57 protein-coding genes and 1 tRNA gene (2 of these 58 cut by a window edge) are annotated in these 55,183 nt (G+C 64.6%); 29 read left to right on the top strand and 29 right to left on the bottom strand.

The features are described from left to right. Both ACVIYL_RS32945 and ACVIYL_RS32940 read right to left on the bottom strand, forming a co-directional pair. Positions 1 to 505 carry the 5' portion of an outer membrane protein gene (locus tag ACVIYL_RS32945; protein ID WP_253608683.1) on the bottom strand. 155 nt of this gene lie to the left of the window's left edge, so only the first 505 of its 660 coding nucleotides appear in the window; the start codon lies at positions 503 to 505; its stop codon lies off the left edge, out of view. 256 nt (positions 506 to 761) lie between these two features. Beyond that, a complete protein-coding gene (locus ACVIYL_RS32940; RefSeq protein WP_137480818.1) occupies positions 762 to 1,508 on the bottom strand; it encodes an outer membrane protein in 747 nt (248 codons plus the stop codon). 448 nt (positions 1,509 to 1,956) lie between these two features. On the opposite strand from ACVIYL_RS32940, the gene ACVIYL_RS32935 reads away from it, so the two are divergent. The 4 genes from ACVIYL_RS32935 (at position 1,957) to ACVIYL_RS32920 (ending at position 8,004) form a co-directional block, all read left to right on the top strand. Further along, entirely contained in the window at positions 1,957 to 2,451 is a 495-nt protein-coding gene (locus ACVIYL_RS32935; RefSeq protein ID WP_057018508.1) for a single-stranded DNA-binding protein, read from the top strand. A gap of 256 nt (positions 2,452 to 2,707) precedes the next feature. Beyond that, positions 2,708 to 3,106, top strand: coding sequence for a DUF2306 domain-containing protein (locus ACVIYL_RS32930; protein ID WP_456780595.1), 399 nt, complete (start codon positions 2,708 to 2,710; stop codon positions 3,104 to 3,106). A gap of 224 nt (positions 3,107 to 3,330) precedes the next feature. Next, positions 3,331 to 6,057, top strand: coding sequence for a DNA gyrase subunit A (gyrA, locus tag ACVIYL_RS32925; RefSeq protein ID WP_456780594.1), 2,727 nt, complete (start codon positions 3,331 to 3,333; stop codon positions 6,055 to 6,057). 171 nt (positions 6,058 to 6,228) lie between these two features. After that, positions 6,229 to 8,004: an adenylate/guanylate cyclase domain-containing protein gene (locus tag ACVIYL_RS32920; RefSeq protein WP_456780593.1), complete on the top strand. Its 1,776-nt coding sequence runs from the start codon at positions 6,229 to 6,231 to the stop codon at positions 8,002 to 8,004. Between the two features lie 70 nt (positions 8,005 to 8,074). Here ACVIYL_RS32920 and ACVIYL_RS32915 read toward each other — a convergent pair whose 3' ends face one another. The 3 genes from ACVIYL_RS32915 to ACVIYL_RS32905 form a co-directional block, all read right to left on the bottom strand. Then, positions 8,075 to 9,034: a phosphotransferase family protein gene (locus ACVIYL_RS32915; protein ID WP_456780592.1), complete on the bottom strand. Its 960-nt coding sequence runs from the start codon at positions 9,032 to 9,034 to the stop codon at positions 8,075 to 8,077. A 21-nt stretch (positions 9,035 to 9,055) separates the two neighbouring features. Next, positions 9,056 to 10,954 carry a potassium transporter Kup gene (locus ACVIYL_RS32910; protein ID WP_425249202.1) on the bottom strand — a complete coding sequence of 633 codons (1,899 nt, stop codon included), beginning with the start codon at positions 10,952 to 10,954 and terminating at the stop codon, positions 9,056 to 9,058. A 166-nt stretch (positions 10,955 to 11,120) separates the two neighbouring features. After that, positions 11,121 to 11,378 carry a hypothetical protein gene (locus ACVIYL_RS32905; protein ID WP_028340746.1) on the bottom strand — a complete coding sequence of 86 codons (258 nt, stop codon included), beginning with the start codon at positions 11,376 to 11,378 and terminating at the stop codon, positions 11,121 to 11,123. 267 nt (positions 11,379 to 11,645) lie between these two features. Between ACVIYL_RS32905 and coaD the strand changes: the two genes are divergently transcribed. The 5 genes from coaD to queA all read left to right on the top strand — a co-directional run bounded on the left by coaD (position 11,646) and on the right by queA (position 14,827). Continuing rightward, positions 11,646 to 12,143, top strand: a complete 498-nt coding sequence (gene coaD / locus ACVIYL_RS32900) for a pantetheine-phosphate adenylyltransferase (protein ID WP_076828588.1) — start codon at positions 11,646 to 11,648, stop codon at positions 12,141 to 12,143. 46 nt (positions 12,144 to 12,189) lie between these two features. Beyond that, on the top strand, positions 12,190 to 12,753 hold the full coding sequence (locus ACVIYL_RS32895; RefSeq protein WP_028332096.1) for a peptidylprolyl isomerase: 564 nt from the start codon (positions 12,190 to 12,192) through the stop codon (positions 12,751 to 12,753). A gap of 5 nt (positions 12,754 to 12,758) precedes the next feature. Further along, on the top strand, positions 12,759 to 13,196 hold the full coding sequence (locus ACVIYL_RS32890; protein WP_253608678.1) for a TonB C-terminal domain-containing protein: 438 nt from the start codon (positions 12,759 to 12,761) through the stop codon (positions 13,194 to 13,196). Beyond that, a complete protein-coding gene (locus tag ACVIYL_RS32885) occupies positions 13,172 to 13,636 on the top strand; it encodes a peptidylprolyl isomerase (RefSeq protein ID WP_028340742.1) in 465 nt (154 codons plus the stop codon). Before ACVIYL_RS32890 ends, ACVIYL_RS32885 begins: the two co-directional genes overlap by 25 nt. Before the next feature lie 114 nt (positions 13,637 to 13,750). Continuing rightward, on the top strand, positions 13,751 to 14,827 hold the full coding sequence (gene queA / locus ACVIYL_RS32880; protein ID WP_253608677.1) for a tRNA preQ1(34) S-adenosylmethionine ribosyltransferase-isomerase QueA: 1,077 nt from the start codon (positions 13,751 to 13,753) through the stop codon (positions 14,825 to 14,827). A 167-nt stretch (positions 14,828 to 14,994) separates the two neighbouring features. On the opposite strand, the gene ACVIYL_RS32875 is transcribed toward queA, so the two are convergent. From ACVIYL_RS32875 to ACVIYL_RS32860, 4 genes are all read right to left on the bottom strand, one after another. Continuing rightward, the gene (locus ACVIYL_RS32875; protein WP_057018500.1) at positions 14,995 to 16,032 is read right to left on the bottom strand and encodes an aspartate-semialdehyde dehydrogenase; all 1,038 of its coding nucleotides are present in this window, start codon (positions 16,030 to 16,032) and stop codon (positions 14,995 to 14,997) included. 244 nt (positions 16,033 to 16,276) lie between these two features. Further along, positions 16,277 to 16,894 (bottom strand): PepSY domain-containing protein, encoded by a 618-nt coding sequence (locus tag ACVIYL_RS32870; RefSeq protein ID WP_057018499.1) that lies wholly within the window; start codon positions 16,892 to 16,894, stop codon positions 16,277 to 16,279. 262 nt (positions 16,895 to 17,156) lie between these two features. Further along, positions 17,157 to 17,918: a TetR/AcrR family transcriptional regulator gene (locus tag ACVIYL_RS32865; RefSeq protein ID WP_253608676.1), complete on the bottom strand. Its 762-nt coding sequence runs from the start codon at positions 17,916 to 17,918 to the stop codon at positions 17,157 to 17,159. A gap of 96 nt (positions 17,919 to 18,014) precedes the next feature. Further along, positions 18,015 to 19,148 carry a patatin-like phospholipase family protein gene (locus ACVIYL_RS32860; RefSeq protein ID WP_456781915.1) on the bottom strand — a complete coding sequence of 378 codons (1,134 nt, stop codon included), beginning with the start codon at positions 19,146 to 19,148 and terminating at the stop codon, positions 18,015 to 18,017. 249 nt (positions 19,149 to 19,397) lie between these two features. Between ACVIYL_RS32860 and tgt the strand changes: the two genes are divergently transcribed. Then, the gene (tgt, locus tag ACVIYL_RS32855; RefSeq protein ID WP_456780591.1) at positions 19,398 to 20,531 is read left to right on the top strand and encodes a tRNA guanosine(34) transglycosylase Tgt; all 1,134 of its coding nucleotides are present in this window, start codon (positions 19,398 to 19,400) and stop codon (positions 20,529 to 20,531) included. Between the two features lie 9 nt (positions 20,532 to 20,540). On the opposite strand, the gene ACVIYL_RS32850 is transcribed toward tgt, so the two are convergent. Beyond that, a complete protein-coding gene (locus tag ACVIYL_RS32850) occupies positions 20,541 to 20,756 on the bottom strand; it encodes a hypothetical protein (protein ID WP_028332087.1) in 216 nt (71 codons plus the stop codon). A gap of 224 nt (positions 20,757 to 20,980) precedes the next feature. Between ACVIYL_RS32850 and cysK the strand changes: the two genes are divergently transcribed. Further along, positions 20,981 to 21,955 carry a cysteine synthase A gene (gene cysK, locus ACVIYL_RS32845; RefSeq protein ID WP_456780590.1) on the top strand — a complete coding sequence of 325 codons (975 nt, stop codon included), beginning with the start codon at positions 20,981 to 20,983 and terminating at the stop codon, positions 21,953 to 21,955. Positions 21,956 to 21,973: 18 nt separating this feature from the next. After that, positions 21,974 to 22,213 carry a BrnA antitoxin family protein gene (locus tag ACVIYL_RS32840; protein ID WP_050400483.1) on the top strand — a complete coding sequence of 80 codons (240 nt, stop codon included), beginning with the start codon at positions 21,974 to 21,976 and terminating at the stop codon, positions 22,211 to 22,213. 81 nt (positions 22,214 to 22,294) lie between these two features. Here ACVIYL_RS32840 and ACVIYL_RS32835 read toward each other — a convergent pair whose 3' ends face one another. Further along, positions 22,295 to 23,170, bottom strand: a complete 876-nt coding sequence (locus tag ACVIYL_RS32835; RefSeq protein WP_456780589.1) for a DMT family transporter — start codon at positions 23,168 to 23,170, stop codon at positions 22,295 to 22,297. Between the two features lie 231 nt (positions 23,171 to 23,401). Here ACVIYL_RS32835 and ACVIYL_RS32830 point away from each other — a divergent pair, with 231 nt between their 5' ends. Next, a complete protein-coding gene (locus ACVIYL_RS32830; protein ID WP_057018605.1) occupies positions 23,402 to 23,800 on the top strand; it encodes a RidA family protein in 399 nt (132 codons plus the stop codon). Positions 23,801 to 23,870: 70 nt separating this feature from the next. Here the strand turns inward: ACVIYL_RS32830 and ACVIYL_RS32825 are convergent, their stop codons facing one another. The 7 genes from ACVIYL_RS32825 to ACVIYL_RS32795 form a co-directional block, all read right to left on the bottom strand. Beyond that, positions 23,871 to 24,248, bottom strand: a complete 378-nt coding sequence (locus ACVIYL_RS32825; protein WP_256559005.1) for a hypothetical protein — start codon at positions 24,246 to 24,248, stop codon at positions 23,871 to 23,873. Positions 24,249 to 24,369: 121 nt separating this feature from the next. Then, a complete protein-coding gene (locus tag ACVIYL_RS32820; RefSeq protein WP_076828571.1) occupies positions 24,370 to 24,729 on the bottom strand; it encodes a hypothetical protein in 360 nt (119 codons plus the stop codon). Between the two features lie 192 nt (positions 24,730 to 24,921). Then, a complete protein-coding gene (locus tag ACVIYL_RS32815; protein ID WP_018271570.1) occupies positions 24,922 to 25,521 on the bottom strand; it encodes a formyltransferase family protein in 600 nt (199 codons plus the stop codon). Between the two features lie 121 nt (positions 25,522 to 25,642). Then, entirely contained in the window at positions 25,643 to 26,932 is a 1,290-nt protein-coding gene (locus ACVIYL_RS32810) for a hemolysin family protein (protein ID WP_028332081.1), read from the bottom strand. A 164-nt stretch (positions 26,933 to 27,096) separates the two neighbouring features. After that, positions 27,097 to 27,354, bottom strand: a complete 258-nt coding sequence (locus ACVIYL_RS32805; RefSeq protein WP_057018491.1) for a hypothetical protein — start codon at positions 27,352 to 27,354, stop codon at positions 27,097 to 27,099. A gap of 128 nt (positions 27,355 to 27,482) precedes the next feature. Further along, positions 27,483 to 27,698: a hypothetical protein gene (locus ACVIYL_RS32800; protein ID WP_456780588.1), complete on the bottom strand. Its 216-nt coding sequence runs from the start codon at positions 27,696 to 27,698 to the stop codon at positions 27,483 to 27,485. 213 nt (positions 27,699 to 27,911) lie between these two features. Further along, the gene (locus tag ACVIYL_RS32795) at positions 27,912 to 28,058 is read right to left on the bottom strand and encodes a hypothetical protein (RefSeq protein WP_176936926.1); all 147 of its coding nucleotides are present in this window, start codon (positions 28,056 to 28,058) and stop codon (positions 27,912 to 27,914) included. Positions 28,059 to 28,307: 249 nt separating this feature from the next. On the opposite strand from ACVIYL_RS32795, the gene ACVIYL_RS32790 reads away from it, so the two are divergent. Both ACVIYL_RS32790 and ACVIYL_RS32785 read left to right on the top strand, forming a co-directional pair. Then, complete coding sequence (locus tag ACVIYL_RS32790) at positions 28,308 to 28,499, top strand: hypothetical protein (protein WP_310879275.1); 192 nt, start codon at positions 28,308 to 28,310, stop codon at positions 28,497 to 28,499. Positions 28,500 to 28,637: 138 nt separating this feature from the next. Next, entirely contained in the window at positions 28,638 to 29,489 is an 852-nt protein-coding gene (locus ACVIYL_RS32785; protein WP_456780587.1) for a 3-hydroxybutyryl-CoA dehydrogenase, read from the top strand. Between the two features lie 156 nt (positions 29,490 to 29,645). Here the strand turns inward: ACVIYL_RS32785 and ACVIYL_RS32780 are convergent, their stop codons facing one another. Then, positions 29,646 to 30,437 carry a hypothetical protein gene (locus ACVIYL_RS32780; protein ID WP_456780586.1) on the bottom strand — a complete coding sequence of 264 codons (792 nt, stop codon included), beginning with the start codon at positions 30,435 to 30,437 and terminating at the stop codon, positions 29,646 to 29,648. 333 nt (positions 30,438 to 30,770) lie between these two features. Here ACVIYL_RS32780 and ACVIYL_RS32775 point away from each other — a divergent pair, with 333 nt between their 5' ends. The 6 genes from ACVIYL_RS32775 (at position 30,771) to ACVIYL_RS32750 (ending at position 33,995) form a co-directional block, all read left to right on the top strand. Further along, positions 30,771 to 31,031, top strand: a complete 261-nt coding sequence (locus tag ACVIYL_RS32775) for a DUF3551 domain-containing protein (protein WP_028340725.1) — start codon at positions 30,771 to 30,773, stop codon at positions 31,029 to 31,031. An 87-nt stretch (positions 31,032 to 31,118) separates the two neighbouring features. Next, on the top strand, positions 31,119 to 31,283 hold the full coding sequence (locus ACVIYL_RS32770; RefSeq protein ID WP_016846117.1) for a hypothetical protein: 165 nt from the start codon (positions 31,119 to 31,121) through the stop codon (positions 31,281 to 31,283). 36 nt (positions 31,284 to 31,319) lie between these two features. Next, positions 31,320 to 31,778, top strand: coding sequence for a hypothetical protein (locus ACVIYL_RS32765; RefSeq protein ID WP_456780585.1), 459 nt, complete (start codon positions 31,320 to 31,322; stop codon positions 31,776 to 31,778). 522 nt (positions 31,779 to 32,300) lie between these two features. Then, positions 32,301 to 32,495: a hypothetical protein gene (locus ACVIYL_RS32760; protein ID WP_016846119.1), complete on the top strand. Its 195-nt coding sequence runs from the start codon at positions 32,301 to 32,303 to the stop codon at positions 32,493 to 32,495. A 215-nt stretch (positions 32,496 to 32,710) separates the two neighbouring features. Next, positions 32,711 to 33,616, top strand: a complete 906-nt coding sequence (locus ACVIYL_RS32755; protein WP_456780584.1) for a ribonuclease Z — start codon at positions 32,711 to 32,713, stop codon at positions 33,614 to 33,616. Between the two features lie 142 nt (positions 33,617 to 33,758). Then, complete coding sequence (locus tag ACVIYL_RS32750) at positions 33,759 to 33,995, top strand: hypothetical protein (RefSeq protein WP_057018484.1); 237 nt, start codon at positions 33,759 to 33,761, stop codon at positions 33,993 to 33,995. Positions 33,996 to 34,359: 364 nt separating this feature from the next. Here ACVIYL_RS32750 and ACVIYL_RS32745 read toward each other — a convergent pair whose 3' ends face one another. The 4 genes from ACVIYL_RS32745 to ACVIYL_RS32730 form a co-directional block, all read right to left on the bottom strand. Next, positions 34,360 to 34,491, bottom strand: a complete 132-nt coding sequence (locus tag ACVIYL_RS32745; protein WP_256438746.1) for a hypothetical protein — start codon at positions 34,489 to 34,491, stop codon at positions 34,360 to 34,362. A 561-nt stretch (positions 34,492 to 35,052) separates the two neighbouring features. Further along, a tRNA-Lys gene (locus ACVIYL_RS32740) sits at positions 35,053 to 35,128 on the bottom strand. Positions 35,129 to 35,306: 178 nt separating this feature from the next. Next, positions 35,307 to 38,156, bottom strand: a complete 2,850-nt coding sequence (locus tag ACVIYL_RS32735; protein WP_456780583.1) for a glycosyltransferase — start codon at positions 38,154 to 38,156, stop codon at positions 35,307 to 35,309. 194 nt (positions 38,157 to 38,350) lie between these two features. Then, positions 38,351 to 38,950 (bottom strand): beta-1-3, beta-1-6-glucan biosynthesis protein, encoded by a 600-nt coding sequence (locus ACVIYL_RS32730; protein ID WP_456780582.1) that lies wholly within the window; start codon positions 38,948 to 38,950, stop codon positions 38,351 to 38,353. 245 nt (positions 38,951 to 39,195) lie between these two features. Here ACVIYL_RS32730 and ACVIYL_RS32725 point away from each other — a divergent pair, with 245 nt between their 5' ends. Continuing rightward, positions 39,196 to 40,824 (top strand): glycoside hydrolase family 17 protein, encoded by a 1,629-nt coding sequence (locus ACVIYL_RS32725; protein WP_456780581.1) that lies wholly within the window; start codon positions 39,196 to 39,198, stop codon positions 40,822 to 40,824. On the opposite strand, the gene ACVIYL_RS32720 is transcribed toward ACVIYL_RS32725, so the two are convergent. Together ACVIYL_RS32720 and ACVIYL_RS32715 are read right to left on the bottom strand one after the other, a co-directional pair. Then, the gene (locus ACVIYL_RS32720) at positions 40,784 to 41,164 is read right to left on the bottom strand and encodes a hypothetical protein (protein WP_016844836.1); all 381 of its coding nucleotides are present in this window, start codon (positions 41,162 to 41,164) and stop codon (positions 40,784 to 40,786) included. The genes ACVIYL_RS32725 and ACVIYL_RS32720 overlap by 41 nt on opposite strands. A gap of 94 nt (positions 41,165 to 41,258) precedes the next feature. Next, positions 41,259 to 42,626 carry a hypothetical protein gene (locus ACVIYL_RS32715; RefSeq protein ID WP_456780580.1) on the bottom strand — a complete coding sequence of 456 codons (1,368 nt, stop codon included), beginning with the start codon at positions 42,624 to 42,626 and terminating at the stop codon, positions 41,259 to 41,261. Between the two features lie 183 nt (positions 42,627 to 42,809). Between ACVIYL_RS32715 and glmU the strand changes: the two genes are divergently transcribed. Further along, positions 42,810 to 44,168: a bifunctional UDP-N-acetylglucosamine diphosphorylase/glucosamine-1-phosphate N-acetyltransferase GlmU gene (gene glmU / locus ACVIYL_RS32710; RefSeq protein WP_456780579.1), complete on the top strand. Its 1,359-nt coding sequence runs from the start codon at positions 42,810 to 42,812 to the stop codon at positions 44,166 to 44,168. Positions 44,169 to 44,397: 229 nt separating this feature from the next. Then, positions 44,398 to 45,483 (top strand): IS4 family transposase, encoded by a 1,086-nt coding sequence (locus ACVIYL_RS32705; protein ID WP_253604643.1) that lies wholly within the window; start codon positions 44,398 to 44,400, stop codon positions 45,481 to 45,483. A gap of 292 nt (positions 45,484 to 45,775) precedes the next feature. Here ACVIYL_RS32705 and ACVIYL_RS32700 read toward each other — a convergent pair whose 3' ends face one another. From ACVIYL_RS32700 to ACVIYL_RS32690, 3 genes are all read right to left on the bottom strand, one after another. Beyond that, entirely contained in the window at positions 45,776 to 47,359 is a 1,584-nt protein-coding gene (locus ACVIYL_RS32700; protein ID WP_456780578.1) for a solute symporter family protein, read from the bottom strand. A 12-nt stretch (positions 47,360 to 47,371) separates the two neighbouring features. Continuing rightward, positions 47,372 to 47,698 (bottom strand): DUF485 domain-containing protein, encoded by a 327-nt coding sequence (locus ACVIYL_RS32695; RefSeq protein ID WP_456780577.1) that lies wholly within the window; start codon positions 47,696 to 47,698, stop codon positions 47,372 to 47,374. A 76-nt stretch (positions 47,699 to 47,774) separates the two neighbouring features. Beyond that, positions 47,775 to 48,725, bottom strand: coding sequence for a LysR family transcriptional regulator (locus ACVIYL_RS32690; RefSeq protein ID WP_028332060.1), 951 nt, complete (start codon positions 48,723 to 48,725; stop codon positions 47,775 to 47,777). Positions 48,726 to 48,900: 175 nt separating this feature from the next. On the opposite strand from ACVIYL_RS32690, the gene ACVIYL_RS32685 reads away from it, so the two are divergent. Beyond that, on the top strand, positions 48,901 to 49,965 hold the full coding sequence (locus ACVIYL_RS32685; RefSeq protein ID WP_456780576.1) for a carbon-nitrogen hydrolase family protein: 1,065 nt from the start codon (positions 48,901 to 48,903) through the stop codon (positions 49,963 to 49,965). Positions 49,966 to 50,169: 204 nt separating this feature from the next. On the opposite strand, the gene ACVIYL_RS32680 is transcribed toward ACVIYL_RS32685, so the two are convergent. Next, a complete protein-coding gene (locus ACVIYL_RS32680) occupies positions 50,170 to 51,486 on the bottom strand; it encodes an ISNCY family transposase (RefSeq protein ID WP_456777614.1) in 1,317 nt (438 codons plus the stop codon). Between the two features lie 209 nt (positions 51,487 to 51,695). On the opposite strand from ACVIYL_RS32680, the gene ACVIYL_RS32675 reads away from it, so the two are divergent. The 4 genes from ACVIYL_RS32675 to glmS form a co-directional block, all read left to right on the top strand. Continuing rightward, positions 51,696 to 52,490, top strand: a complete 795-nt coding sequence (locus tag ACVIYL_RS32675; RefSeq protein WP_057018716.1) for an adenylate/guanylate cyclase domain-containing protein — start codon at positions 51,696 to 51,698, stop codon at positions 52,488 to 52,490. Positions 52,491 to 52,625: 135 nt separating this feature from the next. Then, a complete protein-coding gene (locus ACVIYL_RS32670) occupies positions 52,626 to 52,901 on the top strand; it encodes a hypothetical protein (RefSeq protein WP_057018715.1) in 276 nt (91 codons plus the stop codon). Continuing rightward, positions 52,898 to 53,545: a hypothetical protein gene (locus ACVIYL_RS32665; RefSeq protein WP_456780575.1), complete on the top strand. Its 648-nt coding sequence runs from the start codon at positions 52,898 to 52,900 to the stop codon at positions 53,543 to 53,545. The genes ACVIYL_RS32670 and ACVIYL_RS32665 overlap by 4 nt, the downstream gene beginning before the upstream one ends. Positions 53,546 to 53,719: 174 nt before the next feature. Continuing rightward, on the top strand, positions 53,720 to 55,183 hold the 5' portion of the coding sequence (glmS, locus tag ACVIYL_RS32660; protein WP_456780574.1) for a glutamine--fructose-6-phosphate transaminase (isomerizing). The gene runs 363 nt beyond the window's last position; 1,464 of the gene's 1,827 nt are visible here — the first part of the coding sequence; the start codon lies at positions 53,720 to 53,722; its stop codon lies beyond the right edge, outside the window.

Here is a 55,183-nt window from a genome sequence, read left to right as displayed (position 1 = left end):
AGGCTTCGACGCCGGCGCCGACGGTCCAGCCGGAGTGGAAGTTGCTCTGCGAGGCGGTCACGCCGAGCGCGGTGACGCTGACCTCGTTGTTGGCCCAGGCGTAGCCGCCGGTGCCGTAGAACAGCACCTTGTCGACGGCGAAGCCGAGGCGGCCGCGCACGGTGCCGAGCGAGTCGATTTTGCTGCGGGCGGTGACGCCGAGCGTCGAGACCGATGCGTCGATGTCAGCGCCTGCAGCGTCGACCTCGAGGCCGTACACGATGTTGCCGGCCTGCCAGTTGTAGCCGATGGTGCCGCCGCCGAAGCCGCCTTCCATGCTCGGGGTGCCGGAGTTCTCGCTGGCGTAGCCGCCGAAGCCGCCGACGTAGAAGCCGGTCCAGTTGTAGATCGCGGCCGGCGCCGGAGCCTTCACGTAAGGCGCGCGTGCCGCCATGTCGGCGGCCATTGCCGGTGCAAAAGCGCTCAGTGCAAACATGCCGGCCGAGGCCAGCAAAACAATCCTCATTTTCAAAGTCCCAGTCCCATTTTCTTGTTGTCCCTTCAGAGATCTTGAAGAGAGCGTCACAGCAGTGTCGCGTGACGTGCTGGTGCTTCTACAGAGAAATGCCGGAACGTGTGTATCCGCGAAACCACAACGCACCGAAAACGGCCCCGGTGAGGTGCGCGTGCACACGCAACGAAAAAGCCGGCGCACAAACAGGCGCAAACAAAAAGGCCGGCGCGAGGCCGGCCTTTCGTCTGGATCAATCGGCCTGGCGCGATCAGTAGCGCGCGACGACCGGGCCACCCCACTTGTAGTTCACGCGGACGGTGACGAGGTCGACGTCCTGGCGATCGCGGATGGTGCTGTTCAGCGTGCCGTTGGGAGCGATCAGGTTGTAGGTCTTGTCCTGCATGAACAGGTGGTCGTATTCGATGCCTGCGGTCCAGTTCGGCGCGAAGCCGACTTCGATGCCGGCGCCGACGGTACCGCCCCAGCGGGTGTCGCTGGCGCTGCCGACGAGCACACCGGTCGGCGTGAAGTAGGTGTTGAAGCGGTTGTCGGTCAGTGCCGCGCCGCCCTTGGCGTAGAGCAGCACGTTGTTGACGGCGTAGCCGATCTGGCCGGTGAACAGGCCGAACGCGTCGATCTTGGACTGGTTGGTGAACAGGCCCGGGAAGATCGCGCTGTTGTTGCTGCCCTTCAGGTCAGCCCAGTCGCCCTGCGCTTCAAGGCCGAACACCCAGGTGCCGGCCTGCCAGCGATAGCCGATCTGGCCACCGGCGACGCCGCCGGTTGCATCATGGCAACCATCTGATGCGAGGAAGATGCCGGCCGGGAGCTGGTCCCAGCAATTGTGGCTCGAGCCCCAGCCGCCGTTGGCGCCGATGTAGAAGCCGGTCCAGTCATAGATCGGGGCAACCACTGGCGGCGGCGCCTTGGTGTAGGGGCGCGCAGCGAGATCGGCAGCCGCGGCAGGCGCAGCAAACGCAATCAGAGCAACCGTACCGAGCAAAAACTTCTTCATTATCAATCCCCCAGCACCCCGATCGGCTTCCAAACGGTCCCGAAGCACGATCCCAGACGCGAGCGCCCGCGCCATGGTTGGAGCTATACGCTGATTCAACCGCAAACGCAGTCTCCCAAATGCAACACTCGCGGGAGAAGTATCGATAAGGCAAGCTGCTGATTTGTTTGTTGTTTTTCTAAATCTTGCTGCCGAGCGTCGGCCTGCGCCGAGATCGACTGCCGCTCCGACGGCACTGGCCGCTTCTACGGATGGTTGTGGCGAACAAAACTGGAACGATGCCGGATCCGGTGCTATATCCCGATATCCGTGGATAACCGCGCGACGGCAAAGGCGACGAGCCGGCACCGGCGTATAGGGTCATCCACGACGCCTGCGACGTAAGTGGCGAAGGTTGAGAGTGGCGGCCGAATGTCCGGACGCCCGGTTTTTGAGTGGAGATGATGCGATGGCAGGAAGCGTGAACAAGGTGATCCTGGTGGGAAACCTCGGCAAGGATCCGGAAATCCGGCGGACGCAGGACGGCCGTCCGATCGCAAACCTTTCCATCGCCACCTCGGAAACCTGGCGCGACAAGGGCACCGGCGAGCGTAAGGAAAAGACCGAGTGGCACCGCGTCGTGATCTTCAACGAGGGCCTCTGCAAGGTCGCCGAGCAGTATCTGAAGAAGGGCGCCAAGGTGTACATTGAGGGTCAGTTGCAGACCCGCAAATGGACCGACCAGAGCGGCGTCGAGAAGTACTCGACCGAAGTCGTGCTGCAGGGCTTCAACTCCAACCTCACCATGCTCGACGGGCGTGGCGGTGGGGGCAGCAGCTTCTCCGATGATGGCGGCAGCGATTTCGGCTCGGCCGGACCGGTCAGCTCAGCGCCGCGCCGCGCCGTCGCCGCGGGTGGTGGCAGCAGCCGCAACAGCGACATGGACGACGACATCCCGTTCTGAGGAGTGGTCGCGCTTCCATCGATTCCGTCAGGCGCCGTTCCGTGAAGATCGTTCTCCGGATCGGCGTCCTGATTGCGGGGAGGGATGTCTTCGTGTGGATTATGAGGATAACCTTGCACTCGGCTGATCTCATTTGAGCATTGACAGGGAACCTTTGCGGTTCCGCGGGGCTTTGACACAGCTCGATGTGAATGATATTTACATTGGCCTGCGGCATTTGATGCCTGGCCGCGAGCTTCACTCGAGGGCCGCCACCATGAGCCTCGTGCCATTGCTCGACGCTGTGCCTGCGATCCCGCTCCATGCCTTTGCCGCGATGGCCGCCTTCGTGCTGGGCTCCATCCAGCTCGCCGCCCCCAAAGGCACGCTGCCGCACCGGACCCTGGGCTGGATCTGGGTGATCCTGATGCTGGTGGTCGCCGGAAGCTCGTTCTGGATCCATCAGATCCAGCTGGTCGGTCCCTGGAGCCCGATCCACCTGCTGTCGATCTTCTCGCTCGCCATGCTGGTGGTCGGCGTCACGGCTGCGCGGAGCCACGATGTCCGCCGCCACAGGTTCACGATGATCGGCATTTTCTTCGGCGCGCTAGTCATTGCCGGGCTGTTCACCTTGATGCCCGGGCGGATCATGCACGCGGTGGTCTTCGGCCACTGACGGGAGAGGCAAGTCGCGAATGGCGGGTGGCGAATAGGGGATTTTTCCATTGCTGTTCGCCATTCGCCACGCGCTTCCCGAGCAAACAGCCGGAACCTCGGTGCTCCACCCGTAAGTGCATGAAAAAACGAACGGAAAAACGGCTTGCCGGAGCCGTGCAAGGGTGGTTATCAGGCCCCCGATGGGCTATATGATTCCCCAGTAGAACCGACCGGATTTCCCCTTTGTCCGATAACGACGACCACAAGCCCGGCGAGCCGCCGGGACCCTCAGATATTCGTCCCGTTTCCATTCTCGACGAGATGAAGAAGTCCTACCTCGATTACGCGATGAGCGTGATCGTGTCGCGTGCGCTGCCTGATGCGCGCGACGGGCTCAAGCCGGTGCACCGGCGCATCCTCTATTCGATGCATGAGCAGGGACATACGCCGGACAAGAAATACGTCAAATCCGCGCGCGTCGTCGGCGACGTGATCGGTAAATATCACCCGCATGGCGACCAGTCGATTTACGACGCGATGGTCCGCATGGCGCAGGATTTCTCGCTGCGCGTGCCGCTGATCGACGGCCAGGGCAATTTCGGTTCGGTCGACGGCGATCCACCGGCGGCCTATCGATATACCGAAGCGCGGCTGACCAAGGCGGCGCTGGCCGTGCTGGCTGACATCGACATGGAAACGGTCGATTTCCAGCCGAACTACGACAACTCCGAGAAAGAGCCGTCGGTTCTGCCGGCCCGGTTCCCGAACCTTCTGGTCAATGGCGCCGGCGGCATCGCCGTCGGCATGGCGACCAACATCCCGCCGCACAATCTCGGCGAGGTCGTCGACGCCTGCGTGGCGCTGATCGACAATCCGGCGCTCACGATCGACGAACTGATCGACATTATTCCCGGACCGGACTTCCCGACCGGCGGCGTCATCCTCGGCCGCCAGGGCATTCGTAGCGCCTACCATCTCGGCCGCGGCTCGATCGTGATGCGCGGCAAGGTGACGATCGACACCATCCGCAAGGACCGTGAAGCGATCATCATCACCGAGATTCCCTATCAGGTGAACAAGGCGACGATGGTCGAGCGTATCGCCGATCTCGTCAAAGAGAAGAAGATCGAGGGCATCGGGGACCTGCGCGACGAGTCCGATCGCGACGGCTATCGCGTCGTCATCGAACTGAAGCGCGAAGCGGTGCCCGACGTGGTGCTGAACCAGCTCTACCGATTCACACCGCTGCAGACCAATTTCCCGGCCAACATGCTGGCGCTGGATTCCGGCCGTCCGCAGACGATGAATCTGAAGGACCTGCTCACCATCTTCGTCGCGTTCCGCGAGCAGGTGGTGACCCGGCGGACCAAGTTCCTGCTCGGCAAGGCGCGCGACCGCGCCCACATTCTGGTCGGCCTTGCGATCGCGGTCGCCAACATCGATGAGATCATCCGCGTCATCCGGACCTCGCCAGATCCGAACACCGCGCGCGAGGCCCTGATGTCGCGCGACTGGCCGGCACGCGACGTCGAGGCGATGATCACGCTGATCGACGATCCCCGGCATCGCATCAACGAGGACGGCACGCTGCGGCTGTCGATGGAGCAGGCCAGGGCCATCCTCGACCTTCGCCTGCAGCGCTTGACCGCGCTGGGGCGCGACGAGATTTCCGAAGAGCTCGACAAGCTGGCGGCCGAGATCGCCGACTATCTCGACATCCTGCGTTCGCGTGCCCGCGTGCAGGGCATCGTCAAGACCGAACTGGCCGAGGTGAAGCAGCAGTTCGCCACCCCGCGCAAGACCGTGATCATCGAGCAGGAAGGCGAGGTCGAGGACGAGGACCTGATCCAGCGCGAGGACATGGTCGTCACCGTGTCGCATGCGGGTTACGTCAAGCGCGTGCCGCTGTCGACCTACCGGGCGCAGCGCCGCGGCGGCAAGGGCCGCGCCGGGATGCAGACCCGCGACGAGGATTTCGTCTCGCGCCTGTTCGTGGCGTCCACGCACACGCCGGTGCTGTTCTTCTCGTCGCGCGGCCAGGTCTACAAGGAGAAGGTCTGGCGGCTGCCGATGGCCGCGCCGAACGCGCGCGGCAAGGCGCTGATCAACATCCTGCCGCTGGAGCAGGGCGAACGCATCACGACGATCATGCCGCTGCCGGAGGATGAATCCTCCTGGGCCAATCTCGACGTGATGTTCGCGACGACCGGCGGCACCGTTCGCCGCAACAAGCTGTCCGACTTCGTCGACGTGCGCCGCTCCGGCATCATCGCCATGAAGCTCGGGGAAGGCGAGGCGATCGTCGACGTCCAGATCTGCACCGAGCATGACGACGTGCTGCTGACCGCCGCCGGCGGCCAGTGCATCCGTTTCCCGGTCACCGATGTGCGCGTCTTCACCGGCCGCACCTCGATGGGCGTGCGCGGCATTGCGCTGGCCGAGGCCGACAAGCTGATCTCGCTGGCGATCCTGCGCCATGTCGAGACCACCTCGGACGAGCGCTCGGCCTATTTGAAGATGCGGCGCGCGGTGGCCGGCGAGGCCGCGACCGAGGAGCCGGTCGAGGCCGAGGGCGAGGAGACCGCGAATGCGATCCAGCTGTCGCAGGAGCGCTATGCCGAACTGTCGGCGGCCGAGCAGGTGGTGCTGACCGTCTCCGTCAACGGCTATGGCAAGCGGACCTCGTCCTACGAGTACCGCACCACCGGCCGCGGCGGCAAAGGCATCGTCGCGATGAGCGTCAACAACCGGAACGGCAACCTGGTGGCGTCGTTCCCGGTCGAGGACGCCGACCAGATCATGCTGGTCACCGACAAGGGCCAGCTGATCCGCTGCCCGGTGGCCGATATCCGCGTCGCCGGCCGCTCGACCCAGGGCGTGATCGTGTTCGACACCGCCGAGGACGAGCACGTGGTCTCGGTCGAGCACATTCCGGAAGAGGAAAGCGGCGAGAACGGCAACGGCGGCTAGCGCCGCCGCTTCGGAGAACCCCCAGCCCGAACGCAGCCAACGGGCGCGCAACATGCGCGCCCCGTTGACAGGCTCCGCAAAATCCGGCGGCATGCCGTACGCCCCTAGCCCAAGGGCAACGCCCTATGCTTTGATGGGGGCCGGCGGATCTACCGATTTCGGGAGGCCGTTGTGACCGATCATCGCGTTGAGCGGCGGCTTGCAGCTATCCTGGCGGCTGACGTGGCCGGATATAGTCGGCTGACCGGCCTGGACGAGGAAGGGACACACGTCCGGCTGAGGGAGTGTCTGCGTGGACTCGCTGATCCCAAGATCAGCGAACACCGTGGCAAGGTCGTCAAGCACACGGGCGACGGCATGCTCGCCGAGTTCGGCAGTGTCGTGGATGCGGTGCGTTGCGCCATTGAGGTCCAGCGCGGAATGGCCGAGCGAAATGCCACGGTGCCGCAACTCAAGCGGATCGAATTCCGCATTGGCATCCACGTCGGCGACATCATCGTCGATGAAAACGATATCTTTGGAGACGGCGTCAATATCGCCGCCCGCCTTGAAGGGATCGCGGAGCCCGGCGGGATCTGCATCTCGGACGATGCGCAACGTCAAATCCGCGGCAAGGTCGATGCCGTGTTCGCGGACATGGGCTCGCAGAACCTGAAGAACATTGCTGAGCCGATGCGCGCGTGGCGATTGAGGATAAACGCGGGCCATCCCGCGAGCGCCCCGATCGAGCCGCCGGTCGACAGCGCGCAAGCTCTGGCGCTCCCTGACAAGCCGTCGATCGCCGTGCTGCCGTTCGAGAATATGAGCGGCGACCCCGAGCAGGAATACTTCGCGGACGGAATGGTCGAGGAAATCATCACGGCGCTGTCGCGCTTCAAATGGCTGTTCGTGATCGCCCGAAATTCGAGTTTTACCTTCAAGGGCCGGGCCGTCGATATCAAGGAGGTCGGCCGCAGGCTCGGCGTCCGCTATGTCCTTGAGGGGTCTGTGCGCAAGGCCGCGGGGAAGGTTCGCATCACCGGGCAGTTGATCGATGCGGTGACCGGAACGCACATCTGGGCAGACAGGTTCGAGCGTGACCTGACGGACATATTCGCTCTCCAGGACGAAGTGACCGTCGCCGTCGTCTCGGCCATTCAACCAAAATTGCTGCAGATCGAAATCGGCCTGTCGGCACGGCGACCGGAGAACCTCACCGCCTATGATTTCTATCTCCGCGCCATGCAGCAGCATTACCTGATGACCGCCGACGGGTTGGCCGAGGCGATCAGGCTGGCGCATCGTGCTTTGGAGCTTGACCCCCGGTTCGGTTTTGTCGCCGCTCTGGCAGGTCTCGCTCACATGCAGAACATCCTTTGGGGGCATGCCGTCGATCCTCAATTTGACCGCAAGGAAGCCGTTCGGCTGCTTCGCCTGGCATTGAGCATCGACGATGGTGATGCGGAAACATTGGCCTGGGTTTCCCTCACCTCGGCGTACATGGTCGGCGATTGCGAGAGTGAGATCGAATTGGCCGACCGGGCGATCGCTCTTAATCCGAATTCGTATCGCGCATGGACCGCCAGAGGCAGTGTCTATCGAGTTGCGGGGCTTCCGGAAGAAGCGGTCCGGAGCTTTGAACGCGCCATCCGCCTGAGCCCGTTAGACCCGCGGCTACCCATCACACTTGTCGGGATGGGGATGGCCTTCATCGAGCTTCGCCGCTTTGACGAGGCCATTGCCGCAGCCAACAAATGCCGGCGCCAGAATGCCTCCTATTCGCTGGCTTACCGTTGTCTCGCGTCCGCGTTCGCCCATCTCGGACGCGATCCGGAGGCGCGTGAGGCGGCGGCGCTCCTGCTTCAGCTCGATCCCGCCTTTACAATATCCGCGATGATCGCCAGGGGCGGGTACCCAAACGCACAGCTGTTGATCGAGGGGCTTCGGAAGGCGGGATTGCCCGAATGAATTGTGCCCGCGGGCGCCGACGAGGCCGCCATCGGGAGCACCGCAGGCTCTGTGTTTGTGGGGGCGCGGCCTAGACGGCGCTTTCCAGTTCGCGCGTGAGCCCGGGAAGGGCGTCCATCCGGCCGATCTGCGCGAACCAGCACCAGAGCTCGAGCGTCGAGGCCAGCCGGTAGAGCGCGATCGTGGCCTCCCAGTCCGGCCGGTCGCTCGTGCCGTGGCCCGCGAGCAATCCGTCGCGCTTCGGCGAGTCCCTCGGCGTGAAGTAATAGAGCGCCTTGGCGATGTCCATCAGCGGATCGCCGGCGGTGGCATTCTCGAAATCGACGATGCCGGTGAGACGCGGCTGCCCCTCCGGTGTCACCAGCACGTTGCCGGCGTGGAAGTCATAGTGGCAGAGGCGGGGCGTGTCGGCTGCGTCGAGCAGGACGCTGCGCGCCAGGATGCTGGCCCGCAGCCGCGCGGCCAGCGCTTCGTCCCCGCCGCGCGTGCAAAACTCGGTCAGCTTCCGCTCGAACTGCGCGGACATGTAGGCGCGATTGGTCGGGTGCGACGTCCAGACGCCGTGCGGACCGATATAGCCGAAGCTGTCGAGCGTGATGCCATTGATATGGCGGAGCGCCGTGCCCATGGCGGCGTAGATCGAAAACAGTTCCTGATCCGTCAGTGCCGCCTCGCGGTTGCCGAGCACGACGCCGTCGAGCTTGCTCATCAGCACAAAATTGAAGTCGATCAGCGCGCGGCTGTCGTCGGCTACGAGGATGCGGGGAATGGCAATGCCGGCGTCGCGCAGAAGACCGAGGACATAGACCTCCTTCGCCATCTTCCATTGCAGCTGGGCGGGGTAGACCTTGAGGATGCAGCTTGGCGCGTCAGCCCGCGTGATCTGGAGGATCGTGCTGATCTCGCCGCCGCGTAGCTCGGTGATGCCTGCCACGCGCGCGCCTGGCGCAACCCGATCGATGATCGCCTGAGCCTGGTCGATCGAAATCGCCAGCCGCGGCTTCAGCTGAAGAGGCGGATCGTCTGACATGTCCGCATCCGGGCTGTGGGACTAGATCTCGATCTCCGTCCCGAACTCCACGACCTGTCCGGTCGGCACGCCGAAGAACGCCGCCGACCGCTCGGCGTTGCGCTGGAGGAAGGCGAACAGCGATTCCCGCCACACCCACATGCCCGGAATGTCTTCCCGCGGGATGATGGTCTCGCGGCCGATGTAGTAGGTCACATCGGTCAGACGCAGACCGGGCAGTTTGCCCTGACGACAGGCGAGCTTTAGCCCTTCGTAAACGGTCGGATATTGCATGAAGCCGTAACGCAGGATGACGCGGATGATGCCCGGGGTGACGTCGTGAACCACAACGCGATCCTCGTCCGAGATGCGGGGGGATTCCTCGATCTGTACGGTGACCAGCAGCACGCGCTGGTGCAGCACGTGGTTGTGCTTGACGAACTGGGTCAAGGCAAGCGGCACGCCGTTAGGGGCGGAGGCGAGGAATATGGCGGTGCCCGGCAGCCGGCTGTGGCACTTGTTGACCGCGGTCTCGATCAGATCTTCTTCCGGCTGACGCAGCTTGCTGCGCGCCGTCTCGACCAGTTTCACGCCACCGCGCCAGGTCAGCATCAGGAAGGCCACCGCAGCGGCGAGCAGCAGCGGGAACCAGCCGCCTTCGAACAGCTTGGTCGAGTTCGCCGCAAAGAAGATCGCGTCGATGATGAAGAAGAAGCCGTTCACCGCGATCACGATGATCGGCGAATAGCCCCACTGGATCGCGACCAGCGCTGCAAGCAGCGTGGTGATCGCCATCAACAGCGACACTGCGATGCCGTAGGCGCCGGCGAGCGCGTCCGAGGTGCCGAAGGCGAGCACCGCGCCGAGTGTCCCCGCCGCAAGCATCCAGTTCACCAGCGGCACGTAGATCTGCCCGATCGCATCGCTCGTGGTGTGCTCGATGTGCATGCGCGGCAGGAAGCCGAGCTGGATCGATTGCTGGGTCAGCGAGAACACACCCGAGATGATGGCCTGCGAGGCAATCACGGTGGCGATCGTCGCGAGCAGGACGAGCGGGTAATGCGACCAGTCCGGCGACAACTGGAAGAACGGATTTTCGATCGCGGTCGGGTCGGTGATCAACAGCGCGGCCTGGCCGAAATAGTTCAGCACCAAAGCGGGCAGGCAGACGGCGAACCAGGCGAGCCGGATCGGAAAACGGCCGAAATGCCCCATGTCGGCATACATCGCCTCACCGCCGGTCACCGCGAGGAAGGCGGCGCCAAGGATGGCGAAGCTGACGTGGAAATCCTGATGGATCAGGAAATCGAATGCATAGAGCGGGCTCAGCGCAACCAGCACGCCGGGCGCCTTGACGATGCCGTGAATGCCGAGCGCTGCCAGCACGGCGAACCAGAACAGCATCACCGGACCGAAGATCCTCCCGATGAAGCCGGTGCCCCGCTTCTGCATCATAAACAGGCCGATCAGGATCACGACGGTGATCGGCACCACCGCAGGGGTCAGCGAGGGCGCGTCGACCTTGAGGCCTTCGATCGCCGACAGCACCGAAATGGCCGGCGTGATGGCGCCGTCGCCGTAGAGCAGGGCGGCGCCGATCAGGCCGACCACCAGAAGATGGCCGCGCCAGGTGCCGGGCGCCGCGTTGCGCGCCGAGAGCAGCGCCAAGAGCGCGACGATGCCGCCTTCGCCGCGGTTGTCGGCGCGCAGGATCAGCATCGCGTATTTGATCGAGATGATGAGGATCAGCGCCCACAGGATCAGCGAGACCACGCCGAGCACCGCGCTCTCGGTGAGCGGACCGCCATGGGTGGCGGCCTTGGCGGCTTCCTTCAGGGCATAGAGGGGGCTGGTGCCGATGTCGCCATAGACGACGCCGAGGGCACCGAGCGTGACGGCAACCGGGATCGGACTGGACGGGGGGTGGCCAGAAGAAACGATGGCGGGCGTACTCGTCACGGCAATCCCCCGATGGCTGCGCCCGTCGGATCATCCGGCCGGGCGCCTTAGACGATAGTCTGCGACGGGACGTCGCAAATTACCATTGGGTTTTGTGTGACGGCCTGACCTTACGCCAGGCTGACGAGGGACGTCGCTCGACTACGCGCTACGGGGTACGGTCGGCGGTGACCAGGCGGGCTTCGCGAACCACTGTCTTGTTGCCGGCGCTGCGCAGGCACGAGGCTTCGAAATTCGGCCAGGCCTGCTGCGAGCAGTCCTTGCCGACCGGGTGGACGTCGAGACGGTCGCTCTTGGCCAGCGGCTGCGGGGTGGAGGCTTCGACCTGCGGCGCAAAGCCCGGCAGCACGGTGAGCGCGGCGGCAATGAACGCGGCAACAGCGATGGCGGAAAGTGCCTTGATCATGACGGTCCCCAGTTGATCGGGCCGCCCGGGCCCGTCGTTTCGTTGTCCAATGTCTACCGGCAGCAAGTTTCCCGGTGTCTTCGCCACCGCGGGAAATGGTTTCGTCGCGGGCCGGTTTTGTTTCGTCCGCCAACGGCCGACGAAACATTCACCCCCGTAGACGCTGGCATCCCAGGACTCGTTCACTGGACGACTGGAAATTTGTTTCGAGCAAGCAATGGAACCCGGGCGGCTTGCCGGGGAGAGCCGGGCGGGTTAGGAGGGACCATGTCCCGTATCGCGATCTATCCCGGCTCCTTCGATCCCGTCACCAACGGCCATCTGGACGTGGTGAAACAGGCCGTCTTCCTCTGCGACCGCCTGATCGTCGCCATTGGCGTCCATCCCGGCAAGAAGCCGCTGTTTTCCACCGAGGAACGGCTGGCCATGGTCCATGAGGTGTTCGGCCCCATCGCCCAGCAGGCAGGCTGCGCCTTCGAGAGCGCGACCTATGACAATCTCACGGTCGCGGCGGCCCGCGCGGCCAAGGCCACGCTGATGATTCGCGGCCTGCGCGACGGCACCGATCTCGACTACGAGATGCAGCTTGCCGGTATGAACGATGCGATGGCGCCCGAGGTGCATACCGTGTTCGTTCCGGCGTCGGTCGCGGTCCGCCCGATCACCGCCACACTGGTGCGCCAAATCGCCCAGATGGGCGGCGACTTCTCTGCATTCGTGCCGTCATCAGTCGCAGCTAGCCTGAAGGCCAAGTTCGCCGGCTGATCCCGGCGGCCTGCCACACCCCGAACGTTAAAGCTCCGGAGTTGCCATGATCCGCATTCTCGCATTCGTTGCCGCGCTGCTCTGCGTCGTGCCCGCGGTCGCGCAGCCGCTGCCGGCCAATCTCGACAAGGCCGATGCGATCGTGATCGACACCACCAAGGGCCGCATCGTCATCAAGCTGCGCACCGATATCGCGCCCAAGCATGCCGAGCGCATCAAGCAGCTGGCGCGCGAGGGCTTCTACAACAACGTGCCGTTCCATCGCGTGATGGACGGCTTCATGGCGCAGACCGGCGACGGCCAGAACTTCAACGGCACCGGCGGCTCGAAATATCCGAACCTGAAGCAGGAATTCTCCCAGGTCCCGTTCAAGCGCGGCATCGTCGGCATGGCCCGGCGCGGCGACAGCGTCGACAGCGCCAATTCGCAGTTCTTCATCATGTTCGCCGACGGACCGAGCCTGAACGGCCAGTACACCGTGATCGGCGAGGTGGTGCAGGGCATGGACGTGGTCGACAAGCTGAAGAAGGCGTCTGCGGGCTCTCCTGGCGGAGCCGTCACCGATCCCGACAAGATGGTGAAGGTGCAGGTCGCATCCGACATCAAGTGATCCGCATGGCGGCGCGCTGCAAACCACTCGCCTGGTTCGCCGCGCCGCTGGTTTGCCTGACGCTGACCGTACCGGTGCAGGCCGAGCCGGAGCAACTCAATACGATCAAGGACGTTGTTCTTGCCATCCACCGCTGCTGGCGGCCGCCGCCGGCAGACAAGGCCGGCCCGATCGACATCACCGTCATTGTCAGCTTCAACCGCGAGGGCGCGATCCTCGGGCATCCCAGGATCAGCTATGAATCGCAGGAGGCGACCGACAACGACCGGATTGCATACCGGATCGCGGTGATGGAGACGTTGCAACGCTGCACGCCGTTGCCATTTACCGAGAGCCTGGGCGGCGCAGTCGCCGGCCGCCCATTCGCGATCCCGTTCAGGAATAAGAAGTATCCACCCCGAAGCCAGGAGAAGCGAGCATGGCTGCTACCGAAAATACTCTGATCCTCGAAACCACGCAGGGCCCGGTCACGATCGAGATGCGTCCGGATCTCGCGCCCGGCCACGTCGCGCGGATCAAGGAGTTGGTGCGCGAGGGCTTCTATGACGGCATCGTATTCCACCGCGTGATCGACGGCTTCATGGCGCAGACCGGCTGCCCGCAGGGCACCGGCATGGGCGGCTCCGGCAAGAAGCTGAAGGCCGAATTCAACAAGGAGCCGCATGTCCGCGGCACCGCCTCGATGGCCCGCGCCGCCAATCCGGATTCCGGCGACAGCCAGTTCTTCATCTGCTTCGACGACGCCTCGTTCCTCAACGGCCAGTACACCGTCTGGGGCAAGGTCACCGAGGGCATGGAGAACGTCGACAAGATCAAGCGCGGCGAGCCGGTGAAGGATCCGGACAAGATCGTCAAGGCGCGCATGGCCGTCGACGCGGCGTAAGTCAAACACTCCGTCATTCCGGGGCGATGCGCAGCATCGAACCCGGAATCTCGAGATTCCGGGTTCACGCTTCGCGTGCCCCGGAATGACGGCGCTGAAGTATTAGTCACCGCCATGCGCACCGACCTCTTCGACTTCGAACTGCCCCCGGAAAGCATCGCGCTTCGCCCCGCGAACCCGCGCGATGCCGCGCGGATGCTGGTGGTGCATCCGGACGGCGTGCTGCGCGACGCCGCGATCGCCGACCTGCCGCAGTGGCTGGAGCCGGGTGATCAGATCGTCGTCAACGACACCAAGGTGATCGCGGCGCAACTCAAGGGCCGCCGCATCGGGCGCGACACCGAACCGAAGATCGAGGCGACCTTGATCAAGCGGCTCGACGGCTCACGCTGGCAGGCGCTGGTGAAGCCGGCGAAGAAGCTCAGCCCCGGCGACACCATCCGCTTCGGCAATGAGGGCAGGGTGTGCCTGCTCGGCAATCTCGATGCAGAGGTCGAGGCCAAGGGGCAGGAGGGCGAGGTGACGCTGTCATTCTCGTTCCATGGTCCGGTGCTCGACCAGGCGATCGCCGATGTCGGCGCCACGCCGCTGCCACCCTACATCGCTTCCAAGCGCACGCCTGACGAGAAGGACGTCAGCGACTACCAGACCATGTTCGCCGCCAATGAGGGCGCGGTCGCAGCGCCCACGGCGGGGCTGCATTTCACGCCGGCCTTGGAGGCCGCGCTGAAGAGCCGCGGTGTCGAGCTGCACCGCCTGACGCTGCATGTCGGGGCAGGGACCTTCCTGCCGGTGAAGACCGAGGAGACCTCGGAGCACAAGATGCATGCCGAGTGGGGCTGCATCACCGCCGAGACCGCTTCCGCCTTGAATGCCGCGCGCGCAAAAGGCGGCCGGATCGTCGCGATCGGCACCACGTCGCTGCGCCTGTTGGAAAGCGCCGCCAATGCCGACGGCACCATCGAGCCGTTTGCGGCGGAAACCTCGATCTTCATCACGCCGGGCTACCGCTTCCGCGCGGTCGATATTTTGCTGACCAACTTCCATCTGCCGCGCTCGACGCTGTTCATGCTGGTCTCGGCCTTCTCCGGCCTCGAGACGATGCAGGGCGCCTACGCGCATGCGATCAGGGACGGCTACCGGTTCTATTCGTATGGCGATGCGTGTTTGCTGTTTCGCGCGCGAGGCTAGCTCCGCAAGCACGGCTGCTTCACCGTCACCCTGAGGCGGCCGCTTCTTCAGCGGCCCTCGAAGGGCGACGGCCCGACTGGGGCCGATGCATCCTTCGAGACGCCCGCCGCGCGGACTCCTCCAGCGACAATGGCTGCGCCATTGCGCGGGGATGACGGTTCTTGCATTCACGCCATCGCGCGTTCGGGCAGCAGCTCGGCGATCTGCACCGCGTTGAGGGCGGCGCCCTTGAGCAACTGATCGGCCGCGACGAACATCGAGATCGAGTGACCGCTGGGGTCGCTGAGATCCTTGCGGATGCGGCCGACCAGCACGTCGTCCTGGCCGGAGGCGTCGATCGGCATCGGGAAGTAGTTCTTGGCGCGATCGTCGACGACCTTGACGCCCGGCGCCTGCGCCATCATCGCGCGCACCTGGTCCTCGGTGATCGGCTTCTCGCATTCGAAGGTGATCGACTCGCAATGCGCGCGCAGCACCGGCACCCGCACGCAGGTAACGCCGACCGCGATCTTCTCGTCCTCGAAGATCTTGTGGGTCTCCTTGATGACCTTGGTCTCCTCGTCGTTGTAGCCGGTCTCCGGATCGATCGCCGTGTTGTGGTTGAACAGGTTGAAGGCGTAGGGGTGCGGCATCACCTTCGGGGTGTAGACCTGTCCGTTGAGATTGGCGCGGGTGGACTCGACGAGCTCCTCCATCGCAGCTGCGCCGGCGCCGCTCGCGGCCTGGTAGGTCGAGATGATCACGCGCTTGATGCGGTTCTTCTGGTGGATCGGCCACAGCGGCACCAGCGCGGTGATGGCGGCGCAGTTCGGGTTGGCGATGATGCCCTTGTGGTCGCGGATGCGGTTGGCGTTGATCTCGGGGATCACCAGCGGCACGTTCGGATCCATCCGGAACGCCGAGGAATTGTCGACCACAACGGCGCCGGACTTCACCGCAAGCGGCGCGAACTTCCTGGAGATGCCGCTGCCGGCCGAGAACAGCGCGATGTCGACGCCCTCGAAGGCGCGCTCGGTCAGTTCCTCGATCACGATCGGCTTGCCGCGGAAGCTGATGGTCTTGCCGGCCGAGCGGGCGCTCGCCAGCGCCTTCAGCTTGCCGACGCGGAAGCCGCGCTTGTCCATGGTGGCGATGAATTCGGCGCCGACGGCACCGGTGACGCCGACAATCGCGACGACGGGATCGTTACTCACTTTGTCCTCCATTCGAGTTGTATTTCAGGCAACAAAAAAGCCCCGGACCTTCATCAGGCGGGGCTTCGGGTAGAGATGATGCGGTTCGACCGACTACGCGCGCACGCCTCCCGAGGCCCCGGAGGGCTTGGTGGTTTTGCTGGTGCGTTTGGTCGCGGTGATCATGGAGCGGACTTATGCGGGACAGATCGGCGTCCGTCAACGGCTTTTGGGCGAAAACTTGGCGAGAGAAAACTTGGCGAGTGCCGCGCCGGCCTCAGCGCCTGCGCGCGCCGGGCGGTTCGAGGATCACCTCTTTCAGGTCGCTGCCGGCGAGCACGACGATAACGAAATTGAGCTTGCCGCGTTCGCGCATCAGGCCACCGCTGATCGCCTTTCCGGAGGTCGTGCGCTCGGCCACCCGCACGGCGTCGGCGAGGCGATGCCGGAGCGCCCTCAGCACGGCGAGGTTGTCACGGTCTTCGGTGCCGAGCGACTTCAGCGGCGCGGCGGCCTCGCCACCCACCACTTCGCCGGTCGCCGCGTCAATGGCGTGCCGCCAGATGCGGTCCTGCTGCATGGTCTTGACCCGGTAGACCGCAGGCTCCGACGCGCCGTCGAAGCTGATGTCGGCGGTTATCGAACCGGAATGCAGCGCCTCCGCAATCGCCATCGCCTTGCGCAGCGAGATCTGGGCCGCCTGGAAGCTGTCGAGCTCGCGGCGAACCGTGTGCGCATCGAGCGCGGTGTCGTTATCCTGCGGGGTAAGCGCTGCAGCCGTTGAGCTCGTGATCGCGTGCGCCGGCGTCGCGAAGGGCAGGGCAATGAGCGCGGTTGCCAGCAGCCGCGTGCCGAATGCCCAATGCCGCAGTGCGTGTAATCGTCCCGTCGTCATGGTCGCATCCGTCGCGTCGAACCGCCGCCCGGGCAGAGAAAGTGCGGCCGACCTTTGTTAGTCAGAGGTCGGCCGCCGAACGTTCAGACGGAGCGATGGCGGCAGCTCCGTCGTGACGATCGAAGTGACAAGGCGACACGAAACCGTTGGGGGGCTGAACTTGGGTTCCGCGTCTCATTGCAACTAAACAATACGGTTTCGTTCTGTTTCCTTCAAGGCTCATCACGACAACGTGTGAGGCGATGCAACGATCCTAAAACTGTCAGCGGGCCGGGCGGCGGCGCGCCTTCGTCGCTTCCTTGATCGCCTCTTTGGCCGCATCGCGAAGCCGGTCCTGCGGCCCGACGGCGCCGGCGAGAAACAGCCGGATCGAGACTTCCATCCGGGTCTCGGCGGTCTTCATGTCGATCGGAATTCCGAATGTTGCCATCCGGTGGGTGTGGCCGACCACCATGTTGAGGAATGTCTCGGCCGCGATCGTGGTGTCCTCGAGGTCGAGGGCGCCTTTGTGGACCAGATGGTCGAAGAAATCCGCCGTGGTGGATACCGCCTTCGACCAGCCCTCGTCGACGGCAAGCTTGGCGACCTCGGGGAAATTAATTGCCTGCGCGGTCAGGATCCGGCTGAAAGCGATGGAGTCGGCGCTGCAATTCAGCACCAATAGCTGGCGTCCGAGCTCGGTCAGCCGTTCCTCGACCGAACCGTCGCAGTTGCCGCCGGCCTGCGCTTCGGCCGCCGCGGCGGCGAGCGGGGCAAGCCAGCGGGCGATCTCGCGGCGGAGCACCGCGGCGAACAGGCCCCGCTTGTCGCCATACTGACCATAGACCGTGGGCTTGCTGACGCGGGCGGCCTCGGCCACCGCGTCGATCGACGTCGCATCGAAGCCGCGCTCGAGGAACAGGCGGGTGGCGACCTCGATCAGCCGCTGGTCGCGCTCGATCGCAGCGTCCCGCGTCGGCCGGCCGCCGCGTGACTTGATCACGCCGCGCTTGGCCACCTTGGCCTTGGTTGCCGTCAATCCCATTTGCCCATTCATCTCGTTGTGCATCGGACGGGTCTGTCCGGTCTATAACCCGCGCCGTGCGGATTCGTCCATTCGGCGGTACCAGGAGCAGGCCGCTTAAGGGGGCGTCGCAGTCCAGGCCTGCCCAGCGGCGGCCTTGTCGTATCCGTACTGGTACAGCGCGCGCATATAGGCGGTGTCGAAGCCCTGCGATTCCGGAGCCGGATAGTCGCGCTCGATGTAGGACAGATGGAAACCCAGCCGGTTGCGCCGGGCGAAGTCATAGGTCGAGAGGATCACGGAGCGTGTCTGCGCCTGCGTGATCGCGGAAATGCTGCGGGAGGCGACCTCGATCGTCGAGTTCGAGACCAGCTCGAAGTTGCCCTCGAGCTTCTTGTTGACGAGGATGTAGATGTTCATGCGGCTGTTGGCGGGCCAGCCGCGCTCGCGGAACAGCAGCGCATCCGGCAATGTCAGCACCGGCGCGGTCACGCCGCCGTCGACATGCATCTCCTGGAAGCGGCGGCCCTGGCCTTCGGCGTCGATCATGATCGGCGGAAACACCAGCGGGATGCTGGCGGAGGCGGCCATCACGTCGCGAAACAGCTGCAGCGCCTCGGGCGTTCCGACAGCGGAGATTCGCCCCATGTCCCAGATCACCGTGCGCTGGGTGTCGAGATCGGTGGTGACGATCAGGAGCTTTCGGCCCTTGGCGTTTTCGCGCGCCACCTCGCTCAGGATGTCCGGACCGACGTAACGCGCCACCAGTTCGCGCAGCCGCTTGTTGCCGAACAGCCCGGAGCCGAACAGCACCCGCATCAGGCTGGGGTCCTGCAGCAGGCTTTCCGCGATGCCCGAAGTGTAGACCTCCTTCAGCGTGTCGTCGTAGCGCGGGCCAAGGAAGGCAAAGGGCGCAATCAGTCCGCCGGTGCTGACGCCGGAGACGACCGAAAAGGCCGGGCGGTTGCCGGCCGCGGTCCAGCCGTTGAGGACGCCCACGCCATAGGCGCCGTCGGCACCGCCGCCGGAGAGGGCGAGGTAGCTCGTGATTGGGGCGACGCTGCGCTTCTCGAACTTGAATTTTGACGCCGGCTCGTCGGCATAGCGGCGCAGCCCATCGAGGTCGAGCACCCGCGAATTGGCGGCGTCGGCGGCCGTGTAGGACATCCGCGGCAACGAGCTGCAGGCCGAAAGCGCCAAGGCGAGGCCGCACAGCAGGATCGCTTGCCGGATCGCGCGGGCATCCGTCATCCGAAGACCGGCGCCGGCGCGCTGGACGCTAGGGGGTAAGACCATCTCTGCCAGTCACGTTCGCGGATCGACGTCGCTGCGGGAAGCCGGTTGCCAGATTGTCGTCATAAAACGACACGGTTTCGTTTTATTTAACGGGACTGATGATGCAAGGCAAGCGTCCAGCCGGTTGTCCACGTTCACGAAGTCGCGCGAGGGCCGCTATCCGACGGGTTGATCGGGCACCGGCGACACGCAATAAGCAGCCGCATGACTCTTCCCAATCATTTCGAGCTGCTGGCGACCGACGGCGCCGCCCGCACCGGGCGCCTGACCACGCCGCACGGCCTCGTGCGGACGCCCGCCTTCATGCCGGTCGGCACCGCGGGCGCGATGAAGGGCATGCATTGGCGCGAGGTGCGCGATGCGGGCGCCGATATCGTGCTCGGCAACACCTATCACCTGATGCTGCGCCCGGGCGCCGAGCGCATTGCCGGACTTGGCGGCCTGCAGCGCTTCACCGGCTGGGGCGGCCCGATGTTGACGGATTCCGGCGGCTTCCAGGTGATGTCGCTGTCGGAGCTGCGCAAGGTGACCGAGAAGGCGGTGACCTTCCGCTCGCATATCGACGGCACCAAGGTCGAACTGTCGCCGGAGCGCTCGATCGAGGTGCAGCGGCTGCTCGGCTCCGACATCGCCATGCAGATGGACGAATGCGTGCGGTTGCCGGCGGAGCGCGCCGACATCGAGCGCGCGATGCAGTTGTCGCTGCGCTGGGCCGAACGCTCCAAGCGCGCGTTCGAGGCGGCGCCGGACGGCTACATGCTGTTCGGCATCGTACAGGGCGGCGACGTCCCGGATTTGCGGCACGCCAGCGCACGCGGGCTGACCGACATCGGCTTTCACGGTTACGCGATCGGAGGCCTCGCGGTCGGCGAGCCGCAGGCGGTGATGCTGGCGATGATCGAGGAGTCCGCGCCGGCGCTCCCGGTCGATCGGCCGCGTTATCTGATGGGCGTCGGCACGCCGGAGGACATCCTCGAGGCGGTAGCGCGCGGCGTCGACATGTTCGACTGTGTGATGCCGACACGGAACGGACGCCACGGCATGGCGTTCACCCGCTTCGGGCAGATCAATTTGCGCAACGCCCGGCACGTCGACGATCCGCGCCCGCTCGATGAAGAGAGCCCGTGGCCGGCGGCGAGCGGCTATTCGCGTGCCTATCTGCATCACCTGGTTCGATCAGGCGAAACACTTGGGGCAATGCTGCTGTCCGAAATCAACGTCGCCTACTACCAGCAGCTGATGCAGGGCATCCGCGATGCGGTGGCGAACGGCACGTTCGAGGACTTCAGAACGAAAACGCGCGCCGGTTGGGCGCGCGGTGACATCGCTCCAAGATGAGCTGTGTGATCAGTTGCACACGATCGGTTTCACCGCGTGTTTGGTAACGAACCCGTAACCGCAGTTGTCGCAGGTCCAGAGATAACTGATCAAATTGTCGAACAGGTACGCGGAGGCTTCCGCCGCCACCATGGAGTCCGCACACACCGGACAGGTCGGCAAATCGCAGCCGCGCGGATCGGGCCTGGACGCTGTGGTCGACAGAACTTCAGCGAGAGCTGGCATGTGACCTCCTTTGCGTTCTGAGCTGCACCTGACGAAAGTATATAAACCCATTTGTTTGACCTTGTCGCAACACAAATGCGTAGGTTTTACGTTATTTGCGCAGGTTCTATTTTGCGATGCAACGAATTCGCGTTGCGGCGGTTTCTCACTTGCGCGCCATGGTGCGCTGCTTCTAATGAGACAAGACCGCATATTCCCAGCACATCCGCTACAGGAGCCGCTTGATGGACGCGCCGTCGACAACGAGTGCAGTGCAACCCGGACGCGGCCGCGTCTTTGACTCCATCGTCGATGCGATCGGCTCTACGCCGATCGTGCGGCTGCGCAGATTGCCGCAGGCGGCTGGCGTCAACGCGACGATCCTCGCCAAGCTCGAATACTTCAATCCGGCAGCCAGCGTGAAAGACCGCATCGGCGCGGCGATGATCGTGGCGATGGAGAAGGCCGGCATCATCAACGCCGACACCGTGCTGATCGAGCCGACCTCGGGCAACACCGGGATTGCGCTTGCCTATGTCGCGGCCTCGCGCGGCTATCGGCTCAAGCTCGTCATGCCGGAATCGATGTCGATCGAGCGGCGGCGGATGCTGGCCTTTCTCGGCGCGGAGATTGTGCTGACCCCGGCCGCGCAGGGCATGAAGGGCTCGATCGCGACCGCGGAGGAATTGGTGCGCACGACGCCCAACGCTGTCATGCCGCAGCAGTTCAAGAACCTCGCCAATCCCGAGATCCATCGCCGCACCACCGCCGAGGAGATCTGGAACGACACCAGCGGCAACATCGATTACTTCGTCGCCGGCGTTGGCACCGGCGGCACCATCACGGGCGTTGGCCAGGTGCTGAAGCCGCGCAAGCCATCATTGCGTGTCGTCGCGGTGGAGCCGGAAGAGAGCCCGGTGCTGTCGGGCGGCCAGCACACGCCGCACAAGATCCAGGGCATCGGCGCGGGCTTTATCCCTGACATCCTCGACCGCTCCGTGATCGACGAGATCGTCAAGGTCAATAGCGCGACCGCGATCGAGACCGCGCGCGAGCTGGCGCGCAACGAAGGCATCCCCGGCGGTATCTCGTCGGGTGCCGCGATCGCTGCCGCCTTGCAGATCGGCAAGCGGCCGGAAGCGGCCGGCAAAACCATTCTGGCGATTGTGCCGTCATTCTCGGAGCGCTATCTCTCTACGGTACTGTTTGAAGGAATCTGAGACACAGGAATCCAGCATATGGCTGACCAGCCGAGGCGACCGCGAACCCTGAACGATGCCCGCAGCGAAGCCGAGGCGGCGTTCAAGCGCGCCACCACCAAGGTCGCGGACGCGGTGCCAAAGACCGTCGCTGTCCCCGGCGTCCGCGAGCAGGTCACGCTGCGGATCGATCAGGACGTGCTGGAGTATTTCCAGGAGGGCGGCCCCGGCTGGCAGGACCGCATCAACGCGGCGCTGCGCAAGGCCGCCGGAAAGTAACACCTTTCGAAACCGGGAGGCCCGGGACGATCCCCGGGCTCTGGCGGGCGCGGCCGCGCTGGCTGCGGCGCGACGCGAGCGTCACCTCGCGCGCGCCGGCTTCCTTGCGGTCGGTTTCAGGTTCATGAGGTTGCCGGCCAGGATCATGGCCGCGCCGAGCACCGTGTAAACATCGAGCCTTTCGGCATAGATCAGCCAACCGGCGATCGCCGTCAGCGGCACGCGGACGAAATCCATCGGGATCACGACAGTCGCGTCGGCGTGGAGCAGGGCGCGTGCCATGCAATAGTGCGAGAACGTGCCGCAGAACGCGATCACGGCGAGCCAGCCCCAGGTCGAGAGCGGCGGCCAGGTCCAGACATAGAGCGCAGGCCCGATGCTCGCGAGCGATTGCACCACCAGCATCCAGAACATGATCGTCAGCGTCTGCTCGGTCCGCGTCAGCGACTTGACCACGGCGACCGAGATGCCGAAGCCGACCGCCGCGGCGAGCGCGATCAGCTGGCCCGGATTGATCGCGCCGGCCGCCGGCCGCACGATCACGAACACGCCGACCAGGCCAAGCACCATCGCGACGATCTTCCACCGCGTCATCCACTCGCCGAGAAAGCTCGCCGCGAGGATCGCGGTCCAGATCGGCATCGTGAACTCGATCGCGACCACCTGGCCGATCGGGATCAATGTCAGCGCAAAGAACCAGCCGAGCTGCGCGCAGAAATGGATCAGGTTGCGCACGATATGGACGTGCACCCGTGCCGTCTTCACGATCGCAAACCCGCCATTCATGTGGATCAGCGGATAGAGCATCGCGAAGCCGAGCACGCCGCGCACGGCCATCAGCTGGATGACGTTGACCTCGCGCGTCGCCTCGCGGCCGGCCACCGCAACGATCAGCATCAGCGCGAGCCAGCCGGACATCCACAATGCTGCGCGGGTCTTTGAGGGCGTGCGATCCATGACGGGGAACGGCGGAGGAGGGGTGCCCGGTATCGGCGAGCTGCCATGAATTTGCAACGCGCAATTCCGTCTGCGCGGTGATGCGTCACCCACGCGATCTCTGCTAAGCAGCATCGACTACGCTGTCATCCCGGGGCGCACGTGAAACGGGCGAACCCGGGATCTCGAGATTCCGGGTCTGGCTCTGCGAGCCATCCCGGAATGACGAACGCCAAAAAGGAGGATCTGCTCATGCGCGTCTTGCAACCGGCCGAATGGTCGAAACCCCGCGGCTTCTCGCACGGTGTCGCGTTCGACGCGCCCGGCAAGTGGATCGTGCTGGCGGGGCAGACCGGCGGCGACGAGAAGGGCGACTACGCCCCCGAGATGGCCGCCCAGGTCGGCACCGCGTTGAAGCGCATCATCAAGCTGTTGAACGAAGCCGGCGCTGGCCCCGAGCACATCGTCCGCCTGACCTGGTACCTGACCAGCCGCAGCGAATATGAGGCCGCGGGCGCCGGTATCGGCGCGGCGTGGAAGGAGACGCTCGGGCGCAATTTCCCGCCGTCCACCTTGCTCTATATCGACGGGCTGGTCGATCAGCGCGCCAAGGTCGAGATCGAGGTCACGGCATTCGTGCCTGCGGCATAGCACCGCTGGGGCGTAAACAAAAAGCCCTCGGGGATGACCCGAGGGCTTTCCACGTTGGAGCGCGGATCGATTACTTCGACAGCGTGATGCTGGCGCCGCGGAACTGGCTGTCGGCCCTGATCGTGACCGCCTGCTTGTTGCCGCTGGTGCGCATCGAGATATCGGCGTTGAAGCCGGGAGCGCTGGCAACGACCTGGAAGTTGCCGCCGCCGCCGCGACCCTGCAACGAGCCGCTGACATTGCGGCTGGACTCGCTCCAATTGCCGCTGACCGCGCTGCCTTCGGCCTGCACATCGGCCGCCAGGTTGAACTTGTAGGCGTCGCTTGCGCAGGTGAGGCTCATGGTCATCCGGGGCCCGCCGACGTGATACGTCGCCCGGCAGCGGATGCGCTCGCTGGAGCCGTCGTCCAGCGTAACCGAGCCGGCGCCCGACCAGGTGCCCGCCATGCCGGCGAACGGGCCGGACTGGGCATGGCCCGTGGTGCTCGAGAGTGCGGTCACGAAAAACGCGGCGGCTGCAAATGCTGGCCGCCGCGCGATGGCAAAGAAACTTGCTAGGCTGGTGATCTTACTGACGGGATGCTTCCCATCGGCCGCTGCAGGGTACGCCAGCTGATGCCCCATTCCACTTCCCCGATCCGGAGTTGCCACTGAGTTGTCCGTTCGCATATGCACCATTGATCGAGACTCGCACAAGTCCCCCGCTGCCGACGGTGCCGGAGATCGCCGCGCCCTGTGCCGAGATCTTTCCTTCAGCGACGGTCACGGTCGAGCTCTGCGATGGTTCGCAGCTGCCGGTCTTGGTGACGACGGTGACGTTCCAAAGCCCGTCATAAGGCTGCTGAGCGGACACGGGAGCAGCGGTGAGGGCGGCAGCCGAGGCGACCGAAGTGACCAAAATCAGGTCGCGAATGCGGATCGAACGCATGAATCAAATCCCTGTAATTTCGTGTGATGACGCGGCTTATCCTGTCACAATGTGTTCAAAATTTGCTGCGTCGCGGGAGCCCCAAATGTTCCTGTGAACCCAAACACATCATGGTGAATTCGGTTCCGGATCAGGAACGGAAAATCCGAGCATGGCTTTTTCGAACGAGGTATTCATGTACCCTAGCTCGGGTTAGTGTTTGCCAGGGCTCAGATTCGGCGCCTTGGTCGCAAACTGCTCATCCTGGACCTTGGCCGGCAGCGAGCCGTTGACCTTACCATAGTCGATGACCTGGGCGAGCAGACGCAAACCGAGCGGCGCCAGCGCGCGCTCCCACAGCTCGCGGGCGGTCTCGCCTTTCTTGACGAACACCCAGTCCTGCGCGGCGATGGCGCCGGCGTCCATGCGGTCGGCGAGGTGATAGATGCTGCCGCCGGCGATCGGATCGCCTTCCTTGATGGTCCATTCCACCGCCGCGATGCCGCGGTGGCGCGGCAGCAGTGACGGATGGTATCCGATGCCGCCGAGCCTGGACGCGGCAAGCGCCTCCCTGCTGACCCGGGCGTGGCTGTGGGCGGTCACGATCAGGTCGGTGTCCGGCGCGATCTCGGCGGCCGTCACCAGCTTGGGATCGGCCTGGACAACGACTTCGATGCCGGCCGCCCTGGCTGCTGCCGCGAGCCGGTCCTCGCCGTCATGGACGACCACCCTGACCAGCGTGACGTGGTGTTCGCGCAGCATGTTCAGGGTCGTCACGCCGAAATGGCGGGAACCGACAAGGGTAATGCGCATGGGGATCTATTCCGTGGGGTTTACTCGGGGATTGCTCGGGCCGCCGCTATGCCGATAGCACACCGCGGCGGCCTGTTTCGCTGTCTTGCCGCTTATCAACAGGACGGCCGGGTGGCAAATGTCAGGCCGCCGGCTGCTTGCTGGCCAAAACCTTGTCGATGCGCCGGCCGTCGAGGTCGACGATCTCGAATTCCCAGCCCTGCGCGGCGGTTTTCGCGCCGACATCGGGGATCGCGCCGAATTCATGCAGCAGGAAGCCGGCCGCGGTCTGGTAGGGCCGCGGCGATGGCAGCGTGATGCCGAGCAGCTCGCTGAATTCCAGCGCCGGCATCCAGCCCGAGATCAGATAGGAGCCGTCGGCGCGCCGGACATAGGCAGGCTCGGCCGGGCCTTCCTCGGTGTGGAAGGCGCCGACGATGGCCTCGAGGATATCGGCGCTGGTGACGACGCCCTGGAAGGTGCCGTACTCGTCGTGGACGAGGCCGATATGCACTCTGGAGTCGCGCAGGATCGCGACCACGTCGCGGGCATCGACGGTCTCCGGAATGATCGGCGCATCGCGCGTCAGCGCGCGTATGTCGGGCGTCTGGCCCGCGAGGTAGACGTCGAGCACGTCTTTGGCCTGCACGATGCCGAGGGCATGGTCGCGGTTGCCGTCGAACACCACGCAGCGCGAGTGACTGCTCTTTTGCAGCGTCGCCAGGATCTCGGCCGCAGGGGCGGCGAGGTCGATCAGGCTGACCTCGTGGCGCGGCGTCATCACTGCGCCGACCGGCAGATCGCCGAGCCGCATCACGCCGGCGATCATCTCCTTTTCGCCGGGCTCGAGCACACCGGCGTTCTCGGCCTCCACCACCAGCGTCTTGATCTCGTCCTCGCTGACGCGGTCCTGTGCATCCTCGCGATGGCCGAGCACCCACAGCAGCAGCTTGCCTGAACGGTCGAGCAGCCACACCAGCGGCAGCGACAGCCGCGCCATCATGGTCATGGCCGGAGCGACCTTGACCGCGATCGACTCGGGATCGCGCAAGGCGATCTGCTTCGGCACCAGCTCGCCGACGATCAGCGAGGCATAGGTGATCACGCCGACGACGAGGCCGACGCCGACCGCGTCCGCGATGCTTGCGGACACGCCGAGCTCAAGCAGCCATTGGGTCAGACGCTGGCCAAGCGTTGCGCCCGAGAAGGCGCCCGACAGCACGCCGATCAGCGTGATGCCGATCTGCACCGTGGAGAGGAACTTGCCTGGATCGGAGGCCAGTGCAAGGGCGCGGCGCGAACCGCTGACGCCTCGTTCGACCAGCGCCGCAAGACGCCCCGGACGCGAGGAGACGATCGCGAGCTCCGACATCGACAACAGACCGTTGACGACGATCAAGACCGCCACGATCGCAAGTTCCAGATATAACACGGGAGTCCCTAAACATTGGCGGAGTTGGCCGCTACACGACGCCCAATATAGGCATACCGGAGCGGTTTTGCTGTGCCTTGTCGGGCGTTGCTGCACAAGCAGAGGGTGCGTATGGCCAGCATGCGGCAAGAGATCGCGGCATTTTGGCGCGCTGGCATCATGTCCTAGGCGAGGATCCGCAGCGCCGGCTTGGCGAACCTCCTGCCCGACGAGGCGGGCTGCATCAGCATGCGTTTGGAGGCGGCTTGCAGTTGCACGCGCAAATCCGCGTTGCATTGCTTCATCTGGTTGCGCAATTCGCGGCGGGAGAAGGCGGTGAGTGAGGGGTCCGCGAGTTGCTGCCAGGCCTTGCGCAGCCATTCCTGCAGTTCGCGAATGTTCTGATCCAGAACCTTCTGATCAAACACGTCGGGCTGGGTCATGCCGCCAAATCCCACGAAACGATCAGTTGCAAAGTAACGCTGATTCGCGTCGCTTCACCTAGCGCAATGTTGCGCAGGCGCGTTTGCGGCAGGGGAGATCGAAGGCTGCAGGCGTGTTCGTGTCCGCGTCAGCGAGCGTCGCTGGGCCCGGTGCGCAGCAAATCCAGCGCGACCGGCAGCGCGAGGAACAGCGCTGCGAGCATCGAGAGATGACGCGTCCGCGCGGCGGTCAGTCCGAGATCGTATTGGGCGAGATAGGCCAGCATGATCGCGATGTAGGCGGCGACGCAGATTGCGACGGCGATGCTTGCGAAATCGGTCTTGCTGTCGGTCTTATCGTCCACGGCGGCACCACGTCGTTGCGGGAGCGGTGTAGCGTGGCTCGGCTTCACCAACTATGAGCTGGATCACGAGCGGAGGAGCCGCTCCGGCCAAATGGCTTCGTGCGTCACGACGGGCCAACTGGCGGAGGCAAACGTCGCGATCAGCATTCCGCAGCAACGTGGCCGCGGCGACTCCAGCTCGGCCTTGGCGACCACCTGCCGCCAGCAAGCGGCCTAGCGGGGGCTGCGTTTCGGCTGGCCTTCGCGCGGAAGCTCGACCGGGATGTGGGGCGCGGTGCTCACCACGCGGGGGCTTCCGTCGGAATGGGTCTGGCCGTTGAGCAATGTCTCGAGCACCAAAAAGAATTTTTCAGCAAGCATGGGCGTAGCCCTCGTCGTCTAATGTCCTTGTGTCGCGGCGCGCCGCGGAAAATTCGATCAACAAAATGCGAGTCGCACCGGCATGGCGATGCTGCGGCGCAATGTCTCTCGCACGCAATCCGGGAGATTACGGCGCCCACGCCGTCAACCGAGGCTCGCGCGAAATAGTTGCCAGCTTCCTAACGATTGCCGGTGCAGCACGTGATGGCGCTCACCGTTCCTTCAAGGATGCACGTTATTGATAGGGGTATGGATCGTGACCAGGACATCGACGAGGGATTTGGATCGGCGCTGCGCCGCAGCTACGGGCGGCTGGCCTGGTGGATCGTCCGATTTAACCGCGTGCTCGAACCGTCGCGCGCGGCCGAACCACCGCGCACCCAGTTGCCACCGCGGCCGGCCGTTCCGCCACGGCGGCCTGTCCCGCCGCGCCCGGAATAGACCCCACCGGATTACCGGCTTCCGCTGTATCGGCCGTGCGGCCGGACTGCTATTCATGCGCCATCCGCGGACCCCCTCCGGTCCGCCGTTTTTGATGATGCGGCCACGCGGCCGCGCAAGCGACGAGGGACGAACGCAATGATTGAGACGGTTGGCATTATCGGCGCCGGGACCATGGGCAACGGCATCGCGCAGATCTGCGCGGCGGCAGGCCTCGGCGTGACCATGGTGGATATCTCCGACGCGGCGGTCCAGCGCGGCCTGAAGACGGTCGGGAGCAGTCTCGATCGGCTGGTCGCCAAGGAGAAGATGACCGCGGCCGATCGCGACGCGACGCTCGGGCGCATCAACGCGACCACCGAAAAGGCCAAGCTCGCCGCCTGCGATCTGGTGATCGAAGCCGCGACCGAGAACGAGGAGCTGAAGATCAAGATCCTGAAGGATCTCTGTGCGGGACTGAAGCCGAGCGCGCTGGTCGCAACCAACACCTCGTCGATCTCGATCACCCGCCTTGCGGCCTCGACCGATCGTCCCGACCGCTTCATCGGGATGCATTTCTTCAATCCGGTGCCGGTGATGGCGCTGCTCGAATTGATCCGGGGTCTGCAGACCTCGGACGACACCGTCGCCAAGGCCGAAGCCTTCGCCAAGCGGGTCGGCAAGGTGGCGATCACGGCGAAGAACAGTCCCGGCTTTGCAGTGAACCGCATCCTGTGCCCGATGATCAACGAGGCGATCTTCGCGCTGCAGGAAGGCATTGCCACCGCCGAGGAGATCGATGCCGGCATGAAGCTCGGCTGCAACCATCCGATCGGCCCGCTCGCGCTCGCCGATCTGATCGGGCTCGACACGATGCTGTCGGTGATGGAGGTGTTCTACACCGGCTTCAACGACCCCAAGTACCGGCCGGCGCCGCTGCTGAAGGAGATGGTCGATGCCGGTCATCTCGGCCGCAAGACCGGGCAGGGGTTCTACAGCTACAGCAAGTGAGGCCGGCGCGCGCCTGACCCCGTAATCATCCGGGATGGATCGCGCGGACAAGGTCGCGTAACGACAAGACCTGATCCGCCACGAGGCGGGGGACATCAGAAACGAGGCCCGGTCTCCTAGGCACACCGGGCCTCGTTTTTTTGTGGGATTCCGGGCTCAGTTGGCCGATGCGACCGGCGTGACGCCGGTTTCGTCGGGATCGGCGCCGAACAGGCCGACGAGGAACTTGTAGTAGTCCGGCATCTTCTCCTTCAGCGTGGCGCGCGTATAGGGTTCGTGCTCGGAATCCTTGCCGGCCAGGAAGATGCTCGCCGTCACCGCGAAGAACTCCTGCTGGTTCTTCAACGCGTAGGCCTCCTTGGCGAACAACTCCTTCGACTTGGCCTGGCTGAGGAAGCCCTTGATGCCCTTGTTCTCATAGCCGTTCGGCATCAGCCGGACGTGATAGGCGTGAAGGAACTCGTGCAGCAGCACCGGCTCCTTCGCGTAACGCATCATGTTCGGACGCAGCCTGATGATGCCGATGCCGGAATCGAGCGCAAGCGCGAGCGGATCCGAATTGGTCCATTGCTGCTTGTCGTGATCCCAGATGGTGACGTCGCGCGTCGTGCCGCGGTCCCATTCCGGCGGCGTCAAGCCATAGCAGGCCGCTGCCGCGCCTTCGTCGAGACACGCCATCTCGCTCGCAACGATCGGCACGCGATGGAAGAACTGCAACACCTTCGGGCTGAAGCCCGCGGTTTCCACGACGTCGAGCTGGCGGCGGACCATGTCAGCGATGCTGGTAACGTCCTTGCGGTCGGCGTTCTCGGAGAGATCGAAGACGTAGCCGCGATATTTCTCGACGCTGCTTGGTGCCGCCTCGGACGGCCCCGACATTCGTGGTCCGGCAACGGCCGGGCCGGCCGCAAGTGACAGGATCATTGAAGCAATGAGCGCGCTGCGCATGATTATCCCCCGTGCGACGAGCCCTCTCCGGGTGTCGTCGTCCATTGAGCCGCGCGGGAGACTAGGGCAGCCGCCTTGCGGCGCGCTTAAGTCGTACATTTCAACCGGGCATCTGCGATTAGGCGCCGGTTAACTACATGCGCTGGGATGGCCCGGCGGGCAGCGGGTCTGGAGGCCGCGGGGGCCGATGACCCGTCAGCCGGTCCTCACCGTGCCGCGACCGGGCTTTGAGCCATCGTCACAGCTTCTTGAGGCGGTGCCCGGAAACCTCGCAGATCCTGCCGCCGTACCTAGATCAGCGGCTGGGAGCCGATTGAGCAAGGAAACACGATCATGCGCAGGACGAATTGGGCAATTCTGGCGTTCGCGGCGCTCGGAACGAGCTGGATTGTCGGTTCCGCGTCGCCTGCGGCGGCCGATCCCTACGAGTATCCCTGGTGCATCCAGGGCCGGCAGGAGGGATATCCCGGCTATTGCGGCTACCAGACCTATCAGCAGTGCCAGGCATCCGCGTCGGGCCGCGACGCCTATTGCGGCATCAATCCGCGCGTTGCCTTCAGCCAGCAGCGGATGGCGCCGCGGGCGTTCCGCTGAGCGGCGCGAGGAGGTCGGGCATGCGACCGTCGGGCACGATGGTTGCATAGCTGACGGTCGGATCATCATTTCTGCCTTGGAGCGAATATGGGCGAGATCATCAGGTTCATCTCGAAGTCCGAACGCGAGCGTGCGCGTCTGATCCGCGAGGCGCGTGCGAACTATGAGCGCATCTTTCCATCGGCCGACCCGGCTGATGCGCAGGGCGCCGCAGACGAGGGCAGCGGCAGCGAGGCGTCGTCGAAGCCGTAGCGCGCCGGTATTGCGCGCAAGGGGGGCGGAGCGGCGATGTGGCAGCGTTTGTGGCAAACTTGGACGATCGACAAGCCGGCCGCGCTTGGCGATTGGCTGTGGCAGATCCTGGTCGTTGAGCTCGCCGCCTTGCTCGATCGGCTGACGTTGCGGAAGCTGATCGCGCTGATCCCGGTTGCGATCGTGATCGGCGCCTATTGGCACCGGATTCCGCTTCCTCCCGAGCTGATGCTGGTCGGCGATGTGCTGGCCTATATCGACATCTTCTCGATGATCTTCCTGATCGGCTTCTTTACCCGGGTTGCGACGGTTGTGGCGGTCGTCAGACAGGCTATCGGTCTCGTCCGCGGCGTGATGCAGCATGTGCCGATGGCGCTGCACAGGTTTGGCGTTCGTCACCGTCGTGCCAAGGACGGTCCGCGCCGCAAGCGGCTGATGCATGCGAAGACAGATGACGATGGCGCCGCCGGCATGGCAGGCTTGGCTTGGGCCTAGTCCGACGCGATGTGGCGGTGACGAACGCGATCGTGGCGTCTATCGCGGCTGCCCGGCCTGATCGCCATCATCCGCCTTCGGCCGGGCCGGGCTGTGCGCGGACGCGCCGTCCTGGCTCCGCCGGTGCGAACTGGAGAGGTCGGTCGCGGCGTGCTGGGATCGATGAAACGCGATACCCATCTGGAAACTCCAGACGCCAAAGAGCAGCGCGCCTGCCACACAGGCCGCCACGAAAGCCCAATCGCGTTTCCTCATCGGTCCAACAAAGCCAATTCGATACCGCACCAACCGCGTGTGCTCCGAGGCTCGCCAAGCGAGCCCGCCGCATTGTGAGACGATTGCATGCGCTTGTCGATCCGCGCGGCTCACCCTCGCATCGGTTACGGAGCGGTGATCATCAAATCCTGCGTCCAGAAACACTCCGACCAGATTGCGCGGCCCCCGCAACAAACTTGCCAAACTTTCACTAGGGCGCTGGCGCACTGAGTTCGAAAATGCAGGACCCGATCGGACGATTCGCCAATGACCGAACTTGAGGAGCTCAGATATTTCGAGCATCAGTGCCTGGAGATGGCGGAGCAATCCACGCTGCCGGATGCCCGCCGCGCGCTCCAGATCCTGGCGCGCAACTACGCCGCCGCGGCCGAAATCGTCGAACGGCGCGCGCAATCCGCCAACACTGCGCTCGCGCAGCTGTTTCGATGCTTGAGGCTGTGACCGGTTGAAAGCGTGACGAGGGCACCGCGTGCGCCGGTCACGACGATCGATCCCGTTGGCGCGGATGCGGTCTGCCCGTAACGCCGCCGGCTTCAGGACGCCTCGGTCCACCTTCGTCGGTATCGAAATGCTTGAACACATCGGGCGACGCTGCCATCAGATTGCGCGATCCCGGCGGCATGGCGCCGTCGGCAGTCGGAAGGCGAGGTGCTGCGATGTTCTCGCTGACTTTTCTGGGAACGTCGGCGAGCGTGCCGTCTCCCGAGCGCAATCACCCGGGCATTCTCGTCGAGGCAGCCGGCAGTCGTATTCTGGTCGATTGCGGCGAGGGAACGCAGCGCCAGCTGCTGCGGAGCGGCGCCGGCTTTCGACGGCTTGATCACCTGCTGCTGACCCACGGGCATTTCGATCATGTGCTCGGCATCCCCGGGCTGTTTTCGACCCTCCGGTTGCGGCAAAGTTCGGATGCGATGACGATTCATGCCGGGCCCGGCACGCTCGATGTCGTCGTCCGGATGCTGGCAGGCCTATGGGGCGAGGGCCGAGCGCCGATCCCGCTTGATCTGGTGCCGTTGAGCGAGGGGCGAGTCCTCGACGCCGGCGAATTCACCATCGATTGCTTTCCGGTCCGCCACCGGGATACGGACAGTTTCGCTTTCTCCTTTCAGAGCGCGGTGCGCCGGCATCTCCTCCCGGACCGGCTTCTGGCGCTGCGCGTGCCTGATGGGCCGGTTCGCCGGGAGCTGGCGGAGGGCCGGCAGGTGAAGCTGGACGATGGTCGCACCATCGATCCGGAGCAGGTGCTTGGCCCGGCCCAGGGGCGAAAGAAGCTCGTCATTGTCGGTGATGCTGAAGCAACCGAGGGGCTCGCCGAACACGTCGGGGACGCCGACGTGCTGGTGATCGAAGCGACGTTTCTCAAGCGCGACGCGGCCATCGCGCGCGACTACGGGCATTTGACGGCCAGCGAAGCCGCCGCGCTCGCGGCGCGGAGCGAGGTCAAGCAGCTCATCCTCACCCACATCTCCGGCCGCTACCCGGACGAGGACATTCTGGCGGAGGCGACGAGGACTTTCCCGAACAGCCGGATAGCCATCGACTTCGAACGCATCGCTATCTGAGTGCGCGCCGCACGAACAACGTTTCATTAACCCGACTCACGCAACGTCGTCCCAGGCCGTCTGGATGGGCCGCTAGCAGAAGGCCGCCACGAGTGACTACGTGGCGGCTTTTTGCGTCCCACAGTGCCAAGGGAGACGACCGATGGACTACGGCGCCTTCACCGACGCCAGCCTGAAGATGATGTACGAAGCCGTCCGCGGTGCGCTCAGAGCCGACGACGAATTCGAGGCAGCCGGCGAAGAGCCAAAATTCCGCGTCCGCGCGACGCCCGAGTGGAAGCGGCATGCCGGCAGCCTCGAGGCCGAGATGCTGAAGCGAGGGATGCAGCTCGATATCATCGACTGGACAGGCGGTCAGGGCGAACTGCCGTTATCTTGACGGCCGAACTCCAGCAGCGCTCCGAATGTTCGCTCCGAATTGTGCGCTGAACGGCGCGCTTGCGCCGTCATGCGTCGCGCTCCACCCCTCGGCGCGGGGGCGACCTCTCTGACGCGGGCTGCTTTCGAGCTGCCTTGAGCTGTTCCCCGATCGTTCCCTTTCAACGACGACGCTGGCCCGATCAGAACGTCCAGTGGCCAAAGCTGAATTCCGCAAGGGCCTAATTTGCTCCACCGATGCGCCGCCATTTTGCCGCGCCTCGTTCGCTTTGCCCAACTCTGTTCATATACCTTACGAGGTAACACAGATGTCATCTGTTCGCGGTTTGTGTCGCCACCGATCGGGGTACTCGATCTAACTTTGTCTACGGCTCGGGCTTCAGGGCGTCCGTCAAGGCCTGCTTTATGTGTTCGGCCTGTTCCTTCGTCAGCTTCTCGGCGAAGTGGCCGTCTTTCTTCAACTGCGCTGGACCCTTGAGCTCTCGATCATAGACCATCCAGTCGGTGCTTCCTCTCCGAACGACAAACCTTGACTGTAGGGGCGCTGCGTATCTCAACGATACCTCCCAATGAATCCAGCTGCTCGTCTCCAAAAGACACATCCGGTGACAGCTTGTTCCTGAACCGGGACACTGAAATTTCCTGCGCCACCTAAAGAGCAAGGCTCATGCCGGAATACGCGCGCCGCCGACCGGTCCGGAGAACCGCAGGCAGGCTCGACGCCGGCGACGCCGAACGTGATGACTGCGACAGGGAGAGCAACGAGCCGTTGGCGTCCGGATGCGTCTGGTCCGAGCATTGGGATTGCAGTTCTGACCGTCCCGAAAAATTACGCCGCCGGGCCCGAAATGGTTTGTCCCGGCGACGCCCTGTTCTTCCAGCCTCTGGGCCCTGAAATCCCCAGCGCCGAAAACCTACTAAAGATCACGCCGAACAACTGTGGCTTGGTTCACACAAAATTAAGAAGAAGAGCCGGCGTCAGGGCCCGGGCCGGCTACCCAACACCATGGGAGCGACGTCACTGCCGCACGGAAATTTCGCGAATGTTTGAATTTGTTTGGTGAGCGCGGAGGGACTCGAACCCTCGACCCCATGATTAAAAGTCACGTGCTCTACCGCCTGAGCTACGCGCTCACTCACCTGAACATTAGATCCGGACGCCAGCGGTGAACCGCTCCGGATCGTGCTCCAGCCCGCGCTGTGTAGGGGGCAGGGCCCATCGGGTCAATAGCCGAGGGGCGCTCAATTGTGCACCGACGCGCCGGATTTGCTGTTCCGGCGCCTGTGCTTAGGGCCGCTTCTTGAAGTTGGCTCAGTTGTCGCGGCGGATTTCCGAGCCGACCGGCTGCGACGGGGCGGCGACCGAGGGCAGGCTGACCGGGCGCAACCCGATCAGTTCCGCGGTGCGGATCGCGCTGTTGCGCCAGAATGCGAACTCGTTGATCCGCGAATTTTCCAGGATCGCGATGGAGACCGCCGCCAGGAATGGCAGGCTCTGCAACACCAGGACGCCGGCGAAGATGTAGATCTCGCGCACCTGCTTGTAGCCGTTGGTGACGACAAGCACGACGGCGCCGATCAGCAGCAACACGCCGATCACGGCTTCCCAGAACGCCTGGAACTCGATCGACATCCGCGACAGGCCGCCCTTGGAGGTGCGGGCGAACGCAAGATGCTCGGTGATCAGGCCCTGCGCCACCGCGCGCGACACCGTCCACTGCACGCTCATCGCCGCGATCATGGCTCCTAACATCTGGCCGGCCTTGATGTTCACGCGCAGCCGGTAGAGCGCGACGAAATGCACCAGCGAGACGATGAAGGAGGCGATGATCGGCAGCGTCAGAATCTTGTCGGGGATTGCGATGTCGGCGAAGGCGACGATTGGCACCCAGATCAGATTGAGGATCGCGACCACGACGCCGAGGCTTTCGGCGCCGAGCCAGTTCAGCCAGCCCAGCGAGAACTCGCGGCGCTGATCGGGCGTCAGCCGGCTGGCGCCGGGCAGGAAGCGCCGCCAGTGCTTCTTGACGATCTGGAAGCCGCCATAGGCCCAGCGATGGCGCTGCTTCTTGAAAGCCTCATAGGTGTCGGGCAGCAGGCCTTCGCCGTAACGCACATTGGTGTAGTGCGTGAGCCAGCCCTGCTGCTGGATCGAGAGGCCGAGATCGGTGTCCTCGCAGATCGTGTCGCTGGACCAGCCGCCGGCCTTGTCCATGGCGGCGCGGCGGATCAGGCACATCGTGCCGTGCACGATGATGGCGTTGAACTCGTTGCGCTGGACCATGCCGATGTCGAAGAACCCGGCATATTCGCCGTTCATGATGTAGTGCATCAGCGAGCGATCGCCGTCGCGATGCTCCTGCGGCGCCTGCACGAGGCCGACGCGCGGATCGGCGAACGCCGGCACGAGATCCTTCAGCCAGTCCGGATGCACGACATAGTCGGCGTCGATGATGCCGATGATCTCGGCATCCGCCGCGGTGCGGTCCATCGCGATGCGCAGCGCACCGGCCTTGAAGCCCTGCACCTTCTCGGCATTGATGAACTTGAAGCGCTCGCCGAGCAGCCGGCAGTGATCCTGGATCGGCCGCCAGAAGTCGGGATCGGGCGTGTTGTTGATGATGCAGACGCACTCGAAGTTCGGATAGTCGAGCCGCGACACCGCATCGAGGGTCTGCTTCAGCATCTCGACCGGCTCGAAATAGGCCGGGATGTGGATCGAGACCTTCGGAAACTTCACGTTCTCGCCGATCGTGGCAGGCGCAAGCGGCTCGCTCTTGCCGATCAGCCGGCGCGGGCCGCGGCCGAACGCCACCGCCGCGATCTCCTCGATCCGCGCCATCGCGATCAGGACCAGCGGAACCAGCAGCACCAGGCCGAGGCTGAGCGCGAAGGCCGAGCCCCAGACGAAGTAGTGCGTCGTCCAGTAGGAGAACACCGTCGCGACCCACGCGCCGACGCCATTGGCGGCCGCCGACAGCAGCAGCGCCTGCATCACGGTCGGTTGGTCCAGCCGCAGGATCGGCAGCGACATGAACAGGCCGACCAGGACGGCGACCAGCGCGATCTTCCAGTAGTTCGGATCGGTGACCGGTCCGGTCCAGGCGAACTTTGGCTCGCGGTCGGCATTGAGGATGCCCCAGTAGGGGCCGACGCCGCCTTCGAAGAACTTCCAGGGCTGATCGATCGCCTCGACGATGTTGTAGTCCATGCCGATGGCTTCGGCGCGGGTGACGAAGTTGCGAAGCACGGTGGCCTGCTGGAACGGGCCGGGAACGGCGCTGCGCAGATTGTAGCCCTGGCTCGGCCAGCCGAATTCGGCAATCAGGATGCGTTTGCCGGGGAAGGAGTCGCGCAACAAATTGTAGCGGTCGACCGCCTGGTCCACCGCCTGCTTGTCGGTGAAGTTTTCCCAGTAGGGCAGCACGTGCGCGGCGACGAAGTCGGACGAGTTGGCGAGCTGCGGATGGTCGCGCCAGATGTTCCAGATTTCACCGGTGGTGACGGGAACGTTGACCGACTTCTTGACCCGCTGGATCACCTTGATCAGCCGGTGCACGTTGTTTTCAGCGATCGCCCACTTGATCGCTTCAGCGCGCTTGCTCAAACCGCTGCTGCCATCTTCATCCGGCTGCATTTCCGCGTCGTGGAGGCGCTGCGCTTCCTCGCGAAGAATCCTCTCGGACTCCTCGGGGGGCACGCCGATCTCCGGAACCGAGCCGAGGTTTTCCAGCGGCACCTGCTCGCCACGGAATACGGTTTCGTTGCCGACCACGATGCCGATGACGTTGCTGTTGCGCTTGGCCAGGTTGATCGCGGCTTCGATCTCGCGGTTGTTGCGGTTGGCGTCCTTGTCGATCCACGCGCCGACCGTGACCTTCATGCCGAATTCGGCGGCGACCGGCGGCACCAGCTCGTTGCCTTCGGTCGATGAATAGAGACGGACCGCCTTGGTGAGCGTGGAGAGCTTTCGCAGGTCGGTGCGCACCTTCTCGGTGTCGGCGGCGACGTCGGCGACGGTGTGGCCGGACTCGAACGGAGCGTAGGACAGGCTCGGCAGCGTGCCACGGAAATCGGGCGCCGGCTGCTTCTCCTGGAAGAGACCCCACAGGGCGGCGTGGGCGGCGGTGACAAGCAACAGGACGGCGACGACGGCGCGCATCGCGGTTAAACCATACGGGGCCTGAGATTGAGGACTAAGCGAACCCGTCCCCTGGGTTCGACCAACACGACAGCGGAGGGAAAGATATCTCCGCCATCCGATTTAACAACTGGTGTGCCGCGATGGCGTTTTAAGGGCGCAAGCCGTTCCAGCCGCGAAAAAAATCGCGGCCGGACCCCGGTCGCGGGATATGGCTATTTCGACGCCGGTGCAGGTGACGCCGACGGGGTCGGTGCAGGCGAGGGCGAGGCTGCGGGTGCCGGTGCGGCGGTGCCGGCCGTCGCCGGCGCCGGGGTGGGAGCAGCGGCGGCGGCCGCGGCCTGGGGCTGCGCGCCCGGATTGATCCAGCAGGCGTGGATGCGGCCGTCGAGGCTGCCGCGGACCTTGTCGTCGATCTGGGCGCCGAACCGGGTCAGGCAGCGGAACGCCGCCTGGACGTGGCCGCCGGGGCAGCCGAACCGGTCGTAGAGGTCGAGATGGCGGAACGCGGTATCGAGGTCGTCGTTCCACATCAGGCGGACGACGCGGCGGCCGAGCCAGACGCATTCCGGGTTGCCGGCCGGACCGTTGATGGCCTGCTGGGCCTCGACGAATTCCTCGACCTTGCGCTGGTTGGCTTCCCGTGCGGCATTTGCGTTGGCGTCGGGCTGTCCAGGCTGCTGTTTGGCCTGATCCGCCGGATTCGGCGTGCCGCTCTGGGCGAACGCGCCGCCAGCCCCAATGAGGAGCGCAAGGCCCGTTACGGCAAGATGGCGCAAAGTAGTGTTCTTCAACTCAAGCAGCCGTCGACGCATGTATTCCCCGATAATGTTCCTGCCCCCGCGGGATCATCCTAACGGCTCGCGTGATGCCGTCCAAATAGGTCTCCAGTGCGGCGGAGACTCTGGCGAAATCTGATGACTGGAATTTGGTATTTTGTCCAGCAAACTCACAACTTTATCGACCCAGCGCAAAACTGTCGCAGGACAACCATGGTATTGACCTAATCCCGCTCTTGGCAGATGGGCTGTGACCGGCTAATTCGACGGTCCCCCGGAGGATGGAACCGATTTCGCTTCGTACGCCGCTGGCGCTTCTCCTGATCTCGCTCGCCGTGATTGCATCCGTGTGGTGGTGGCTCGCCACGCCGATTACGCTCGTGCGCGCGCCGATCGATCCCGCTGCAAAGCTGCAATGCGTGTCGTATACGCCGTTCCGCGGCGCGCAGACGCCGCTGGATCCCACCACGCAGATTCCAGTCGAGCAGATCGAGCAGGATCTGACCGATCTCGCCAAGGTCACCGACTGCGTGCGCACCTATTCGATCGAGAACGGCCTCGACCAGGTCCCCGGCGTTGCGGCCAAGGTCGGGCTGAAGGTGATGCAGGGCATCTGGCTCAGCAGCAACCGCTTCAAGAATTTGCAGCAGATCGCGATCGCGGTCCGGCTCGCCAAGGAGTATCCTGGCGTCGTCACCTCGCTGATCGTCGGCAACGAGGTGCTGCTGCGCGGCGAGATGACTGCCACCGATCTTGCTGGCAACATCCGCGCGGTGAAGGCGGCGGCGGGCAATCTTCCTGTCACCTATGCCGACGTCTGGGAATACTGGGTGAAGAACCGCGAGATTTATGACGCGGTCGATTTCGTCACCATTCACATCCTGCCGTATTGGGAGGACATCCCGGTCAAGGCGAAGTACGCCGCGGCGCATGTCGACGATATCCGCAAGCGGATGGCGGTGACATTCCCGGGCAAGGAGATCCTGATCGGCGAGACCGGCTGGCCGAGCCAGGGGCGGATGCGGGAGGGCGCATTGCCGTCGCGCACCAACCAGGCGCGGGTGGTGTCCGAGATCCTCGACCTCGCCAAGCGCGAGGCCTTTCGGGTCAACCTGATCGAGGCCTACGACCAGCCCTGGAAGCGCAAGCTCGAGGGCACCGTCGGCGGCAATTGGGGCCTGTTCGATTCGGTCAAGCGGCAGGTGAAATATCCGCCCGGCGTTGCTATCACGAACTATCCGGACTGGAAGCTGCAGATGGCGGGCGGCATGGCGCTGTCCGTCGCCACATTCCTCGCGGCCTGGCTGACGCTGCGCCGCCGGCCCTGGACGCCGCGGCCGTCGGCCTGGATCGCGGTCGCCATTTCGGCGACGACGGCGGGGGCGCTGCTCGGGATTGCCGGCGACAAGATGTATTACGAGAGCTACGGCGTCGGCGGCTGGCTGCATTGGGGCGTGCTGCTCGCGGCGGGCATTGCCGCGCCGCTGCTGACGGCGCATGCGCTGATCGCCGGCCGCTCGCTGCCGACCTTCCTGGAGCTGGTCGGGCCGCGCGACTATCGCGGCAAGGGCGTGATCGGCGCGGTGCTGGCGATTGTGCTGATCATCACCACGGTGATTGCTGCCGAAACCGCGCTCGGCTTCACCTTCGATCCGCGCTACCGCGATTTCCCGTATGCCTCGCTGACCATGGCGGTGGTGCCATTCGCGCTGCTGACCATGCTCAATCGCCCGAAGGAAGGCATCCGGCCGCTCGCTGAATCCGTGTTCGCCGGCCTGCTGGTGATCGCCGCCGGCTACACGATCTACAACGAGGGAACGATCAACTGGCAGTCGGACTGGACCTGCGTGATGTACCTCCTGCTCGCCGCTACGCTGTGGCGGGCGCGGGCCGCGCAAAACCCAGGATGAACAGCCCGATCGCGAGCCCCGACAGCACGACATTGTAGAGCACGATCCCGAGCCCCGCGGCGATCAAGCCGACGGTGAGCAGCACGATCGACGGCCTCGTCAGGTTGAGCACCGCGATTACCAGCGCGGTGATCCCGAACACCGAGTTCTTGAACAGTACGGTCGACAGCGCGCGAGCCTTGCAGAGCATGGTCTGCGCGCCGGCGTCGCAGGCCAGCGCAACGGGAGAGAACTCGATTGCCAGATAGCGCACGTAGAGCGCGTAGCCGACGGTGACGAAGCCCACGACCATCAGGAACTGGACCTGATAGGGGGAGAGGCGGAACGGAGGTTTTGTCATCGCGGCACTATGGTCGGGATCGGGTTGCGGGACAAGTTCGGTCGGAGCATCGAAATCGGTTGAAAATCCGGCCACAATCCCTTGGCTCACATGATTATTGGCTGTTCCGCCGGAATATCGAGGAGATCGTGGTCGGCTCCGGCTTCTTGTCCTCGGCGACCGGCTGCTGCGGTGGCGGCGGTGCGACGGCGCGCTTCGGCACGGCCCGCCGATGCGATGGCGCCGGCTTGGCTCCGGCGGCCGGCTCGTTGAGGGCCAGCCGCTGGCCGTCATAGATCGCCGTCTCGCAGGTCCGCTGCACCAGGCTGAGGCCCGCGCAGATCCTGGCGGCGGTGCCGGCGTCGTTCAGCGGTCCAGCCACCAGGCGCAACTGCATGCCGAGCCCGTTGCTGCTCTCCTTGATCACGATGATCGGCCGCAGCGCCGCCAGCGGCGCGTTGGCCTTCGACTTCAACAGGCCGCGCCACAGCGCGCGCAGTCCATTGACCGAGTTGGCCGTGCCGAGATCGACGCCGAACTCGGTGCGGTGGATCTGTGCCTGCGGCGCATCGTCCTCGGCGTCCGGATCCGCCGTGATCACCAGCGGAGGGATCGGTGCGACGGTGACATCGTTGGCGGTCGGCGGCTTGACGGTTTCGGTTGCCTTGTTCGCCGCAGGATCGAGCGATGCCAGGACCGGCTTGTCGGCAAGCGGCTTGTCCGCGACCGGCGCCGGCGCAGCGGGTGCATCCTCGGCGCCGGCCGCGGCGGCGCTCATTGGACTTGCGATCGATGCGGCCGTGGCGGAATTCGGCGGCGAATTGTCGGAGGCTGGCGGCTTCTCCGCGGCGGCCTGCGGCTTGGCGGGCGCGGGCGCCGGTTTCTTGTCGGCCGTTGCCGGCTTTTCGGCCGCCGCAACCAGCTTCTCGATCGGCCCCGTCGCCTTGCTGTCGCCGGCTGTGGGCAGCTTGTCGATCGCCGCCGGCTTGTCCAATGCGACCGTCGGCATCGTTGCGACGGCGGCAACGGTTGGCGCGGAGGCGGCGGGCGACGAACTGGCGGTTGCGGGCGAGGTACCGGGCGCTGCCAAGGGCGATGGTGCCGGCGGCTGCCTGGCGATCGCGCCGGTCACGGAGTCGAGACCCTGCTCCAGCGTGGTGACGCGCGAATACAGCCGGTCGCGGTCGCCGTTGAGCGTATCGATCGCAGACGCCAGCCGGCGCGTCTCGTTGTGGCTCTCCTTCGCCAGCGTCTGCAACTGCTGGGCCTGTCGCGCGAGGTCCGCTGCGGCAACCTGGTCGCGCCGCAGCGTCAACGCCGACTGGTTGGCCATCACCGCGACGGTGACGGCGCCGACCGCGGCAACGCCCCACGAGCCGAGCCGCCACAGCATGCGGCGATCCAGAGCATCCTCCTCGGCCAAAAAGCCGGTGGTGCTCTCGGTGTCGAATTCCGCCGCCAGATTGTCGCGATCTTTGGCCAAAGCCCGCTTGGCCCTCCTCGAGGCCCGCCGAATCACGAGGCAAAGATTAACAGGAAATGGACCGGGAACTTGAATCCGGAGCGCCACGGAGGCGAATCGGTTTCTTCTGCCGGGGAAAACAATTAAAGACGGCCTCGAAGACAGCTTTGCGCAGCGGACTGCGCGCGACATCGAGGATTGCGAATGACTGCGCGAACGAGCCTGACAGTGGTGCTTGCGGCCGGTGAGGGCACGCGGATGCGCTCGTCGCTGCCGAAGGTGCTGCACCCGGTGGCCGGGCAGCCGCTGCTGGCGCACGTGCTCAACGCCGCGGCCTCAGGCGAGGGATCGCAGCTGGCGGTCGTGGTCGGCCCGGACCATGAGGCAGTCGCCGCCGAGGCGCGCCGGGTGCGGCCCGATGCGCAGACCTTCGTGCAGCGCGAGCGGCTCGGCACCGCGCATGCGGTGCTGGCGGCGCGCGAGGCGATCGCCCGCAGCGCCGACGACCTCTTGATCGCATTCGGCGACACGCCGCTGATCTCGGCCGAGACCTTCGCCCGTATGCGCGCACCGCTGCGCGACGGCGCGGCGCTTGCGGTGCTCGGCTTCCATGCCGCCGACCCGACCGGCTACGGCCGCCTGGTGGTCGAGAACGGCAAGCTGGTCGCGATCCGCGAGCAGGCCGATGCAAGTGCCGAAGAGCGCAAGATCACGCTGTGCAATGCCGGCGTGATGGCGTTCGACGGCAAGAAGGCGCTCGCGATCATCGAGAAGATCGGCAATGCCAATGCCAAGGGCGAATATTATCTGACCGATGCCGTCGGCATTGTCAGGGAACTCGGACTGGAGGCCGTCGTGATCGAGACAAGCGAAGACGAAGTGCGCGGCATCAACACCAAGGCGCAGCTCGCCGAGGCCGAGGCCGTGATGCAGGCGCGGCTGCGCAACCAGGCGCTCGAGGCCGGCGTGACCCTGATCGCACCGGAGACCGTCTATCTCGCCGCCGACACCAAATTCGGCAAGGACGTCACGATCGAGCCGTTCGTTGTGATCGGAGCGGGCGTCTCGATCGACGACGGCGCCGTGATCCACTCCTTCTCGCACATCACCCAAGCTACGATCGGCAAGAAGGTGGAGCTCGGACCCTACGCGCGGCTGCGGCCCGGCACCTCGCTCGGCGATGGCGTGAAGATCGGCAATTTCGTCGAGACCAAGGGTTCGAGGCTGGAGGCCGGCGTCAAGGTCAACCATCTCTCCTATGTCGGCGACGCCCATGTCGGTGCCAATTCCAACCTCGGTGCCGGCACCATCACCTGCAACTATGACGGCTTCCTCAAGCACAAGACGCTGATCGGCGAGGGCGCCTTCATCGGCACCAATACCTCGCTGGTCGCGCCGGTCACGATCGGCAAGGGCGCCTATATCGGCTCGGGCTCCGTGATCACCAAGGACGTTCCCGACGATGCGATGGCGCTCGAGCGCAGCGAGCAGTCCATCCGCGAAGGCGGCGCCGCGCGCTACCGTACGGCGAAGCTGAAGGAGAAGGCGGCGAAGGGGAAGTGATCTTCTCGCGACATCTTTGCGAGCCTGTCTCGACCATAAGGTGTCGTCCCGGCGAAAGCCGGGACCCATACTCCGCGGCGGAAGTTGGGGACAGGACTCGTCGTTCCAGCATCGTGAAGCAATAACCGTCGGTGGTTATGGGTCCCGGCTTTCGCCCATAGGCGCTAAAATAGGATTTGCGCCTTGGATTCGCTTGTGATTCCAAGATGGAATGGCACACGAATCGCTTGTGAACAAAGATTGGGCGCGCGTTGTCGCCCGACTTGGCGGAGCCGAGGCTCTGAACATTAGCGCGCGCAAGACGAAGGCGTTTGTCCGTCCGCGGGAGATCAGCAATGCGGTCGACTTGCTGCGCCTGATCTTGGCTTATTGCCTTGGTGAGAAAGGGCTGCGGTTGACGGCGGCATGGGCCACGTCGGTTGGGCTTGTCGATATCTCCAACGTGGCTCTGTTGTATCGCTTACGTCAGTGCGGAGATTGGCTGGCAATCTTGGTCGAGCAGGCGCTTGCCGCCGCGGCGCCGAAGGCGAGCCGCGGTCGTCTGATCCGTATTGTTGACGCCACGACGGTCCCCAAGGCTGGGACGAGCGGCAGGAACAAGAACGCAGTGTGGCGTATCCATAGCGCGTTCGATCTTCCGCAGGAGCGCTTTGGTCACTTCGAACTGACCGATCAGCGAGCGGGCGAGACGCTGGATCGGATACCGGCGGTTGCCGGTGAGATCCGTCTTGCCGATCGCGCCTATCTGCAACCGGAGCGCATGGCGCATCTCGTCGATGCCGATGCGGACTTCGTGATCCGGGCCGGCTGGAAGAGCGCGCGCTGGCTCGATGCCGAAGGTAATCTTGTTGACCTCACTGCCGAACTGCGCAACGCCTCGGCGCGTGGCCTGATCGATCGGCCGATTTGGATAAAGCGCAAGTCAGGTGCGCCGCCGCTCGCAGTGCGTCTGGTTGCCGCGAAGAAGCCGGCGCAAGCTGCTGCGGCTGCGCGACGCAAGGCGCGCCGGACTGCACAAAAGGGAGGTCATCAGCTCTCCAGGCAAACACTTGACGCCGCAGATTGGGTGATCCTGGTGACCTCACTCAGGCCAGAGGACTTCACGACTGCAGATATCCTCGCCCTCTATCGGCTGCGATGGCGCATTGAGCTCGGCTTCAAGCGGCTGAAAAGCCTGATTGGCCTGAAGGGACCTCCCGGAACCGACGAGCGGTCCGCCAGACCCCATATCCTCGCTCATCTGCTGATCATTCTATTGCTCGAGCCGCTCGTCGACGAACTCGAAGACTCTCCCCGCTTGGCCGACGCCGCCTGACCCACCCAGTGACGTGGCGTCTGCTGCGCCAGCTCGTAGCTTCGCTACGGCAAGCGATCATTCCACAGCCCGCAATCGCTCTACTCTGCAGAGCCAGTCACGCTCTCCGGCGACATCTACGCGAGCCACCCAGACATAAGCGCCACTATCAGACTATGATCAAACTATCTTAGCGCCTATGGGCTTTCGCCGGGACGACACTGAGTGTGTTGCGCGATCTGTGAGTCACACATGCGAATCGGGTGACGGGGTTCGCAACGGGCTGATCGCAACGTCGATCGGTTGACCCGGTTCATGCCGCATTCTTCGCCTGGCGCGGCTCGTCGGTCTTCGGCTCTACCGGTCCGAGCAGGATGCGCCGCTGCATCTCGTCGAAGGCGAGGTTTGCGTTCTTCTCCCGTGTCACCAGCGACAGCAGGATCGCGACCGCAAAGGATAGCGGCATGCTGATGATCGCGGGATTGCGCAGCGACACGAACCACCATTGATGCTCGACCGCGGCGAGCGGCTTGCCGAGAATGTCGACCTGGATGGTCGGGGACAGATAGATCAGCACCAGCGAGCTCAGTGTGCCGACGAGGATGCTCGCCACGGCAGCAGGCGTCGTGAAGTGGCGCCAGGTGATGGCGAGCACGAGCGACGGGAAGTTGGCGGCGCAGGCGATCGAGAACGCAAGTCCCGCCATGAACGCGACATTCTGGCCTTCGAACGCAATCCCCAGACCGATGGCGAGGATGGAAATCAGAACGGTCGCGACCCGCGCGACCTTGAGCTGCTCGGCCTCGGAAGCGGTGCCGCTCCGGATCACATTGGTCCAGATGTCGTGGCAGAGCGTGGCGACGCCCGACAGCGTCAGCCCCGCGACGACGGCAAGCATGGTCGCGAACGCGACCGCACAGATGAAGCCGAAGAACGCATTGCCGCCGACGGTGAGTGCGAGCAGGGGCGCTGCCATGTTGCCGCCGCCGCCGGCCTTGGCCACCGCCTCGGCGCCGACCAGCACCATGGCGCCGAAGCCGATGATGAAGACCATGAGATGAAAGACGCCGATCAGGCCGGTGGCATAGAGGATCGACAGCCGTGCGGCTTTGGAATCCTTCACCGTGTAGGCCCGCATCAGCACATGCGGCATCGCGGCGGTGCCGAACATCAGGCCGAGCCCGAGCGAGATGGCATCCCATTGACCAGAGACCACCTTCGATCCCGGCTGCAGCACCTTGGTGCCGTATTTCTCGGACGCCGCGGCGAACAGCTTCAGCGGGTTCATGTCGAAATGGGTCAACACGAGGAGGGCGAGCAGGATGCCGCCGCCCATCAGCAGCACCGCCTTGACCACCTGCACCCAGGTCGTCGCTAACATGCCGCCGAACAGCACATAGACCAGCATCACGCTGCCCACGACGATGACCGACCAGGTGTAGGGCAGGCCGAACAGCAGCTTGATCAGCGATCCCGTCGCGACCATCTGGGCGATCAGGTAGAACAGGATCACGGCAAGTGTACCGATGGCGCCGGCGAGGCGCACCGGGCGCTGGCGCAGGCGATAGGCCACGACGTCGGCGAAGGTGAAACGGCCGACATTGCGCAATGGCTCGACGATCAGGAACAGAATGATCGGCCAGCCGACCAGCCACCCGATCGAATAGATCATGCCGTCGAAGCCGTTCGAGGTGACGATGCCGGCAATTCCGAGCAGGGCCGCGGCGCTCAGGAAGTCTCCCGCGAGTGCCCAGCCGTTCTGCCACGGCGTGACCTGGCCGCCGGCGGCAAAGAAGTGCTCGGTGGTGCGCGTGCGCCGCGCAGCCCAATAGGTGATTGCCAGCGTCAACGCCATGAAGGCGAAGAAGAACCCGATCGAAAGCGTGCTGCTGCCCATTTGCCTGTCCCCTTAGCGAAGCTCGCGAACGCCTGCGTCGAACACCCGGTTCGCCCACAGCACGTAGACCAGGCAGAGCACGAAGGAAGAGATGATGACGAGCGGGCCGAGCACGATGCAAAGCGACAGGCCGGGCACCAGGATGGTGCCGAGCAGCGGCTTGTCGAACGCGAAGAGCCCCATGAAGCCGAAATAGATCACGATCATCGCAACGCTCAGAACGAGCGCGACCGTCAGCCGCTTCTTGGCCAGTTTCTTGGCCAGCTGCTCGGCCTGCTTCTTGGCCAATGCGCCGCCGTTCGGCGCCGGATCGGCATTGCCGGGAATAACCACGTTCATATCGGCCCCTCAAAACTTCAGCGCGCTCTGCTTGCGCCAATCGGACGAGCTTCAGCCGGGGGCTGACGGAAGGGAATTATGGATTTTTGCAATCTGCTGTGCGCGGCTGCGGCACGACATCGGCCAGCGTGACCTGCATGTCGGGATCCTGCTTCAGGGTATTTTTCAGGAAGGCGCGGACGGCGCGGATGCGCGGGGCGAATTGCAGGTCGCTGTGGACGTTGAGCCAGACCTCGCGAACGGTGCCGGCGAGAGCCGGCAGCACCGGTATCAGGTCGGGCCGGTCCCTTGTGGCAAAGCTCGGAAGCATCACGATGCCGAGGCCGCCCGCCGCGGCGTTCATCTGCGCGATCATGCTGTTGGAGTGGAAGGCGATTTTCGGCTCTTCGATGACGTCGGCGAGCCAGCGCACCGAATCGACCTGGATCAGGTCCTCGATATAGGACACGAACCAATGATCCTGCAGGTCGCGCAGGCTTGCGGGCATCCCGTGGTGGTCGAGATAGTCCTGGCTCGCGAATAGCCCGAGCCGAAACTTGCCGATGCGCTCCGAGATCAGGCCCGGACCGGGCGGCCGGAAGAAGGACACGAACAGATCGGCCTCGCGCTTATGGACGTAGACCGTCTGGGCGGACGTGACGAGTTCGACGGTGAGCTGCGGCGTGGTGCGTCGCAGTTTGGCAAAGCGTTGCGCCAAATAGAGCGAGGCGATCCCCTCCATGGTGGCGAGCCGCACGGTCCCGACGAGCTCCTGGGTGTCGCTGGCGCTGGCTTCCTCGCGGATCGCGATCACCGCGCTCTCGACCCGCTCGGCATGACGCAGCAACCGCTCGCCGACTTCGTTGAGCTTGAGGCCGGTGCGGTGGCGTTCGAACACCGCAACCCCGAGCGAAGCTTCCATTTGGGCGATGCGCCGGCTGACGGTGGAATGGTCGAGCCGCAGCCGCTTTGCCGTTTGGCTCAAATTCCCGGCGCGGGCGGCGCAGAGAAACACCCGCAGATCGTCCCAGTTGATCGTGTCGAACATCACCGGCCTCCAGGTTGCGGCCGTTGAAATTGCGGCCCTTGTCAGCAAAGCAATTCCCGTTCCAGCGCGTGGCGGTTCCGATCCTTCGCAACCGACCTTGCGACAATTCCCATGCACGCCGGCAAGCCAGGGATGATACCGCTTCGCTCCCCTAGTCCTAGCCGGGATTTTCGACATGCTTCCTCGTTTCAAGGCTGCTGCCGTCCACGCCGCGCCCGTCTTCCTCGACAGCTGGGCGACCACCGAAAAGGCGATCGCCATCATTCGCGAGGCGGCCAGAGCCGGCGCCGAGCTGATCGCGTTTCCCGAAACCTATATTCCCGCCTTTCCGGTCTGGGCTGCGCTGTGGCCTCCAATCGACAACCACGATCTGTTCGTGCGCATGGCGGAGCAATCCGTGCTGGCGGACGGACCGGAAGTGGCGCGGCTCTGCGCCGAGGCGCGCGCCCTCGGCGTCACGGTCTCGATCGGTATCAGCGAGCGCTCGGCCGTCAGCGTCGGGGGGCTGTGGAACTCGAACCTGCTGATCGGCGAGACCGGAGAAATTCTCGTCCATCACCGCAAGCTGGTTCCGACCTTCTATGAGAAGCTGGTGTGGTCGTCCGGGGATGGTGCGGGCCTTAAAGTCGCGGAGACGCGGCAGGGCCGGATCGGCGGGTTGATTTGCGGCGAGAATACCAATCCATTGGCCCGCTTCGCGCTGATGGCGCAGGGCGAGCAGGTGCACATTTCGAGCTGGCCGCCGATGTGGCCCACCCGGCGCCCGGCAGGCGGCGGCAATTTCGACAACGTGGCCGCCAACCGCATCCGGGCCAGCGCCCATTGCTTCGAAGCCAAGGTATTCGGGATCGTCACCGCCGGCTACATGGACCAGGCGTTGCGCGCCTTCCTCATTGAACGCGATCGAACGATCGCCGACGTGATCGACCAGACACCACGTGCGGCGAGCTTCTTCGTCGATCCGACCGGCAGCGTCTTCGGCGATGGATTGCAGGACGAGGAGGGGATCGCCTACGCGGAGATCGATCTCAATCGCTGCGTCGAGCCGAAACAGTTTCACGACGTAGTCGGTTACTACAACCGCTTCGACATCTTCGGCGTGACGGTCGACCGCAGCCGGTTGACCCCGGCTCGATTCCGCGATCCAGAGCAGCCGATAGCGGACGTGCAAGACGCGGCAATTCTGTCGGTCGATGCCGACGCTGCATCGAATGGGCAGGGCCGCGACCTCCGGAGCTGACGAAGCCTTGGTGCTGCCTCACACGATCCTTCGTCCGCGGGCGGGACCCGACGCGGACATCGCGGTCCGGCATTCTCGATAGTCCGCAAACCTGCACCGTGTCCGTAGCGGGTGAAGATGTCGTGTTTTTGTAGCTCGTGATCTGTCGCCTTCGTTTCTGATTTGCAGGGGAGCCGGAAGGCGGGGACGGCTTTCCCTGATTGATCATGCCACGGCTGTTGTGGCGGTTTTAGCCCTGTGGGTGAGTTTCTTTGTTCGACTTGAAGCCCGTTTCTCCGTCCCGACCCGCGCTGTCTCGACGGCGGCGCGCGCAGGAGCGGTCAAGGACGCGCGCTTGCGCGCCCGCCAGGGCTTGTCCTTGACGGTTCCGAGCACGCCGCCAGGCTGAAGCGCGTCGGGGCTGATCTGCTGTCCGTCAGGCGCAAACCTCGCCAATCGATGCGGTCCAAGGAACACGCTGACGGTGCCATCGGGATACTCATGTAGGCGCACCACAGCCTTGACGAAGTGAGGTCTGAGCCGGCTCTCCGGCAGCTGCAGCCGCCGACCGTTCCATGCAACGGTATTGTCGTTGGCGACGGTTCGCTCCTCGATCACGCACAGCGCCTCGCGCCAGGCCTCATGCCGGTCGGCCACGAATGCCGAGCCTTCCTGTTCGGGCTTGATCGCAAACGCGGCGTTGTGCCCGGGGATGTAATGCGCCTTCAGCCACGCGTTGGCAGCCTCAACCGTCGTGATCCCGGCAAGCCGCAGCTCCTTCGGCAGCCGGTCCTGCAAGGTGCCGAACACCCGCTCGGAGCGCCCGCGCGCCTGCGGCGAATAGGCTGCGATATGCTCGATCCCAAGATGCGACAAAGCCCGTCCCACCTGGGTTTGTTGCGTCTTCGAGATCTTCTCGCCAGCTTTTGGGGTCAGGAAATAATGGCTGCCGCGGTCGGTGTAGAGCGCGCAGAACAGGCCATGCTCGCCAATCACTTCGCGCAAGGCCTGGAAGGTCGAGGCCGTTCCTTCTTCCTCGACCAGCACCATCGAGTAGATCTCGCTCGTCGCATCGTCCATCGTGACGATCAGGTCCCTCGCGGGCAGGCCTTCGATCCAAACGTGGCGCGATCCGTCCTGGTGCAGCAGCATGCCCCGAAGCGGCCGCCGCGGCCGCTTCTTGCGGTGCGCCGAACGCTTCGGAGCCTTCCGCACCAGCCCTGCCGCGTGCAGCGCCAGCTTCGTCACCGTATAGCCCAGCACATAATCATGCCGCTTTTGCATCTGCTCGTGGAAGTGCTTCACCGTGAAGTCCGCGTACTTGTCCCGGTACAGCGCAAGCATTCGTTCCAGTTCCTCCTCCGGCGCCCGCCGTGGCGAACGACGCCCCAGCCGGCGGTCGACCAGCCCGTCGTCGCCCTCCGCCTCATAGCGCTCCGCCCAGCGTTGAAACGTCCGAACACTGATCCCAAGAACCTCCGATGCTGCCTCCTGCGTCAGTTCCTTCGCCTCCGTCCGATCCAGCAAATCTGAAAACCGCATCCGTCGTACACCCTCGTGAATGGATGCCGTGCCCATCGCGCCCCCTTTGTTCCGGAGCACCGAAAACACGACACTTCACGAGCTACAAACAGGCGACAGATCACGAGCTACTGACATCCGCAAACCTGCACCGTTGCCAACGCGGGAATGTATGGCTACGCTTTACCCTGGGTAGGCTGCCAAACGTTCCTTCGATCGGCCGGACGCTCATGCCAAAATTCCTTCGCATCGGAGTCCATCAGTCGAACGTTTCCGGATACACGTCGAAGGCATGGTGCATTCGACGGGCCGGCTCGACGGTTTTCCTGAAATGGGGCGCCGTGCAGGTTGATGGCGCGGGCGACAGGCGAAAGGTCCACTGGACGTTTCCACCGCAGGAAAAAACCATTCGCTGCCGCACGGTGCAGCGCGCCCAGGACTACACCAAGGCCGCCATCGCGCGGCGACGCAGCCATCGCTATGAACCGCTGGCTGGGAATATCGCGAACCGGCGGCGAACCACCGACCGGGACTCGCAGCTCAAGCAGGCGCTCGCCACGATCCTCTATGTCGATATCGTCCGATCCACCGAAAAGGCCGCGCGGCTCGGCGACACGCGCTGGGCGACGGTGATGAACCACTACTATGTCGCTGTGCGCAGGGAGCTGAAGGCCTTGCGGGGGAAGGAAGTCGTGACGACGGGCGACGGGTTGCTGGCGACGTTCCGCGCGCCGGCAGCCGGGATCCGTTGCGCGACCGCGATCCGCGAGTCCGTGCGCACGCTGGGGCTGGAGATCAGGGTCGGACTGCACGCGGGCGAATACAAGGTGAGTGGCGCGGAGGTGATCGGGCTTGCGTTTCACATCGGCGCGCGCGTCGCGGCGAAAGCGCGGGCCGGCGAAGTGCTGGTCTCGAGCGCGGTCAAGGACCTGATGTCAAAGTCCGAAATCCGCTTCAAGGACCGCGGCGCGCACCAGCTCAAAGGCGTGCCGGAGCGATGGCGGCTCTACCGGGTGGAGCATTAGGGCGTCCCGGGAGCGTCGACTACCGCCAGCGTCGGCTGGCCTCGCCGAAAGGCGTTAATGACATATTGATGCGGTTAACGACGTTTGCCGTCTGCGGTTTCATCGCTCTTAGGAGGCGACAAGGCAAAACACGGCATGCGCAAACATGCCGCGACCGTTCTGATTGGAGTCTTTTGCAGCCTGGTGACGTACTTCAGCGCCGCACGACTCTACCAATGGGCCGAGACCGGACAGTTGGCGGTGCTGTCCCGGAAGACACACGACCAGCCTGAGTTCGTTTCCTGGGGCGACGATCGGCCCAGCTTCGTGCTGCTGTTCGCGCTCTATCTGTTTTTCCTCAAGAACGGACTGCTCGGCATGCTGGTTACGTGCCGCGAGGTCTGGCTGCGTGGCCGGGGATGGGAACCGTGAGCGCGCGGCTGATCGCTGGATTGATCAGGGTGCTGCTCGGAGGTCTTCTCACGGCCGGTCCGCCGCTCGTGTCGGTCGCGCGCGGCGACGAAACTGCGAGCATCAATGCACGACGCGAGGCGCTTCGCGAATGGAGCAGCCTTGCCAATGGACGCACGGACTTTGAAATTTCCGATCCGGCCTTGGTGCCAAGGATGCTCGCGCTTGCGGCCGAGCAATCCGGCTGCAAATACAGTGATGACATCGAAAAGCTGCCGGTTCGCTTCATGAAAGTGGCCGGGCACCGTCTCGCGCTGATGTTCTGTCGGCTTTCCGTGACCGGATCGCATCGCGCGTTCGATCTTTCCGACGTCAGCAGACCAAAGCCGATGGAATTTCCGTACGTCGCGCTGAACGGCTTCGGTACGACGGACACTCCGGGTTTCATCACATGGAGGGAGGAGGCCGGCTTGTTTCAGGCTGAAACCGGATCGGACCTGTGTCCCAGCCCACACCTGCGGCATGTCTATCGGCTAGACGTGACCAATCGCGAAGGCTTTGTCGTGGTTCGCGTCGAGGTCAGCGCGCCTGCGTGCGGCGCGGGTCAGGAATGGACCACGATCTGGGAGGCGAAACCGTGGCCCGCGCCGGCGGATCCGCACTGACGCGCTCTTGCCAAAATGGTTAGCCCCGATTAACCAACCTTTCGCATCACCTTGCCGTTTAAGACTGTCGCAATCGGCAATAATTATTGAGTATCTTGCGGCCGGCGATTCCCGTTAAGGGACCGTGTCGCCGCTTTGGCAAATTTTCGGCGATTTTTGGGGACATTGAACCGCATGTGCGGCATCGTCGGCATTCTTGGACGCGCTCCGGTCGCGGAGCAATTGGTGGATTCGCTCAAGCGGCTCGAATATCGCGGCTATGATTCCGCGGGTGTCGCCACGTTGGAGAATGGCGGCCTGGCGCGGCGCCGCGCTGAGGGCAAGCTGAAGAACCTCGAGGCCCGGCTCGAGGCCAAGCCGCTCGGCGGCCATACCGGCATCGGCCACACCCGCTGGGCCACGCACGGGCGGCCGACCGAGAACAACGCGCATCCCCACGCCACCGAGCGCGTCGCCGTGGTGCATAACGGCATCATCGAGAATTTCCGCGAGCTGCGCGAGGAGCTCGAGGCCAAGGGTGCGGCGTTCTCGACCGAGACCGACACCGAGGTCGTGGTGCATCTGGTCGACAATCTGCTCAAGGGCGGCGTCAAGCCGATCGAGGCGGTGAGGGCGGTGCTGTCGCAGCTGCGCGGCGCGTTCGCGCTCGGCTTTATCTTCGCCGGCGAGGACGATCTGATGATCGGCGCGCGCAACGGCCCGCCGCTCGCGGTCGGCCATGGCGATGGCGAGATGTATCTCGGGTCCGACGCGATCGCGCTCGGGCCGTTCACCGATACGATCAGCTATCTCGAGGATGGCGATTGGGTGGTGCTGAACCGCAAGGGCGCCACGATCTTCGACAAGGACAACGCCATCGTCCACCGCGAGGCGATCAAGCACACGACGGCAACGGCGCTGGTCGACAAGGCGAACTACCGCCACTTCATGGCGAAGGAGATCCACGAGCAGCCGGAAGTGGTCGGGCACACGCTGGCGCGCTATGTCGACATGGCGACCGAGCGCGTCACCATGCCGGTGAAGCTGCCGTTCGACTTCAAGGATATCCAGCGCATCTCGATCACGGCCTGCGGCACCGCGAGCTATGCCGGCTTCGTCGCGAAATACTGGCTGGAGCGGCTGGCCCGGCTGCCGGTCGAGCTCGATGTCGCCTCCGAATTCCGCTACCGCGAGGCACCGCTGCGCAAGGGCGACCTTGCGATCTTCATCTCGCAGTCGGGCGAGACCGCCGACACGCTGGCGGCGCTGCGCTACGCCAAGGCGCAGGGCGCACACACGCTCTCGGTCGTCAACGTGCCGACCTCGACGATCGCGCGCGAGAGCGAGACCGTGCTGCAGACGCTCGCCGGTCCCGAGATCGGGGTTGCCTCGACCAAGGCGTTCACCTGCCAGCTGATGGTGCTGGCCTCGCTCGCGGTCGCCGCCGGCAAGGCGCGCGGCGAGCTGTCCGATGCCGACGAGGCCAAGCTGGTGCATGGTCTGGTCGAGATCCCGCGCCTGATGTCGGAAGCGCTCACCACCGAAGTGCAGATCGAGAAGCTGGCGCGCGAGATCTCGAAGTCGCGCGACGTGCTCTATCTCGGCCGCGGCACCAGCTATCCGCTGGCGCTGGAGGGCGCGCTGAAGCTGAAGGAAATC

Source organism: Bradyrhizobium sp. USDA 3315, from assembly GCF_054056795.1.
This window is presented reverse-complemented; position numbering and strand designations above follow the sequence as displayed.

Excerpts from the sequence above, each read along its gene's own strand:
- tgt (WP_456780591.1), top strand. The coding sequence starts at position 19,398 with ATGACTCTTCCCAATCATTTCGAGCTGCTGGCGACCGACGGCGCCGCC.
- ACVIYL_RS32735 (WP_456780583.1), bottom strand. The coding sequence starts at position 38,156 with ATGCGCGCCGTCGTCGCCGTCCTGTTGCTTGTCACCGCCGCCCACGCC.
- ACVIYL_RS32755 (WP_456780584.1), top strand. The coding sequence starts at position 32,711 with ATGTTCTCGCTGACTTTTCTGGGAACGTCGGCGAGCGTGCCGTCTCCC.
- ACVIYL_RS32885 (WP_028340742.1), top strand. The coding sequence starts at position 13,172 with ATGGCTGCTACCGAAAATACTCTGATCCTCGAAACCACGCAGGGCCCG.
- ACVIYL_RS32895 (WP_028332096.1), top strand. The coding sequence starts at position 12,190 with ATGATCCGCATTCTCGCATTCGTTGCCGCGCTGCTCTGCGTCGTGCCC.
- ACVIYL_RS32835 (WP_456780589.1), bottom strand. The coding sequence starts at position 23,170 with ATGGATCGCACGCCCTCAAAGACCCGCGCAGCATTGTGGATGTCCGGC.
- ACVIYL_RS32675 (WP_057018716.1), top strand. The coding sequence starts at position 51,696 with ATGCCAAAATTCCTTCGCATCGGAGTCCATCAGTCGAACGTTTCCGGA.
- ACVIYL_RS32930 (WP_456780595.1), top strand. The coding sequence starts at position 2,708 with ATGAGCCTCGTGCCATTGCTCGACGCTGTGCCTGCGATCCCGCTCCAT.
- ACVIYL_RS32750 (WP_057018484.1), top strand. The coding sequence starts at position 33,759 with ATGGACTACGGCGCCTTCACCGACGCCAGCCTGAAGATGATGTACGAA.
- ACVIYL_RS32790 (WP_310879275.1), top strand. The coding sequence starts at position 28,308 with ATGGATCGTGACCAGGACATCGACGAGGGATTTGGATCGGCGCTGCGC.
- ACVIYL_RS32700 (WP_456780578.1), bottom strand. The coding sequence starts at position 47,359 with ATGGGCAGCAGCACGCTTTCGATCGGGTTCTTCTTCGCCTTCATGGCG.
- ACVIYL_RS32805 (WP_057018491.1), bottom strand. The coding sequence starts at position 27,354 with ATGACCCAGCCCGACGTGTTTGATCAGAAGGTTCTGGATCAGAACATT.
- ACVIYL_RS32670 (WP_057018715.1), top strand. The coding sequence starts at position 52,626 with ATGCGCAAACATGCCGCGACCGTTCTGATTGGAGTCTTTTGCAGCCTG.
- coaD (WP_076828588.1), top strand. The coding sequence starts at position 11,646 with ATGTCCCGTATCGCGATCTATCCCGGCTCCTTCGATCCCGTCACCAAC.
- ACVIYL_RS32730 (WP_456780582.1), bottom strand. The coding sequence starts at position 38,950 with ATGCGTCGACGGCTGCTTGAGTTGAAGAACACTACTTTGCGCCATCTT.
- ACVIYL_RS32720 (WP_016844836.1), bottom strand. The coding sequence starts at position 41,164 with ATGACAAAACCTCCGTTCCGCCTCTCCCCCTATCAGGTCCAGTTCCTG.
- ACVIYL_RS32890 (WP_253608678.1), top strand. The coding sequence starts at position 12,759 with ATGGCGGCGCGCTGCAAACCACTCGCCTGGTTCGCCGCGCCGCTGGTT.
- ACVIYL_RS32690 (WP_028332060.1), bottom strand. The coding sequence starts at position 48,725 with ATGTTCGACACGATCAACTGGGACGATCTGCGGGTGTTTCTCTGCGCC.
- ACVIYL_RS32695 (WP_456780577.1), bottom strand. The coding sequence starts at position 47,698 with ATGAACGTGGTTATTCCCGGCAATGCCGATCCGGCGCCGAACGGCGGC.
- ACVIYL_RS32875 (WP_057018500.1), bottom strand. The coding sequence starts at position 16,032 with ATGGAGGACAAAGTGAGTAACGATCCCGTCGTCGCGATTGTCGGCGTC.
- ACVIYL_RS32725 (WP_456780581.1), top strand. The coding sequence starts at position 39,196 with ATGGAACCGATTTCGCTTCGTACGCCGCTGGCGCTTCTCCTGATCTCG.
- ACVIYL_RS32905 (WP_028340746.1), bottom strand. The coding sequence starts at position 11,378 with ATGATCAAGGCACTTTCCGCCATCGCTGTTGCCGCGTTCATTGCCGCC.
- ACVIYL_RS32915 (WP_456780592.1), bottom strand. The coding sequence starts at position 9,034 with ATGTCAGACGATCCGCCTCTTCAGCTGAAGCCGCGGCTGGCGATTTCG.
- ACVIYL_RS32815 (WP_018271570.1), bottom strand. The coding sequence starts at position 25,521 with ATGCGCATTACCCTTGTCGGTTCCCGCCATTTCGGCGTGACGACCCTG.
- ACVIYL_RS32780 (WP_456780586.1), bottom strand. The coding sequence starts at position 30,437 with ATGCGCAGCGCGCTCATTGCTTCAATGATCCTGTCACTTGCGGCCGGC.
- ACVIYL_RS32745 (WP_256438746.1), bottom strand. The coding sequence starts at position 34,491 with ATGGTCTATGATCGAGAGCTCAAGGGTCCAGCGCAGTTGAAGAAAGAC.
- ACVIYL_RS32830 (WP_057018605.1), top strand. The coding sequence starts at position 23,402 with ATGCGCGTCTTGCAACCGGCCGAATGGTCGAAACCCCGCGGCTTCTCG.
- ACVIYL_RS32850 (WP_028332087.1), bottom strand. The coding sequence starts at position 20,756 with ATGCCAGCTCTCGCTGAAGTTCTGTCGACCACAGCGTCCAGGCCCGAT.
- ACVIYL_RS32795 (WP_176936926.1), bottom strand. The coding sequence starts at position 28,058 with ATGCTTGCTGAAAAATTCTTTTTGGTGCTCGAGACATTGCTCAACGGC.
- ACVIYL_RS32865 (WP_253608676.1), bottom strand. The coding sequence starts at position 17,918 with ATGGGATTGACGGCAACCAAGGCCAAGGTGGCCAAGCGCGGCGTGATC.
- ACVIYL_RS32825 (WP_256559005.1), bottom strand. The coding sequence starts at position 24,248 with ATGGCGGGCACCTGGTCGGGCGCCGGCTCGGTTACGCTGGACGACGGC.
- ACVIYL_RS32685 (WP_456780576.1), top strand. The coding sequence starts at position 48,901 with ATGCTTCCTCGTTTCAAGGCTGCTGCCGTCCACGCCGCGCCCGTCTTC.
- ACVIYL_RS32860 (WP_456781915.1), bottom strand. The coding sequence starts at position 19,148 with ATGACGGATGCCCGCGCGATCCGGCAAGCGATCCTGCTGTGCGGCCTC.
- ACVIYL_RS32785 (WP_456780587.1), top strand. The coding sequence starts at position 28,638 with ATGATTGAGACGGTTGGCATTATCGGCGCCGGGACCATGGGCAACGGC.
- ACVIYL_RS32765 (WP_456780585.1), top strand. The coding sequence starts at position 31,320 with ATGTGGCAGCGTTTGTGGCAAACTTGGACGATCGACAAGCCGGCCGCG.
- cysK (WP_456780590.1), top strand. The coding sequence starts at position 20,981 with ATGGACGCGCCGTCGACAACGAGTGCAGTGCAACCCGGACGCGGCCGC.
- ACVIYL_RS32820 (WP_076828571.1), bottom strand. The coding sequence starts at position 24,729 with ATGCGTTCGATCCGCATTCGCGACCTGATTTTGGTCACTTCGGTCGCC.
- ACVIYL_RS32840 (WP_050400483.1), top strand. The coding sequence starts at position 21,974 with ATGGCTGACCAGCCGAGGCGACCGCGAACCCTGAACGATGCCCGCAGC.
- ACVIYL_RS32770 (WP_016846117.1), top strand. The coding sequence starts at position 31,119 with ATGGGCGAGATCATCAGGTTCATCTCGAAGTCCGAACGCGAGCGTGCG.
- ACVIYL_RS32940 (WP_137480818.1), bottom strand. The coding sequence starts at position 1,508 with ATGAAGAAGTTTTTGCTCGGTACGGTTGCTCTGATTGCGTTTGCTGCG.
- ACVIYL_RS32760 (WP_016846119.1), top strand. The coding sequence starts at position 32,301 with ATGACCGAACTTGAGGAGCTCAGATATTTCGAGCATCAGTGCCTGGAG.
- ACVIYL_RS32935 (WP_057018508.1), top strand. The coding sequence starts at position 1,957 with ATGGCAGGAAGCGTGAACAAGGTGATCCTGGTGGGAAACCTCGGCAAG.
- queA (WP_253608677.1), top strand. The coding sequence starts at position 13,751 with ATGCGCACCGACCTCTTCGACTTCGAACTGCCCCCGGAAAGCATCGCG.
- ACVIYL_RS32775 (WP_028340725.1), top strand. The coding sequence starts at position 30,771 with ATGCGCAGGACGAATTGGGCAATTCTGGCGTTCGCGGCGCTCGGAACG.
- ACVIYL_RS32680 (WP_456777614.1), bottom strand. The coding sequence starts at position 51,486 with ATGCGGTTTTCAGATTTGCTGGATCGGACGGAGGCGAAGGAACTGACG.
- ACVIYL_RS32870 (WP_057018499.1), bottom strand. The coding sequence starts at position 16,894 with ATGACGACGGGACGATTACACGCACTGCGGCATTGGGCATTCGGCACG.
- glmU (WP_456780579.1), top strand. The coding sequence starts at position 42,810 with ATGACTGCGCGAACGAGCCTGACAGTGGTGCTTGCGGCCGGTGAGGGC.